Consider the following 57,671-nt stretch of genomic DNA (forward strand, 5'->3'; position numbering starts at 1 on the left):
AATCAGACTAAATCTAAATGGAATGAGCCCGGTAAAATACCGAGCTCAGTTCCAAAATACTTAATTTTTTTATCCAACTTTTGGGGAGCAGTCCACAGATGTCACTTCCTTTTTTTTATCAAAATCGTTTTAAAAATTGCAAAAATCGAGGGCTCTTCTTTCAATATTTTCAATTCATTCTGAAAAAATTTATAATTCTTTCATCAGATATGAATTTTCAATTATTATAAAATATACTATATTGATAGCTAGATGATTGTGAAGGGGAATATTTGATTTTCACATGGCCGGATCGCACATGATTTTGTTGTTAATTTGGCATTAATAATCCTGTAAGGGTGGTAACTTCGTTAACAAATCATTACTTTTGACAATTGATCGATTTTGTTTTCATTATATAAACAATAGCAGTAAAATGGGGTACATAAAAGAAAAATTCAAGGTTAAAGCGGATGAACTGAACGCTGAAGTAAAAGACCTGTTGAAGAATCACGGCACCACCAAAGTTGGAGACGTTACAATTGCACAGGTTTACCAGGGTATGCGCGGCATTACTGGCCTGGTAACCGAAACTTCCCTGCTGGATGCGAATGAGGGTATTCGTTTTCGCGGATATTCCATTCCTGAACTGAGAGAGGCATTACCTAAAGCGCCAGGAGGCCAGGAGCCATTGCCAGAAGGATTGTTTTACCTGATGCTGATTGGAGAGTTACCGACTGAAGAAGATGTACAGAGTTTATCAGCCGTGTGGGGACGTCGTTCACATGTGCCGAATCACGTGTTTGATGCTATTGAAGCTTTACCACTTTCTACTCACCCTATGACCATGTTTACCGTTGGTATCATGGCGCTGCAGACAGAATCTTTATTTGCTAAAGCTTACGCAGAAGGTATCAATAAAAAAGACTACTGGAGTTATGTATATGAGGATACCATGAACCTCATTGCACGTCTGCCACGTATTGCCGCTTATATCTACCGTCGTAAATATAAAGGTGGCGATCATATTCAGCCAAACGGTATGCTGGACTGGGCTGGTAACTTCGCGCATATGCTGGGTTACTCCGACGAAGGTTTCCGTGAACTGATGCGCCTTTACATGGTGATCCATGCTGATCACGAAGGTGGTAACGTAAGTGCGCACACTACTCACCTGGTAGGTTCCGCACTGAGCGATGCTTACCTGTCATTCGCAGCTGGTATGAACGGTCTGGCTGGTCCGCTGCACGGTCTGGCTAACCAGGAAGTGATCAAATGGATTCTGAACATGCGCGAAGAACTGGGTGGCGGTATGCCAACCAAAGATGAAATCGCAGCATATGTACGCAAAACCCTGGCTGATGGTAAAGTAGTACCAGGTTATGGTCACGCGGTATTGCGTAAAACAGATCCTCGTTTCACTGCGCAGATGGAATTTGCTAAAAACCACCTGCCAAACGATGAACTGGTAAGAATCGTATGGATGGTGTATGAAACTGTACCTCCAATTCTGCAGGAACTGGGTAAAGTGAAAAATCCTTGGCCTAACGTAGATGCTCACTCTGGCGCACTGCTGGTACATTACGGCATGGTAGAATATGAATTCTACACCGTATTGTTCGGCGTATCCCGTGCACTGGGCGTTTTAGCTTCTCTCTGCTGGGATCGCGCAATGGGTCTGTCTATCGAAAGACCTAAATCCGTAACTACAGAGTGGATGAAACTCTTCGTAGAAGGTAAGGTAGATGCATCTGCCGAATAACAAAGTGTTATAATTGTTTTTTATAGAAATAGGCAGGTGGTGAATTTTTACCACTTGCCTTTTTTATTTTTGTAAACTGAACTGAAAAAAAATAACCTATTTCCACATTTACTGCCATATTATCCAATCCGATCGAATATCTGAAAGGGGTAGGCCCGCAAAAAGGAGAACTGCTGCGTAAAGAACTCAGCATTCATACCTTCGGCGACCTGATTCAATATTTCCCATTCAGGTATGTTGATAAAACGAAGATCGACAAGATATCCGCTATCAGCGGGTATGAAGATTTCGTGCAGATACGTGGCCGTATAATGCATATGGAAGTAGTTGGAGAGAACAGAGGTAAACGACTCGTAGCCACCTTCCGGGATGAAACCGGTATCATTGAATTGGTATGGTTTCAAGGATGGCAGTGGATGCAGAAATCATTGCAGCAAAATGTGACCTATCTGGTCTACGGACGTGTGTCTACTTTTAATAGCAATATTCAAATTGCACATCCGGAAATGGACCTGGTCACTGAAGAAACGGCTACTGGTAAGCAATTCCTCGAACCTGTCTATTACACCACTGAAAAATTAAAAGCAAGAGGACTAACGGCAAAGGCTATAGGAAAACTGACGCAGAACCTCCTGCAACAATTATCTCCGCTGGAAATCCGGGAAAATATTCCGCTGGAAATCCTGAACCAGTACCGCCTGATGCCCCGTTCCATGGCCTTTTTTAAAATACACCTGCCTGGGAACGAGGAAGAAGCCAAACAAGCCCAACGCCGCTTAAAATTTGAAGAATTGTTCATCGCGCAGATCCGCATCTGCCGGCTAAAAATCAAAAGACAAAAAGCCTCTCAGGGCTACACTTTTGGTGCAGTAGGCGAACATTTCACTAATTTCTATAATCATCATCTGCCCTTCGAACTTACTGGCGCACAAAAACGCGTACTGAAGGAAATCCGTCAGGATACGATGCATGGCCGACAAATGAACCGTCTCCTGCAAGGAGATGTGGGCAGCGGTAAAACCATGGTGGCACTACTCACCGCCCTCCTGGCCATAGACAATGGTTTCCAGGCCTGCCTCATGGCGCCTACGGAAATCCTTTCCCAGCAACATTATAAAGGTCTTTCAGAACTCCTGGCAGATATGCCGGTGAAAGTAGCGCTACTCACAGGTAGCATTAAAGGAAAAGCCCGTAAACAAATCCTTGCAGGCGTGAAAGAAGGCAGTATCCACCTGCTGGTAGGCACCCATGCGCTGTTGGAAAAGGAGGTCGACTTCCAGAACCTCGGTATGGCCATTATCGATGAACAACATCGTTTCGGAGTAGCACAACGGGCACGACTGTGGGAAAAAAATAATATCCCGCCGCATGTACTCGTTATGACGGCTACGCCTATACCAAGAACCCTCGCTATGACCGTCTATGGCGACCTTGATGTGTCGGTCATTGATGAAATGCCCCCTGGCAGAAAACCAATTACCACCGTACATCGTACCGAATTCCAACGCCCATCTGTGATGGATTTCATCCGCGGAGAACTGAAAAAGGGCCGGCAGGCGTATATAGTATATCCGCTGATTGAAGATTCGGAAAAGATGGATTATGAAAACCTCATGAAAGGCTATGAGGAAGTAAAAGCCTTTTTCCCGGAACCTCAATACTATATCAGTATGGTTCACGGTCGTCAGCCGCAGGAAATGAAGGAAACCAACATGCAGCGCTTCGTTTCCGGCGATACCCAGATTATGGTGGCTACCACCGTCATTGAAGTAGGCGTAAATGTGCCGAATGCCTCTGTGATGGTGATTGAGAGTACCGAGAGATTCGGACTTTCACAGCTGCACCAGCTTCGCGGTCGCGTGGGAAGGGGAGCCGAGCAATCTTATTGTATCCTCATGACCGGCAATAAGCTCAGCAAGGATTCCAAAGAGCGCATTAACGTGATGGTACAAACGAATGACGGCTTTATTATTTCAGAAAAAGATATGGAACTCCGTGGCCCCGGAGATATCGAAGGTACCCGCCAGAGTGGTGTATTGGACTTCAAACTGGCCGATATCCTCGCCGATAAGCCGATTCTGGATGCCGCCCGTGTCAGTGCAGAAAAATTATTGGACAAAGACATGGACCTGGTACTCCCTGAAAACCAGGGGCTCCGCGATTTTCTCGCCTCCCAGAGAAGTAAATCTGTCTGGAGCAAAATTTCCTGACAGGTTTTTACGTTTATTATATATCGCCGTCTAAATTTTCAGTATCTATTTCCAGGATAACCCTTAAAAGTGTGTAAGTTATTGTGTTTGATACCGTAACAATTAGGTTAGCTTGTGCGTTTATAATAGTATATTAGATTTTTCAGATAAATTAAAATGCTTATCCCGTTGAAATTTACCCTCCCGATCGGATTTGTTGGAATGATTATCCTAATGTTGTTCACTGCTAATGCAGATGCGCAACAAACTGCTAATTATAAAAACTATTCCCCGCTTACCTTCGCGGAGAACAAAGGGCAATGGAATCCGGATGTACTCTATAAAACAGACCTGGATGCCGGTGCGGTATTCCTGCGTAGAAATGGCTTTACTTTCAGTATCCTCCATCCACAGGATATGGCAAAAGTATATGAGTATATTCACGGACATGCCCAATCCGGAGACACCGTTTGGGTGAATAAGAAGGGCTATATCAATGGTCAGGAGCTGGCAGGTGTTACCAGGAAAGAATCTGCTCCTGATAAGATGCCGGAAGTACGCGGACACGCCTATACGGTGAATTTCCTCAACAGCAATTCCAAGGTGACCATTGAACCAGAAAAGCCACAGGAATATTATAACAACTATTTCATCGGGGACGACCAAAGTAAATGGGCTTCCCATGTCTCCTCCTATCAGGGCGTTAATTACCGTTCCATTTATAACGGTATTGATGCGCATGTTTACTCTGAAGCATCTACCCTGAAGTACGACATGATCGTGCAGCCCGGCGCCAATCCGGACCAGATACAACTGGAATATTCCGGTACTTCTTCCCTGGAAATCAAGAAAGGACAACTGATTGTACATACCACCGTAGGAGATGTGGTAGAACAATTACCATATGCCTACCAGTTTGTGGATGGTGAGCGTGTATCCGTTAAGGTTAGTTACAAACTGAATGGTAATAAACTAGGTTTTAAAATCGGCAATTATAACAACGCATATCCGCTGATTATTGACCCTACCTATGTATTTTCAACCGTATCCGGTTCCCGCGCTGATAACTGGGGCTTCACAGCCACTTACGACAGCGACGGTTACTTCTATGGTGGCGGTATCGTTTTCGGACAGGCATATCCTGTTACTAACGGCGCTTTCCAGACCGGTTATATGGGAAGCATCGACATCGGTATTCAGAAATTCAATCCCAGCGGAACAGGTCTGATATATTGTACTTTCCTGGGCGGTAACGACATGGAACAGCCGCACAGCCTTTTCGTCAATAAGAATAAAGAACTGGTAATTTCCGGTAGAACAAAGTCCGGCAATTACCCCTATACAAAAGTAATCGGAACCCGCGGTGGATGGGATATTGCAGTAAGCATGCTCTCCGCCAACGGCGATAAAATGGTTGGCTCCCTGGTAATCGGCGGTTCCGCAGACGATGGCGTGAATATGCGCGAACAACGCGCAGGCGGCGCTTCTGTGTTGCTCAGAAATTACGGAGATGATGCCCGTAGCGAAGTAGTGGTAGATAACGCCGGCTACATTTATGTTGCCAGCTGTACCCGCTCCAATAACTTCCCGGTAACAGGCGGCGTATTCCAGAGCAGCTTTGGCGGTTCACAGGATGGCGTAGTCATGAAAATCAATCCGCTCTGCCAGGATATCGTATGGGCAAGTTACCTCGGCGGTACCAAAGAAGATGCAGGTTTTGTCATTGCTCTGAATGATCTGCAATCATTGTATGTAGCCGGAGGAACAGCCAGTACCGACTTCCCCATTGCCGGTGGTACTGTTTATAAAAATGCATACACCGGCGGTGTGTGCGATGGCTTCATTGCACATATAAAAAGCGATGGAAGCGCTATCCTGCAAAGTACTTACGTAGGTTCCACGGATGGTCAGGCAGATCAGATCTATGGTATCCAGATGGATGCTAACGGTTACGTATATGTGACCGGTACTACAGAAGGCGTATGGCCTACCAAACAGCCCGCTGGAACTGCTACTTTTTTCAATCAGAATTCCGCACAGTTTATCATGAAACTGCAGCCGGATTTATCCGATATCGTTTACTCCACCACCTTCGGAAAAAACAGAGCTACTTCTAAAATGCCGTCTATCTCTCCTACGGCATTCCTGGTAGACAGATGCGAAAATGTGTATGTATCCGGATGGGGCGGAGGTATCAATCCTGCCGAAGGTTATCCCAATTCTGGTACCGGCGGATTGCCATTGAAAAATCCATTACAGAACATTACGGACGGTATGGATTTCTACTTCATCGTATTACAGAAAGATGCAACAGATATATTGTTTGGCAGTTACTTTGGTGGGGCTGGTTTGTATGAACACGTAGATGGCGGTACCAGTCGCTTCGATAGAAACGGTGTGATTTATCAGGGTATCTGCGCATGGTGTAATACCGGTAGCGCGAAACCCCGATATCCTACTACTCCTGGCGCTTACAGCAGTACGCCTCCTCCTTCCTGTAACTATGGCGCACTGAAAATTGCGTTTAACCTGGATGGCGTAAAAGCAGGAATTAAAACACTGGAGAGAAAGAATAACTATTGTATTCCTGATCCTGTAACTTTCATTGATACCACGCAGGTGTATGTAAGCACTTCCACTTATACCTGGAATTTTGGAGATGGATCTGCAGAGATTTCCGGCATTGGAAAAGATACAGTACAACATGCATTTACCGCTGTTGGCTATTATCGTGTAAGATTGATTAAGACAGACCCGAGTACTTGTAATGGCGCTGATACCGCTTATATCAACATTAAAGCAGGTACCAACAAAGCCATCCTGGATCTGGAAGCAAAGAGACTGCCTCCATGTGAAGCATTGAAATATGAATTCCTGAATAACTCCACACCACTGGGTGGATTTAAGGATAGTTCGTTCATCTTTGATTATGGAGACGGACCGCCGATTTATGTATTGCAAAATCCGCCTACCTTCCCTTATTCGCATATTTATCCTGCGCCAGGACTTTACAACGTAAAACTGACCCTGATAGATACGAACTATTGTAATGCCCCACAAACAGAGAATATTCCACTACGTGTAGCCGTTAACGTGAAGGCGCAGTTTCAAATGCCGGATACAGTTTGCGTAGGTACAACACTCGTCATCAATAACACTTCTATGGGTGGGCAGAGTTTTGTATGGACTTTCTCTGATAGTCCTGGTAATCCGTCTACAGATGCTTATCCACAGCATACTTTCCTCACGCCTGGGTTGATCAATATCAAGCTGGTGGTTACCGATACTACTACTTGTAACCGGATCGACAGTGTCATGAAGACGGTGCTGGTAGCGCCGTTGCCACAACCAAAATTTGATTTCACACCGGTCAAACCGGTTGAAAATACCCCTGTTCAATTCAGGAATTTAAGTTTAAATGCTACTTCTTATCACTGGAATTTTGGAGATGGAGACTCCACTTCTCAGGCACAACCTGTTCACCAGTATAATACTACCGGAACATTCCTGGTGTGTCTGACAGCCTTCAATCCGGAAGGTTGTGATTCTACCGTATGTCAGGAAGTGAGTGCAATTGTGGTACCGTTATTCGACGTGCCCAATGCATTTTCACCTAATGGCGATGGTACTAATGATATCTTCCAGGTGAAAGCATTTGGCGTATCTAAATTTAACCTGAAGATTTTCAGTCGCTGGGGACAACTGGTATTTGAGTCGAATGATTCAAGGATTGGATGGGATGGTAAGTTCAAAGGGGAACCTATGCCGATGGATGCGTATGCTTACATTGTAAGTATTGAATTTACAGACGGAACAAAAGGTAGCCGTCAGGGAAGTGTAACCTTGTTAAGATAGATGACCCATGAAGCAGCTAGTTAAAATTACCGCAGGTGTAGTCCTGCTGTTGATCGCCGGTCTACACGGATACGGACAGGATCTGCATTTTTCGCAGTTCTTCAATTCTCCGTTGACCACCAATCCGGCGAATACAGGATTTATCCCCGACGGTAACTATCGCCTGGGTGTTAATTACCGTGATCAGTGGACGTCCATCCCTGTCCCGTATAAAACGATGTCCGCATTTGGCGACTGGCAGGTATTCAGGGACCGTCTTACGTATGGATGGCTGGGATTGGGCGGTGTGGTACTCCGTGATGTGGCGGGAGCTGGCAATCTCTCCTCTACAAAAGCATATGCGTCTATTGCCTATCATCAGTTAATGGGTAACAGCAGCCTGCTTTCCCTGGGATTCAATGCTGGTACAGCTAATAAAAGAGTGGATATCACCAAGCTGGTGTTTGGCGATCAATGGAATGGTAAATTCTTTGATGCCCGGGTGCCAACAGCGGAACCGATTAATTCTTCCAGTACAAATTATTTCGACCTACAGGTAGGTATGAACTATGCTTATTTCCCAACGGATAATATTTATGTGAATGCCGGTTTCTCCGTACAGCACGTAAATACGCCAAAGGAAACCTTTTATGATACCGATAATAAAGTTCCCCGCAGATATATTGGCTTCCTGAATGGTAGCTTTAAAATGAGCGATAAGGTGATTCTCAATCCCGGCGCTTACTATACCCGGCAGGCTAGTTCGCAGGAGCTCGCTATTGGATTGAATGCCGCTTATAATGTTTCCGGAGACGGGGCACAACAAGCTTATGGCGGAATATACTACCGTGGCAGTGATGCAGCCGTTTTCCTGGTAGGTTACCAGTTAAGTAATATTAAAATGATGTTCAGTTATGACGTGACAACCTCCCAGTTGTCCACCGCCAATAGCAGAAGAGGAGCCTATGAAATAGGCATTATTTATACCGGATTATACAAGAACAGGGCATTCTCCGATGCTGTTCGTTCCACCTTCTGTCCGGCATTTTAATTTTTCTGCTTATTGATTACTTTTGTTACATGACCACATTGAATAAAGTAACCGCCGCACATGTAGCGGCGTTGCGCGAAATAACAGGCGAAAAAAATGTGCTGGTGGATGAAGAGAGTCTGGATCGCTATGCACACGATGAAACGGAAGATCTGCACTATTTACCGGAAGTAGTAGTTAAGCCGGAAACCACAGAACAGGTGAGTAAAATCATGCAGCTTTGCCAGCGTGAATTACTGCCCGTAACTCCCCGTGGCGGCGGTACTGGCCTTAGTGGTGGCGCGCTTGCACAATTCGGTGGCGTGCTTATTTCCATGGAAAAATTCAATCATATTCTGGATATAGACGAACGTAATCTGCAAGTAACTACCGAACCGGGAGTTATCACAGAAGTGCTTCAAAATGCCGTTAAGGAAAAAGGACTGTTTTATCCACCAGATCCAAGTAGTCGCGGTACCTGCTTTATTGGCGGAAATATTGCGGAAAACTCCGGTGGTCCTAAAGCGGTAAAATACGGTGTGGTAAAGGATTACGTACTCAATCTTGAAATGGTGCTTCCTTCCGGAGAAGTGATCTGGACAGGCGCCAATGTGCTGAAAAATGCCACCGGATATAATCTGACGCAGTTGGTAGTAGGTAGTGAAGGTACCTTAGGCATAGTGACCAAGATTGTATTGAAACTGATTCCGCTTCCAAAGCATGATTTACTGATGCTGGTACCTTTCCGTTCTGCGGAGAGTGCATGTGCAGCGGTGAGCGCTATTTTCCGCGCCGGGTATACGCCCAGTGCCATGGAGTTTATGGAAAGAGATGCGCTGGACTGGGTGTCTCAGTTCGTACAAAGCAGTACAGTACAGATTCCTGATGATATCCAGGCCCATTTGCTGATTGAAGTAGACGGCAATTATCCGGAAGTACTGATGCAGGAAATGGAAGGAATTGCCGGTATAGTAGAGGGTTTTGATATCGGTGAAATATTGTTTGCAGAAGATTCTACCCAGAAGGATGAACTTTGGAAGCTGCGCAGACGCGTGGCAGAAGCAGTGAAAGCGAATTCTGTGTACAAAGAAGAGGATACCGTGGTGCCAAGAGCAGAACTGCCAGTACTGCTGAAAGGAGTAAAAGATATAGGTCGCAAATATGGTTTCCATTCTGTATGCTACGGGCATGCCGGGGATGGTAACCTGCATGTGAATATTATACGCGGCGAACTTACCGAAGAACAATGGAACGGTACCCTCACGGAAGGTATACGGGAAATTTTCCAACTGGTGAAACAACTCAATGGTACGATCTCCGGTGAGCATGGTATTGGCCTGGTACAGAAAAACTATCTGGATATAGTTTTTGACAGCACTTCCATGAACATTATGAAGCAAATAAAACAGATATTTGACCCTAATAATATCCTCAACCGAGGTAAAATATTTGATTGCTAAAAAAAGATATATGAAGAAGCTGCTGTTAAGTTTGTTTCTCCTGGCGGGCATGCAAGTGACGTATGCTCAATATTATAAAACAGACACCCTCAGACGGCCTCCTGTTCAAGGTGGCTTTGATCCCAGCAAATTAATTCTGGGAGGCGCTGTGGGCGCTGTTTTCGGAGACTATACCAATGTGAATATTTCTCCACTGGCGGGATATCGGTTCAACAACTATGTGGCGGCCGGTATTAACATCAACGGACAGTATGGCCAGAATCGTTACAGAGATTATTATGGTAATACTACTCAGCGCGACACCTACACCATTTTAGGCGGTGGCGTTTGGGGCCGTGTTTACCCTATTCCACAACTGTTTGCACATGTGCAGCCGGAATACAATTCCATCTCTCAGAAAACGACTTACTACTACGATAATACAGGGGCATACAAGCCTAGCACTTTCAAAAGCAACTACGTAGTTCCCAGTCTCCTCCTGGGCGCCGGTTATACCCAGGGTGTAGGCGGTCGGGTAGGTATCAGCTTCTCCATTCTTTACGATGTGCTGCAAGACAGCCGTTCTCCTTACAATAACAGTCTTATATACAGAGCAGGCGTAGGTCTGGGCTTCTAAGCCCAGACCTCTGTTTGTAAAAACAGATTAACCCTATGTTAAATGTTTATAAAGGCTAAACTTTATTTTAACCGGTGTATTACCTTTGTCCTGTAATTAATACATAGACAGATGGGAATACAGTTAGCTGTTTTTGATATTGCAGGAACGACCCTGCATGATGAGTCGAATGTTGCGCAGGTATTGCAGCATGCGATAAAAACTGCCGGTGTGGATGTTACACTGGATGAAGTAAATGAGGTGATGGGATATGCCAAGCCTTTTGCGATTCGTTACCTGCTCCGTGAAAAACAGGACCCCCGCCATGCGGATGATCAGTTTATCCATTCGTTGCACGAAATCTTCGTGACGAATATGAAATCTCACTACGCTACCAGTCCTGCTGTTCGTGAAAAAGAGGGTGTTTCCGAAGTATTCGCCGCTCTGAAACAGAAAGGTATTAAAATAGCCCTGGATACAGGTTTTGACAGAGATATCACCAATGTAATCCTGCAACGTACAGGCTGGCAGGAAAAAGGCTTGATTGATGCAGTGGCCACCAGCGATGAAGTACCGCACGGACGTCCATATCCATATATGATTTATCGTTTGATGGAGCAGCTGGAAATAGGCGCTGTTGCGGCGGTTGCGAAAATCGGCGACACCACCTCCGATCTGGAAGAAGGCACCAATGCAGGTTGCAGCGTAGTAGCCGGAGTTACCACCGGCGCTTATTCCCGCGAGGAATTAGCGAAAGGTCCGCATACGCACCTAATCTCCAACCTAGACGAATTACTTACCATCATCTAAAAATATTCACCGCAGCTCATGCAACAACAACAGGCAGAAGTAGCCGTAATCGGCGCCGGTATTGTAGGTCTGGCAATGGCATATAAACTGGCTAAACAGGGAAGAAAGGTCGTATTGTTTGAAAGGAACAGCAAAGCTATCAGCGCATCTATCAGGAACTTTGGATTAGTTTGGCCTATCGGCCAGACGGCTGGTAAAATGTATAACAGGGCTATGCACAGCAGGGAAACCTGGCTGGAGTTGGCTGCTGCTACAGGTATCCAATGTCAGCCTACCGGATCATTGCATCTGGTATACGAACAGGATGAACTGGCGGTACTGGAAGAATTCACCGGTAACGCAGCTGCAAATGGTTATGATTGCGAACTGATTACTCCTGCGAACATCGGAAAATATACGCAGGCTGTAAAAACCGAAGGCTTACTCGGCGCCATGTGGAGTAAGACAGAAATGACGGTGAACCCACGCCAGGCAAGCGCTGGAATCGCACAGTATCTGGGTGAGAAAATGAATGTGACCCTTCGTTTTAATACCGCAGTAAATGCGATCAACATGCCTTTCATCGAAACAAAAGAGGAGAAATGGAAAGTGGATCAGGTGTATGTATGTAGTGGGGCCGACTTCGAAACGCTGTATCCTGCTGAGTTTGCGCAAGCATATATCACCAAGTGCAAATTGCAGATGATGCGTACCGTACCTCAACCAGGTAACTGGCAACTGGGGCCTGCGCTTTGTGCTGGTCTTACATTGCTGCATTATGCTTCTTTCAATAGCTGTATTAGCCTCGATGCGGTAAAACAACGTGTGGAAAAGGAAATGCCGGAATATATGAAATGGGGTATTCACCTGTTAATTTCCCAGAATGGAGCAGGAGAACTGACTATCGGGGATTCCCATGAGTATGGTCCTGATTTCGAACCATTTGATAAGACATTTATCAATGACCTGATTCTGAAATATATGCATACTTTCCTCCAGGCTCCGGAATATACTATTCAGGAGCAATGGCATGGCATCTATCCGAAATTGAAAAACGGTAAAACGGATCTGGTTTTCTCTCCGGAAAAAGATGTAACCATCGTGAATGGCCTTGGTGGTGCGGGTATGACATTGTCATTTGGTCTTGCCGAAGAAATCACGAAAGGCACTTATCAATAAGAACGTCTGTATTTACAAAGTGTGAAATGTCCTGTGGTATGCAATATTTGCATGCTGCGGGACATTCATCGTTATTATAATCGTTACTATACTTAGTGTATAAACGAAAAACATAAATTAGGTTATTGCATAAATATGCAATAAATTAATTGCTGGTTAACCGTTGTGAACATTCTGGTCTATTTTTTCCTACAGCCAAGCCAGCTTTAGCTAAACGATTCTGCAGCATTGAAAAAACTTTGCTGCACGTTCATAACGTGTTAAATGGAAAGCAGGTTTCTTTTAAGTTACCTGCTTTTTTTTTCTCGCAAAGGGCGCAAAGAAATGGCGCAAAGACGCGGGGGCGCCTGCGGCGCTGGTGGTTTTGCTCGCAGAGCAGCAAGGCAGCAAAGCAGCATAAGATTGTGTTTTGTTGTTTTTAAGGAATATTTTTTTGATGCTGTTGCTGACAGTAAGCTCCCTCTTTATTTAATTCTATTTTTTTACTCTATTCTATCCTACTCTATTCTATCCTACTCTATTTTATTTTACACTATCACTCAAATTTCATTGCTGCTTTGCTGCTCTGCTGCTCTGCGAGCAAAAAAAACCGCTTCTATCAGGCGCCTTTGCGTCATTTCTTTGCGTCTTTGCGTGAAAAAATTCCCTAAATTGAGCAAAGCATAAATATTAAAGCATGAATGATAGACTAAAGAATCTTAAGGAAAGAGATTGGACGGAAACTCGAGCTCATTCAAGTTGGCAAATATTCAAAATCATGGCGGAATTCGTGGATGGTTTTGAATCTCTCGCGAAAATAGGCCCCTGCATCTCTATATTTGGATCTGCCCGTACCAAACCAGGTAATCGTTATTATGATCTGGCAGAGGAAATCGCTTTCCGCTTGTCGGAAGAGGGATTTGGTATCATTACCGGTGGTGGTCCTGGTGTGATGGAAGCCTCTAACAAAGGTGCGCAACGTGCCGGTGGTAAATCCGTAGGAGCAAATATTACACTGCCACACGAACAGAATCCGAATCCGTTCATCGATAACGACAAACGCCTGAACTTTGATTATTTCTTTGTTCGGAAGGTGATGTTCACCAAATACTCACAGGGCTTCGTGATGATGCCTGGGGGATTTGGTACGATGGATGAATTTTTTGAAGTAGCGACCCTGATCCAAACCAGGAAGATGGAAGAAACGCCGATGGTACTCGTAGGTAGGGAATACTGGAGTGGCCTGCTGGACTGGATTCGCAATACCATGTTGGAAAAAGAACATAATATTGGTCCGGATGACCTTGGATTATTACAGCTGTTTGATACGGCAGATGAGGTAGTGGAATACTTCCGTGTATTCTACACCACCAACAAACTCCGGCCGAATTTCTAATATTCTCCCGCCTGACAAAGGCTTTAAACGCCATAGTTTCGCATAAACAGCGGTACTGTGGCGTTATCTTTTTATCAGGCACATTGTAAAAGGCAGGTGTTCAAAGCTTAAGGGTTTTCTTTAGCTTTGCAGAAATTTTATATATGGAGCTGATACCAGTAGCTGTGGAGCAATTTTCAGAGAAATACACTACCCCCGAAAATGAAGCAATGTATAAGTTGCATCGGGAAACATATCTGAAAGTAGAATTGCCGCATATGCTGAGTGGTCAGGTGCAGGGGCAGTTTCTCAGTATGGTAAGCCATATGATTCGCCCGATGCGCGTACTGGAACTGGGAACCTACACAGGATATTCCGCTATTTGTCTGGCACAGGGCTTGCAGCCTGGCGGCATACTGCATACAGTGGATATCAATGAGGAGTTGGAAGCGCTCTGTCAGAAATACTGGGAGCTGACTGGTACTGCAGATAAAATTAAAATGCACATAGGCAAGGCCGCAAACGTGGTGGCATCGCTGGATGAAGTATTTGATCTCGTATTTATTGATGCCGATAAAGCAGGATACGAGCATTATTACGACCTGGTTTGGGAGAAACTGAGACCAGGCGGATTCATACTGGCAGATAATGTTTTATACCATGGCCAGGTACTGCTTCCTGCAGATCAGCAAGGAAGTCAGGCCAAAGCAATGGTGAAATTCTGTGAGAAAGTGTTGGCTGATGACCGTGCAGAACAGGTGTTGCTGACTATCCGCGATGGCGTATTGCTGATCCGGAAGAAGTAAACGCCACTATGAAAAACGCCCATTAAATTCAACAATACATGCAGGTAAAAAAATTCTTGCTGTTGGTTACCTTTATTCTAGGCGCCGCTACCCTAGCGGAAGCCCAGAAGATGACGACCCAGCAATACATTGCCATCTATAAGCAAGTTGCCATCGAAGAGCAACGCCGTACAGGCGTTCCTGCTGCCATCACACTGGCGCAGGGTGTTGTGGAAACGCAATCCGGCAACGGTACACTGTGTTTGCAATCCAATAACCACTTCGGTATTAAATGTAAAAATAACTGGACAGGGAAAACCATCCGTTATGATGATGATGAGGCGCAGGAGTGTTTTCGTGTATACGAAACCGCAAGAGAATCCTATAAAGACCACTCCGATTTCCTTCGTAACAATCCCCGCTATGCCTTCCTTTTCCAGTTCGATGGAGATGATTATAAATCCTGGGCATATGGCCTGAAACAGGCAGGATATGCTACCAATAAAACTTATCCACAACAACTGATCAAGGTGATTGAGGATAATAACTTACAGAAATATTCCCTCATCGCTCTTGGTAAAGCGGCGCCAGAAGCGGATGCTGAGACTGGGGGAGACGTCATTGCCGGTAACGGCGGCGGTTCCAAACCAAGCGGCTCCGTAGGACAATCAGGCAACAATAACAGTTCCGCTACCAAGCCTCCTCGCAGCAGCAAACCTGTAGCTGGAAATTATCCTAAAGGAGTTTTCGAAATTAACGGCCGTAAAGTTATTTTTGCCAAAGCTGGGACCTCCCTGATTGCACTCGCCAGTCAGCGCGATATCCGCCTCAGCAAACTGGTTCGCTTCAATGACCTGCCGGGAGATGGCCCTCTGAAGAAAGATATGATTATCTTCCTGCAGAAGAAAGGCAAAAAAGGTAGTAAAGATACCCATATCGTTGCCAAAGGAGAATCCTTACACGATGTGTCTCAGACAGAAGGCGTGATGTTGAAATGGCTGCGTCGGAGAAATAAACTGCATGAAGGCGAAGAACCTGCTGCTGGTCAGCAACTGGCATTAACCGGCTTCTCTTCCAATACGCCTGCACTGGCAAAGAATACCCGCTATCAGGAAGAGGAGGAAGAAGAAGAGTATGTGGCGCCTAAAAAAGTGGAAATACCACGCCAGGAACCAAGCAGACAAGGCGGAGTAGCCTCCGTTCCTCCTTCCAGGAAACCGGAACAGGAAACAACAGGCGGTATTCCGGTGGCAATGATAGAAGATCTGAAGAAGAACGGAGAAGTTACAACGAATAATCCGCCGGCTAAAGCTACAATGCCTAAGCCGGTACCAGTAGAGCCTGCTACAACACCTACACCAGCGCCGGTGAAGAAGCCGTCCGCCGGAACGCAACAGCAGTTCCATGAGGTGCAGCCTAAAGAAACGCTCTACGCTATAGCTAAAATGTATAATACGACTGTAACACAGTTACAGGAATGGAATAATTTGCAAGGCAATGACATCAAAATAGGTCAACGCCTGCTTGTGGGAAAATAAGAGCCATCTTTTTGGCGCTTTCAATTGTTTAAACTGGAAATGAGTAGTATTTATGTCGGTAATCACAGTGCATGACAAACAATTTCAACCCTATATCAGCGCATCAGAAATTCAGACGCGCATAAGGGAAATGGCTAACCAGATCAATCAAGATCTGAATGGTGAAAAGCCACTGTTTATTGCTATCCTCAATGGTTCTTTTATGTTCGCTGCTGATATGTTTAAATATATCAACATCGATGCAGAGATCTCTTTCATCAAACTGGCGTCTTACAAAGGCACCAAATCCACCGGTAATGTAGTGCAGGCTATTGGCCTGGATGAAGACCTCTTCAACCGTACCGTGGTAATCCTCGAGGATATTGTGGATACCGGCAAAACATTGAGCCAGTTCCTTCCTCAGTTGGAACATCAGCAACCTAAGCGACTGATGGTTGCCTCCCTGCTGACCAAACCGGAAGCAATGGTTCATCCTATCAAAATCGATTATCTCGGATTCTCCGTACCTAATAAATTCCTGTTGGGATATGGCCTGGACTATGATGGTCTCGGCCGCAACCTGCCGGAAATCTACCAGCTGGTAGAGTAGTGCGACTACTAAAATTGACTGAAAATCCCGGTTTTGTGCACAAAACCGGGATTTTTGTTTACATCTCCGCCGCATCGCATGGATATATCAGTTTAAATGATTAATTTAATCCATGCGAAAGTTGCTTTTGCTGTTGATATTGTACTGTAATTTAGCTAACGCCCAAAACAGCTGGATCTCCGGAGCAATTGAAGATAGTGCCGCCCACAGACCCCTTTCCGGAGTAGCCGTCAGCGTTATGAACGATACTGCCACCACAGTAACGAATAGTTACGGCCTGTTCAAGATTCCGGTATCCCACCCTGTTGTACAGTTGAAAATCGAACTAACCGGCTATCAGACAAAAATCATCTACGCCAAACAAAATGACCGGCTGCTGATTGCTATGGCGCCCCTGCGCAAGCCGATGGATGCGATAACGCTGGCTAAAGCGAGGGCAAAAATCTCCCGAAATAGCAATCCCAATTACACCAATGCAGGAATGGGTATTCATACGTTTTACAACGAAACGTATGGGGCTATGTATGAAAATAAATTCCAGCGTCCCACTGTGGCTGCGGTGTCCAACTTTGCTGTGGATGTAGACAGAGCCTCCTATAGTAATATCAGACGATTCCTCCGGCAAAAAGAGAAAGTACCCCGCGATGCAGTGCGTATTGAGGAAATGGTGAATTATTTCAGCTATAACTACCCACTGCCGCCGAAGGGACAAACTATTGGATTATCTGCTAATTATACTACCTGTCCCTGGGAACCGCAGCATCATCTGTTACAGATCATCATCCGTGCAGAAGCGGTGGATATAGACAGTCTGCCCGCCTGTAACCTGGTTTTCCTGATAGATGCATCCGGCTCTATGGATGCACCCAATAAACTACCACTATTGCAAGCTGCCTTCCGGGTACTGGTCAATAATCTCCGCGCCAAAGACAGAGTAGCGATTGTGGCTTATGCCAGCGAACCCGCTGTGATATTGACTTCTACTCCCGGTGATCAGAAAGAGAAAATCCTCAATGCAGTGGATAATCTCAAAGCCAATGGAGCTACCGCGGGCGAAGCGGCCATTAAAATGGCCTATAAAGTAGCGGAACAACACTTTATTGCGGACGGGAATAATCGGGTAATATTGGCTACAGACGGTGATTTCAACGTGGGCCGCTCCAGTGATGAGGAAATGGACGACCTGATATCCAAACAAAAAGAAGGCGGTGTACTACTCACCTGTCTGGGTGTAGGAATGAAAAATTATAAAGACTCCAAACTAAAGATCATGGCGGCCAAAGGGAACGGTAATTTTGCCTATATCGATAACCTGGAAGAGGCCAATAAAATCTTTGCAAAAGAGTTTGGGAGTACGCTGTTTACCATAGCCAGGGAAGTGAAAGCCCAGGTGAAATTTAATCCTGCCACTGTAAAATCGTATAGGCTTATAGGTTATGAAAATAAAGTGTTGACAGAAGAGAATACAGAAAAGGATTCCATTGCAGGAGGGATTATAGGTAGCGGACATAGCGCTGTCGCCTTGTATGAAATACAGCCAGTGGATAGTATTGGGGGAGACACGTTGCTCGCGAATATCATGGTGACCTATCAGCGACCGCATCATGCAGGTCCTGAAAGTAAAGAGATGCCTATATCGGCCACAAGTATACCCTTTACAGATGCGTCTACAGACTATCGTTTTGCCTCTTCTGTGGCATTATTCGGGATGTTGTTGAGAAATTCGGCTTACAGGGGATGTGGCGATTGGGAGATGGTAGAAATGTTGGCAAAGAAATCGATGGGAGGCGATAGAAATGGTTACCGGCAAGAGTTTCTGAAGCTGGTGCGATTAGCCCGTAAACAGGAATAATTCCTTTTTCCCACCATTGCAGGAAAAAGGAATCTATATTATTTGATGATTTTATAGCAATAACGGATCATCTTCTGCTGAAAGTCAAACGGCAATGTTTGTGCTGTGATATCCTTGATGGAAGAGGCTTCTATCTGATCAGACTCCATTACAAAACGACGATAATTTGTACTGAAATAAATCACGCCGCCTTTTTTAGTTGCCAGCAATACTTTATTTAGCATCGCCACATGATCTCGCTGAATGTCGAGGAATTCCTTCATACGCTTACTGTTACTAAAGGTAGGAGGATCAATGACCACCAGATCAAAGGTGTTTAATTTGAGCGTATCCAGGTATTGGAGTACGTCTGCATGTACAAATTCATGTTTGGAAGTATCGATATCGTTGATACGGAAATTCTCTTCTGCCCATGCCAGGTATGTTTTTGACAGGTCTACGGAAGTTACTTGTGAAGCGCCGCCTGCGGCTGCATACACGGAGAAAGAGCCGGTATAGCAAAAGAGGTTCAGTACTTTTTTGTCTTTAGCTTCTTCTTTTACCATTCCTCTGGTAATGCGATGATCGAGGAAAAGGCCGGTATCCAGGTAGTCGGAGAGGTTTACCTTGAAATTGAGTCCGTTTTCATGGGCGATCATTTCATGGCTTTCCGTACTGAGTTTTTCGTATTGACTTTGTCGGTTTTCTTTGCGTTGACGTTGTTTTACCCAGATTTTGGAAGGGACAACGTTCAGTACTTTGCTGATGAGTTCCAGGCAACTGTCGAGCCATGCTTCGTGTGCCTCGTCCTCCATGCCGTGTTTACGGTTATATTCCGCGATGTAGACGTAGTCTTCATACATTTCAATGCTAAATGGAAATTCGGGAATATCATCATCGTACACGCGGTAGCAGGTGATGTTTTGGCGTCGGGCCAGTTTGGATATATGCCGGAAGACTTTCGTCAGCCGGTTTTCGAACATCTGCAGTTTATTATCCATAGTAGAAAAGATAAAGCTGAAAGCAGTGAGGAGTGTATAAGCATCATCACTGCTTTCAGCTTAGAGGAGCCTGCCGGGGCAGGAGTTATATGTCTGACCAGCATTGGTTTTCACTGTTTGCTGGGTGCAGGGAATTTATCAGCTGAATATGTCTCTAACCTTTTCGAAGAAACCTTTTTCAGATTTTTCCGGATTAGGTTTGAAATTATCGGCAGACATCAGTTTGTCCATCATTTCGCGTTCTTCGCTGGTCAGGTTTTGTGGTGTCCACACGTTTACCTGAATGAGTTGATCGCCGCGATCGTAGGAGTTTACAGAAGGGAAACCTTTGCCTTTGAGGCGGAAGATTTTTCCTGACTGGGTGCCTGCTGGTATTTTGATTTTCGCTTTACCGTCGATGGTTGGTACTTCCACGGAGGTGCCGAATACGGCATCTGGGAAGGAGATATAGAGGTCGTATGCTACGTTAAGGCCATCGCGTTGCAGTTCCGGATGTGGTTCCTCTTCAATAAGAATGAGGAGATCGCCGGGAGCGCCGCCTCTTTCGCCGGCATTACCTTTTCCGCTCATGCTCAGTTGCATCCCTTCTGCCACGCCAGCAGGGATGTCGATGCTCACGGTTTCTTCGCCGTACATGCGACCTTCGCCTTTACAGTGGTTACATTTGCTGGTAATGATCTGGCCTTCACCATGACAGTTAGGACAGGTGGTAACGGTTTGCATCTGGCCGAGGAAAGTGGAAGTCACTTTTCTTACCTGACCGGATCCGCCGCAGGTGTTACAGGTTTGGAAGGAGTTTTTGTCCTTTGCTCCAAGACCGCTACAATGCTGGCAGGAAACGTATTTTTTAACTTTGATTTTCTTGTTGGCGCCTTTAGCGATTTCTTCGTAGGTAAGGCGAATTTTCACGCGCAGGTTAGAACCGCGGGTACCGCGTCCACGGCGGCCGCCGCCACCTCCGCCTTGTCTGCCGCCACCGAAGAAGCTGCCGAAAATATCGTCGCCGAATATGTCACCGAAGTTGGAGAATATGTCATCCATGTTCATATTACCGCCACCTCCAAATCCGCCACGGCCACCGTTCATGCCCGCATGTCCGAAGCGATCGTATTGTGCGCGCTTGTCAGGATCGCTTAACACTTCATATGCTTCGGCGGCTTCCTTGAATTTTTCTTCCGCCTCCTTGTTGTTGGGATTACGGTCAGGGTGATACTGCATGGCTACCTTGCGGTATGCCTTTTTGATCTCATCCTGAGTAGCTGTTTTAACAACAACAAGCACTTCGTAATAATCTCTCTTGGTAGACATTATAATAAAAACTTATTCCTCCGAACGAGTCGGAGTTTATGGTGCTGTGATTAAAATTGTTTTTCTGTCGGTTGTCAGCATAGGCAACGAATGCTTATATGCCACATCGTCATTTATTTACCTACTACTACCTTTGCATGACGGATTAATTTGTCATTCAGGTAGTATCCTTTCTGTAAAACGTCCAGTACTTTGCCCTGCAGATCAGGGGTTGGGGCAGGAATCTCGGTGATGGCGTCGTGCAGGTCTGCATCGAATGGCTGGTGCAGGCTTTCCATTTCTTTCAGGCCTTTAGCTACCAGGGAATTCTTTAACTTATTGAAAACCAGCATAGACCCGTCTTTAATAGCGCTGAGGTCGGTGGCAGTTTCCATATTTTTGGCAGCGCGTTCGCTATCGTCCAGAATATCCAGCATAGAGATAATAACGTCTTTGCCGGCAGTCTGTGTTAATTCCAGTTTTTCTTTAGCAGTACGTCTGCGGAAGTTGTCAAACTCTGCTTGTAAACGCAGGTATTTGTCGCGCAGCTCGTTGATTTCCTGGTCTTTTTTCTCCAGTTCACCAGATTCATCCAGATCATTATTCATATGCGAAGTTCCACTCATATTTTCATCAGCGTTAATATCTGGCATGCTGTTCTCATTTTCGGTATTGTTGATGTCCTCTTGATGCATGTCTTTTTCTTTTTCTGTCATAATTGTAATGATTGTCTGCAAAGATAAGCAGTCAATTACTTTGCCAAGCCCTAATTTGGCGACAAATTGACACTGAATCCAGTGTAATTCGTGTCTAACTACCTGCTATTTCTTACCTTTGCACCTCGAATTGCGATAAATGACAAAAGTTTTTTTAAAGAAAAAGATACAAAACAGGGTATTGCAGGGCCATCCCTGGGTTTTCGGCAATGAAGTTGGAGAGATCAACGGTCCGGTAGATGCCGGCGATATCGTTGATGTATTCACTCATCAGGGCCATTTCGTAGGGCGTGGTTATATCAACCCGCAGTCCCAGATTCTCGTGCGTATTCTGACACGCGATAAGCAGGAAGAAATCAATGAAGAGTTCTTCTATCATCGCCTGTTGAAATGCTGGGAATACCGCAAGAAAATCGGTTATCAGGAGAACTGCCGACTTGTATTTGGCGAAGCAGATGAGATGCCTGCATTGATCATTGACAAGTTCAATGATTACCTGGTCATTCAAACGCTGGCTTTAGGGATGGATAAATGGAAAGGCGCTATCGTGGATGCGTTGAACCGCATATTCTCTCCTAAAGGTATTTATGAGCGCAATGACGTGCCTGTACGTGAGTTAGAAGGTATGCAACAACAGAAAGGCTTCCTGTCTGCTCCGTTTGATACCAATGTAATCATCAATGAAAACGGGCTGAAGTTCCATGTAGACATTGAAAATGGCCAGAAAACGGGTTATTTCCTCGATCAGCAGGATAATCGTCGGGCTATTCAGCATATAGTGAAAGGCGCCGATGTACTGGAAGCTTTCTGCTATACAGGTACTTTCTCTTGTCATGCGGGTTACTATGGCGCTAAAAGCGTAATGGGACTGGATATTTCCGAGCATGCAGTGAATACTGCCCGTCGTAATGCTGAACTGAACAATCTGCAGGATATCTGCAAATTCCAGGCAGTAAACGCATTCGATCAGTTGAAACAATGGACCAAAGAAGAGAAGAAATTCGACGTGGTTATTCTGGACCCACCGGCATTTACCAAAAGCAGGGAGAATATTCAGAAAGCCATCACTGGTTATAAGGAAATTAACCTGCGCGGTATGAAACTGCTGAAGCCAGGAGGGTTCCTCGTAACAGCTTCCTGTACCAACCTGGTACCGCCAAGCCTCTTCCTGGAAATTATCGATATGGCAGCGAAAGACGCCAAAAAGAAACTGCGTCAGGTAACCTTCCAGACACAGGCCCAGGATCACCCTATTTTATGGAACATTGAGAATACCACTTATCTGAAGTTCCTGATTGTGGAAGTACAATAAGACTTGAAGCTCAAATAGCTATAAAGAAAACGGCCGTCTCTGCTGAGACGGCCGTTAATATTTTTGTTCGTCGGTATAAAGGGAGGGGGATATATCTTACTTCACTACATTAAACTTCCCGGATTCCACGAGGTTGCCACGCTGATCACGCAATTGATAAATGTACAATCCACTGTAATAGTTATCCAGATTCACGGATGTTCTTGTGCCAACTGCTTTCAGCTGGTCAATTTTCTTTCCTAAAAAATTATATACAATAAGATCGTAAGATTTTTCGTTATTATGAAGTTGCTGAATTTCAAAGTTTATGATAGAGGTAGCAGGGTTCGGATATAATCTGACAATTTTACTACCCCCGTCCGAATTCGGCTGGGATTTGTCGTTTTGCGCCTTTCCAACAAGGGAAAATAAGCAGAAAACAAGTGTGAAAAAGAGGGTAGAGGATTTTAACATAGTACTATAAAGATAAAATTATTTTCAAATATATTATAGTTTTTTGATTGATAAATCACGCAATTAGCTGCACACACTCTTATGTAAATTTAACAAATACAACGCCATTTAGTTATATTTTTTCTTCTTTTTATGTAAAATTTAACGGTTCCAGTCTGCTTTTCCACCTAATTCTTTGACTTTCATTTTCTTTTAATGTTTAAAATCTCGGGCAGTTTACACTTTCCAGCGTACTGTTGCGGCTGTTTAAGAAGCCTTTGAACACGAGAGATATTTCAAACCCGCCAAAACTCTGGCTGGCCGTTCTCAATTTCGAGATATTCACATCATAACTCATTCCCAGTTCATATTTATCCATATCGAGCTTAACCGTTGGAATAATGGCGTCGTTGAGGCGTAGGAAGAGTCCGCCATAGATGCCGCGTGTGGATTCCAGACCGCGGTCCATGAGGGCATAACGCAACATAGCGCCTCCGATATATTCAGAATAAGTACCCTGATGCAGCTGATTGTATTCCGCTATTACCTTCACCCGTTCATCTACAGGGATGGAGATACCGGCATTGAAAGTCAGTTTAGGATTCAGCAGAATGGATTTATCGTTGTAGAAGGAGACTTTCGGGCTGTTGAAATGATAGTAACCGGCGCCGATGTAGTAGTTGACGTCTTCCCTGATCACACTATTATAGCTTATCCCGAAACCGGCATCCAGGTAGCTGTAACCACGAAGGGCCAGTTTTCCTTCCTCGCCGGTAGGCATGCTGGGATCAAAACGACCACCTGTGTATTGGTTGTCGAATGTCATATTGCCTGGATCAAACTGGCGCTGTACAAAACCACCCATAAAGCCAAGGGCCAGGAAACTGGTTTTGTCTGAATTCAGTGATTTATGGTAGTTGATAGCTGGCAGAATCTGTGTGGACTGTAATCTGGAGGTACCAGCGCGGTCATATGTAAATTGGAGACCAGTAGTTAGGTAATCATTGCCCTGGCCAACAGGGAATTTTATTTCGCCACTCAGACTTCCGGTTTGGTAAGGAATAGTTACTTTATTCCATTGGTTTCTGTAAATAGCCTGTACACGAACATCTCCGTTGAAAATCCCTATCAGCGCCGGATTGCGCAAGATGGGAGTTTCGTAGAACTGCGACAGGTGTATATCCTGTGCGGAGGCTGCACCTCCTGCAAGCAGGGCTGTAACAAAGCATAAAATGCGGTACAGGTGTTTCATGTTGAGCATTGGGTTATTATCTCAGTAATGTTAAGTTTCCTTTCAGCTGAAGGAAGTCGTTTGTGTCACAATAGGCTTCCAGGAAGTAGATGTATACATCGGAAGGTTGTGGTTTTCCGTTGAATGTGCCATCCCATCCTCTGCTTTTATCATCTGTATTGAACTTTTCCCGGCGGTATACTTCCTGGCCCCAGCGGTTGAAGATACGCAGCGATTTTACGAAGCTGATACCTTTTCCGCGTGGGTAGAAAATATCGTTTACACCATCTCCGTTAGGACTGAAAGTATTAGGAATATAAATAGCGTCGCTGTTGCATACCAGGTCTACGGTGACGGTTGCACTTTTCGTACAACCGAAAGCGTTAGTTCCTGTGACGCTGTATGTCATTGGTTTGCGAACTGCTGCGGTTACTATCGGGCAGAAGGAGCAGTCCAGGTAATCTGTAGGCGACCATTGCCATTTCACTACGTCGCCGCTGCCGGTAGCCATGAGTTTGACCACAGATCCAACCGGCACTGTTTGCGATTTGCCCGCATCCACATCTGGTACTGGTTTAACACTCACTTTCACGCTCACTGGCGCGCTGTAAGGGCACATGGGATCGTTGGTGGCAGTCACCTGATAAGTGATATCAGCGGTAGGCGTTGAGATCGGATCTGGGATACGGTCGTTCGTCAGTCCGTCTACTGGCGTCCATTTGAAATTGGTGGCGCCGCTTGCCTGTAGTTTGGTACTGCTGCCATAGCATACTTTGATATCATTGCTGGCTACTGTTAGCGCTACTTTTGGTACCACAGAAATATCTACAGAGTCGCGCATCGTGCAGCCGTAAGGGTTAGTGGCTTCCGCGAGATATCTGGTATTGGTAACAGGAGAAACGGTAGGTGTAGTGCAGTTGAGGCAGCTGATATTATTTGTTGTCAGCCACTGAATGCTGGCATCGGTAGTAGCGGTTAAGGTAGTACCGTTTCCTTCACAGATTTTTGCTTGTGCAGTGGTTACTTTAATGAATGGTGAAGGATTGATACTGATGGTTTTACTGATGGAGTCCATGCAGTTTCTGGCATCTGTGATCACCAGTTTTACCTGATAATTGCCGGAAGCGGCGTATTTCAGTGGCGCCGGCGTTTGTGCAGTAGAGGTTTGGCCATTTCCGAGGTCCCATTTCCAGTTGGTGATAGGCGTATTCGGAGAGGTGACTGAATTATTTTTAAAGGTAGACGGCTGCCCTGCGCATAGGCCGCTGGCCAATGTAAAATCGGCCTGGGGCGCCAGAATACGAATATTTGCCACTCTTGTTACAATGTCATCACAGTAAGCGGGATTATTGTATTTGATGACCAGTTGGTCGTCGTAGGTACCGGCAGTATTCCAGGCTTTGGTGTAACTCTGTTCCGGACCAGTGTAGGTAGTCCCATCACCGAAGATCCAGGTATAGGAGGCCACCAGTTCCTGTGGTATGTTTAGTACTTCATAGGTGACTTTGTTACCGCGACAAATAGAGCTAATGCCGGTGGTGAAGTCGGCCAGGAAATAATATACCGTCTGAAAGCTGCTGTGAGAGCAGGTTCCGTTATTGTCGAATACAGTTAACCGGACCGTATATTTACCGGGAACGCTATATCTGTGCGTAGCATCTTTGGTGGTTTCCAGCGGAGAGTTATCACCGAAGTCCCATTGGTAAGTTGCTGCGGCAGAAGTATTGGTAGCTGTATTGGTAAAATTGAATTCGGTTCTTTCCGAACAGTTACGGGTATACGTAAATGAAGATACAGGTCCGTTGATGGTAACTGGTATTGAAGGAGCGTTGGTGTAACAGCCATTGCTGCCTGCTTTCATATTTACGATCAGGGTACCATTGGCATTGAAGCCATGTTTAATATCGTTGGTGGCGGTTTCCAGGGTGCTGCCATCGCCGAAATCCCAGCTGTAGGTATCTGCATACTGGGCGTTTGCCAGGAGGCGAACAGGTTCGCCGGTGCAGGCATTCGTAGGAGACGCCGTAAAGCTCACGCCAATGGGAGGATTTCCGGTATGAACCTGTTTATCGAACGAGGTACGGATAGTGCAGCCGCTGGCTGTTTTTACAGTGACTGCTACATTGTAGGTGCCTGTTTGCGTATAGGTGTGATTGATAGTAGCGCCGCCATTTTGTGCGGGACTTCCATCTCCGAACTCCCAGGTATAACCGGTAGCAGGATCGTTCACGATATTGGTAGAAGTAGCGGTGAATGTAGCATTATATGGCACGCAACCAGCTACTGGCGCGCTCATTTTTAGGACTGGTAAAGATACATTGATGTAGGCCGGCTTTGTAAGTTGTGAGGAACAGCCATTAATATTGGATACCGTTACTTTTACATCAAATTTTCCTGCTTTCGTGTAGGCGTGTGTGATAGTGGCCGCGGAAGTGGTGACAGTGGCCGTACCGTCGCCGAAGTCCCAGATACGGTTAGTACCTCCAGGCGTTTGATCGGTGAAAGTGGCGGTATAGAAGCTACAACTCTGGGTTACGTCGGCACTAAAATTCACTACTGGTATATCTCCAATAGTAAAGGTTTTGAAAACGGAGTTATCCACATTGTAATTGTGCGCAGTTAATGTAATTTTTTTCACGCCGCCGCTGGTATAGATAACCGTTGGATTGGGATCGGTGGATGTTCTACCATCGCCGAAATCCCAGGTATACGTGAGGGCGCTTCCTGTAGAAGTATTCGTCAGGGAGACAGTTACTGGTGCACATAAGGACGCTGGGGAGACAGTATATTTAAAATCGACCTGGGCAAACAGGAGATTACCTGTCAGCATAGCTGCCAGCAACAATAATGTCCGTAAACATCTTGGCTGAGGATATTTCATAGGAATCGGCGGTTTTTCATCAATTGCGTCCACAAATTAATGAAAAAAACAATTAAAGACCTATTGTATCTGTTTAGTATTGATAATCAATAATTTAATTTATCGTAACAAAGTTAGGTTACCTTTTAGCAAGCCCAATCCTCCTTTATCGCAGACTACTTCTGCAAAGTAGACATATACATCCGGCGGCAGCATCTGGCCTTTGAAGGTACCGTCCCAGCCTTTGGTAATATCGTCTGTTGGGAAGCTGTATCGTTCGAAGATCAGTTGTCCCCAACGGTTAAAGATCTTCATTGATTTCACTTCCTGTACGCCACGGCCACGGATGTAGAAAATATCGTTCACCCCGTCTTTGTTGGGAGAGAAGGTATTTGGTATGAAGATGTTTGAGTTATCGCAGATTATTTTGACGTTGATGTCGTCCATATTCGTGCAACCGTAACCGTTAGTTACTTCTACATAATAGGTAGCGTCGCCTTTAGGAGTCAGGGTTGGATTGGTGCAATTGGAGCAACTGAGATTTTCGGTAGGCGTCCATTTGATCCTGGTAACATCTTCACTGACTTTTACATGGAGCGGAATGATAGAACCGTTCGATTGGGTAATGTCCGGGCCTGCATCTACAGCAGGTTTAGGGTTTACGGTCACATGTGCCGTAGCTTTCATTTCGAAACAATTGTACTTATCAAATCCGGAAACATTATAGTTGGTAGTGATTTGCGGAGTGGCAATTGGGTTAGGAATATCTGTGCGATTTAATCCAATAGCCGGAGACCAGGTATAATGATCTGCTCCAGTGACATTCAGTTGAACGCTACCGCCAAAGCAAGTGATGTGATCGCTGGTAGAAATCGTGAATGGCTGGGTGACTGTTAATGCAACTGATTTTTCATTCTTACAGCCAAACGGACTGGTAGCGATGACGGAATAAGTTATGTCTTTATCCGGTGATACCAGTGGCGTTTTTGATGTTGGGTTATCGATGTTATAGTTGGTCCAAAGTACAGCTGAGTTGAAATCAGTATTGGCAGATAACATCAGGCTGGAACCGCGACATACATTCGCCAGTGCCGGAGTGGGCGATAATAACGGTGTCGGATGTACGATAAACTGTGCATTTGCGATATCAGGACAACTACCATCAGCATTGGTGATGGTCAATATCACCGGAATTGTTCCTGGTGTATTGCCGTTGTAGCTGAATGGGGTAGTGTTGTTATTGGTAATATTATTGGAAACGTTCCAGGTCCATTTTACATTATTTACACCTTTGGTTTCTTTACCACTGATCGTAACAGTTTCCGTCTCACAGATATCGGGAATGCGATCAATGCTGGCTTTCGGTTGTTCCGGAATTATCACCGTTTTGGTAAGTGTAGCAGGGCAGCCGAAAGCGGTGGTGATATTCAGTTTAACGGTACGTGAACCAGGGCCAGGATAATTGAATGTTGGGTTCCTGGCAGTGGTGTTATTACCAGGAGATCCAGGTTGACCAAAATCCCAGCTGCTGGTATATGGCATGCTGAGTACATCCTCCGTCAGGGTTTTGGTTTTGTTCGTGAATTTTACCAGTCCGCCGCCGCAGGCCATGGATTTGTCTATATCAAAATCGATCACAGGTTTGTCTACCGTAACAGTTCCGGAAATGATAGCGGGCACTTCGCAGCCTTTGCTATCCGTCAGGATTACGCGGGGGGTGAATATACCGGCATTAGTATAAGTGTGCAGGGGAGAGGTTGGAATGGTTGTCGTCTCCACAATTCCATCATCAAAATCCCATACATACTTAACTGTTTTGATAGCGGTAGCTGTAAGGTTTATATCCAGCGGAGCGCAACCTTTGTTGAGATTAATGGTAGCGGTACCATCTGGTCCGTCTACGGTAATTGATTTTTTTATCTGATTACTGCAACCTTCGCGGGTGTAAACAGTGAGTGTAATATCATATGTTTTTGGACGGGAGTAAATATGTCCGTCCGGGTTATTGTTACCGGTGGAAGTACCGTCGCCAAAATCCCATTTGGAGCGTTCGAAATCCACTGACGTATTGGTAAACTTCACGTTTACGGGTGGGCATGGCAACATATCCTGCGGCATGGTGAAATCGGCCTTAGGATCTGGTACGCGGAGTTTTTGCGAGGTTTCATCTACGCAACCGCCCGGGGTAGTGATTTGCAGTTTTATTTCATAGTTGCCGGGCGCAGTAAAAGCTTTAACAGGGTTTGCAGTTATACTGGTGGTACCGTCTCCGAAATCCCATTTGAAGTTGAAAGCGCCGTTGGAAGTATTGTAGTAGATGCGCGGATCATTCACACATGGTTCATTGGTACTCATGGTGAAGTTGGCTTTATGATTTTCCAGTTGTACAAAACGAGTAGCAGATGCGGTACAGTTATATTTATCCGTCACCTGGAGTGTAACAGTATATCCGCCATCATTCGCATATTGATGCGTATTTACCACCGGTGTCTTCGTTACTGTTACAGGTGGCGTATTGTCTCCAAAATTCCACTTCCAGCTAACCAGTTGATTACCTGCGTTCATAGAAGAATTATCAGTAAAGGTAATGTCGGAATTACGACAAGGTTTACCGGAGAAGGTAAATGCCGGAATCGGACCGTTTACGGTAACAGAGATAATGTTCGATTCCTTTTTACAGTTATTCAGATCGTAAGTGGTTACTTGAATTTTGTACACGCCTGGCGTTGCATAGGTGTGGAAAAATGCTGCATTCCAGGTGTCATAATGCAATGAATTTAAATCACCCCAGTCAATCACGTATCCCAATTGTAAAGTGGGATCAGGGATAGTAGCAGTCAATGCCAGCGCATTGCCAATGCAGACGGCAGTCTGACTGGCACTTATTGTAGGCGATTGATTTACCACATAGATGCTGTCTGCAAATTCGTTATCGCATACCGTATTGCTTACTTTCAGCGATACCTTGTATCGTCCTTGTTTAGCGTAGGTATGAACGGGATCGGTAGCAGTCAGAGTAGGTGTACCATCGCCGAAATTCCATTCCTGAATATGTGGTAATGTGGCATCTGTGGTGCCCCATTGCGATTGGTCTTTAAACTTCCTGTTCATGGGGTCATCACAATCCGGAGTAGATTTCCATTTTGCAATTGGGGCGGTTACATTAACGATATCGTATTTGATCAATTTATTTTTACAACCATAGTTATCCACTTCCAGTTGAACGGTTTGTTTGCCGACGGTACGGAAGTAATGTGTCGGATTTTCCAAAGAGCTATACATTTCATTTTCAGGCGTACGGGGATCATCTTCATCCGTCATAAATTGCCATGCCCAGCTGGTTCCTCTGGGTTGGGACAAATTGGTGAAGTTCACGGGATCTTTTGCGCAGGTAATGGCAGGATCAGCGGAGAAGTCTACCACTGGTTTAAAGCCCGCCTTCAGCGTTGTAGTAGCCGTATTCGTACAGCCGTTATTGGTAGTAAAAGTAAGTATGACAGTGAAATTACCTTCTTTCAGATAGGTATGCATAGGGGTAGCGCCTGTACCGGTGGTCCCATCGCCAAAATCCCAGGAGTAACTGGTAATTGTTTCGCCAGGTCTGGTAAAGGGAAATGTATTGAATGTTACATCCAGCGGGATACAGCCTTCTGTTTTTGATGGACTAATGGTAACCGTAGGTAGTGAGTAATCCAGTACAACCGGCGTAACAGCTTTACAGCCATTCGCAGTAGTAGCTGTAAGTGTAGCGGTGTAAAGGTTATTGGCCGTATAGCTATGTGTGGTGTTGGGTGTTGGGTCAGTTGGGCTGCCATCACCGAAGTTCCAGGACCAGCTTACCGAATTACTGTTGGTAACACTGAATTTTGTAGAAGCAGGTATCGCGCAGGTATTATTCGGCGTAGCACTGGCTATATCAGTAGGTTGTGGATAAAGGGTGATGGGCATATAGTAAACGTCCGTACAGCCATCCAGGGTTACAGAAAGCACCACGGAACTACCTGAATAAGGAATGGCATGTTGTGCATCCAGGGTAGTGGCGGTAGTCAGGTCTGGGAATGTCCAGATACTGGAAGTTGGCGTTGGAGTGCTGGTATTGGTGAACTGTACCAATTGGCCCTGACAGGCATTTGAATAGGTAAAAGATGCCTTCAGGTTACCTATGCTGATATAGTTTTTCAATGTTTTACTACTGGTGCAATCGCCGTTCGTGGCGGTGAGGGTAACGGTATATGTTCCTGGTTTGGCATAAGTGTGGTTGGGCGAAGTTCCGGTGGCGCCGTCGCCGTAGTCGTACGTAAACGTGAATTCTTTGTTGGGGTCAGGTGTTTTGTTGATAAAGGTAACATCGAATGGAGCGCTGCAGCTGCCTGGTTTTACCGCTTCGAAAGTAGGTTCTTCCGGGGCGGTACGGATTGTAATGGGGAGGGGCGTACTGCTGGTGCGGCAGCCCCAGTTGTTAGTAACGATACTGGAAATATTGTATTGGCCGGAAGCGTCGAACTTATGAGATACTGTTTTCCCTTGGGCATCTTTGATCAAGGTACCATCTCCCATATCCCATTCCACGGATGTAACTGTGCCTTCCGGTGTAGAGGATTGATCCGTGAAAGAAAGCGTGGTATGTTGACAAGCGATGGTAGTGGCGCCGGAGAAAAGTGCTTTAGGCACATCATGTACAGCAATATCCAGACTTTTGGTAATCGCGCCGGAAGGATAGTTAGCTGTAAAAGTAACATGATAGGTCTTAGGCACGTCGAAGGTCTTCTTTGGAGTCAGTAGGTTATTGATGGTAGAGCCCTGATCAAAAGACCATTCATAGCTGGTGTATCCAGGGTCCAGGGTAGCAGTGAAACTGACCAGCATGGGTACGCAGCCGCTTGTATTATCTGCTTTGATGACTACATTTTGTGCCTGTACACGGGATATTCCGGCAAGCAATAGCAGGCAAAATATAAAGAAGGATAAACGGAATTGGTTACAGTATTTCATGGCATAGGTACCCATCAGGGCGGATCATAGGTATGTTAAGATCAATAAAAGTAATACATAAATGCTTATAGGAATATTATATCTTCTGCATTGGATAGTTTTTCATGGAATTTTAAGGTAGTATCCTAAATTAGTATTCTTTACAAGCGTATGGATATGGATAGTAAATATTGGAATGATCGTTATCTGCAGGAGCAGACAGGCTGGGATATGGGGATGGTATCTCCGCCATTGAAGGCCTATGTGGACCAGTTGTCGGATAAAGGATTGCGTATACTCATTCCGGGTGGTGGCAATAGTTATGAAGCGGAATATCTCTGGAATCAGGGGTTTAAGCATGTCACTGTACTGGACATTGCGCCCATAGTTATCGAGCGGCTGCGGGAGCGACTGGCGGGAACGGAGGTTCGATTGCTGGAAGGCGATTTTTTTCAGCATGAGGGGCAGTATGACATTATCCTGGAACAAACTTTCTTTTGTGCATTAGATCCTGTTCTTCGGCCTGCGTATGTGCGTCATATGCTCGCATTGCTGGCGCCTAAAGGGCATTTGGCAGGAGTGATGTTCAACAAAATGTTTGAGCGTCCGGGGCCGCCGTTTGGAGGAACAGCCGAAGCGTATCGCAATTTGTTCTCTCTTGATTATCAGATCAAAACGTTGGAACCTTGTTATAATTCTCATCCGGCCCGACAAGGAACGGAGGTATTTATTAACTTTATCCCGAAATAAAATTCCATGAAGAAGATAGTTGTTATGGCATCTTTGCTGCTGGCAGGGTTTAACTTGTTTGCCCAGCAACAGCAAAAAGAAGATGCTGCCACCTTTGCCAAAGAGATTCAGCAACCAGGCGTACAGGTATTTGATGTACGTACTGCCGGAGAGTATAACAGTGGGCATCTTGCCAATGCCTTACAGGCGGATTATAATCGTCAGGATGAGTTCCTGGAACGAGTAAAATACCTGAACAAAGAGAAGCCAGTATATGTGTATTGCCTTGGTGGCGGCCGCAGTGCAAAAGCGGTGGATTGGATGCGTAAGAACGGCTTCACTAATGTAGTGGAACTGGAGGGAGGTATCAATGCCTGGAAACAGGCCGGTTTGCCGGTAGAAGGAGTGGGTATTTCAAAAGCCCAGTTGTCTATGGACGCGTACAAGAGCAGCATTATGAAAGGCTGGGTATTAACGGATGTAGGCGCCGCATGGTGTCCGCCATGCCGTCAGATGGAGCCGGTATTGGCATCTTTGCTGGCCAAACATAAAAACCTGAAGTTGGTTAAAGTGGACGGCGGTAATGATACAGAGGTGATGAAACAGATCAATGCATTAAAGCTGCCTACTTTCATCATGTATAAGGATGGTGTGGAGAAAGGCCGTATCACTGGTGTGGTGAGTCAGGAAACCCTGGAAGCGATGATGAAATAACGCAAGTTGTTAACAAAATAATTTAGAGAGAAAGCCGGTTCAGCTGAACCGGCTTTCTCTCTTTAATGGCTATACGAATTTTTTGGTGGCATAGTCCAGGAAGTAGCTGAACTGTAATGGTTTGCCAGTGATTTTTTCGCAGAGTTCATTGGAGGTATAATATCTTCCGAATGGGTGAATATTATTGCGGAGCCAGTCGAGCAGCGGTTGATAGTTGCCACTGGCGATCGCCTCTTCCAGTTCCGGGACCTGTTGCTGGGCAGTGGTGAAGAACTGTGCAGCGTAGAAGGAGCCGAGAGAGTAGGTAGGGAAGTAACCGAAGCTACCGTGCGACCAGTGGATATCCTGCAATACGCCTTGTGTATCGCTTGGCACATCTACGTGTAGGTATTGACGGTAGTAATCGTTCCATGTATGGTTCAGATCTTTTGTGCTGATGCTGCCATCGATCAGTCCTTTTTCTATTTCGTAGCGGATCATGATGTGGAAGTGGTAGGTGATTTCATCTGCTTCCGTACGAATCAGGGAAGGTTGCACGTGATTGATGGCTTTATAGAAATCTTGCAGAGACACGTTACCGAGATTTTCCGGGAAGGTGCGCTGGAGGCGTGGATATTGGAACTTCCAGAAAGCGAGGCTACGTCCGGCATTATTTTCCCAGAGGCGGGATTGTGATTCGTGGATACCCAGACTGGCAGCTTCGCCACAAGGGAGTCCGTATTGTTCCTGGGGAAGGCCTTGTTCGTATAGTGCGTGTCCGCCCTCATGGATGCAGCTCCAGGTCATGTTACTGAAATCGTTTTCATCGATGCGGGTAGTTACGCGAACATCCAGGGGGTTGAAGCTGGTAGTGAAAGGGTGTTCAGAAATATCCTGGCGACCTGCTTTCATATCGTAGCCCATTTCTTTCAGGATATCGATCCCGAGTTGCCATTGTTTGTTTCGGTCATAGTGGAGGTGCAGGAAATCGCGTTTGGCGGGTGATTGCTGGGAGATCTTATCCAGCAGTGGAGAAAGGGCTGTTTTCACTTCTGCGAAGATGGTATCCAGCATGGTGGTATTAGCGCCTTTTTCGTATTCATTCACCAGTGCGTTATAGGGATGGTCTGTGTATCCGAGGATGGCTGTTTCTTTACGTTTCAGCTCAACCATGCGGGTGAGGGCTGGTTCAAATACTTTATAGTCGTTAGCTTTACGGGCTTTTATCCAGGCGTGATAAGCCTGGTTGGTAGCTTCAGAGATTTCTGCTACGAGAGAAGCCGGGTATTTTTTATTTTTTTCGTAGTCTTCCAGAGAGAGCGCGATATTTTTCTGTTGTACGGAGTCTAGCGCCGGATTGCCATGGAGGTCTTGCAGGAGGGCGCCCAGGTCTTCCTCTGTAAACAGTTCATGCGCGATGGTACTGAGAGTAGTAATTTGCTGACCGCGGAAGCCGGCTCCTTTTTCCGGGAGGTAGGTTTCCTGGTCCCAGCCTAAAACGGCGATTGCATTTCTAACATCTGCAATTTTTTGCATCTTTAGTTTGTAATCCGCATATTGTTCTGCTGTAGATTTGCTTCCTGGCATAACTGATGTTTTTTTGCAAATGTAGGTGATGGCCGGTATGAACCATTAAATTTTACCCATATGAAGATAAAAGAGATTATCCAGGCGATAGAAAGTTTTGCGCCGTTGCAATATCAGGAGAGTTATGATAATGCCGGGTTGATATTCGGGGATTCGTCCAGGGAGGTTAGCAATGTGTTGCTGACGCTGGATGCTACAGAGGAAGTGATAGATGAGGCGATTGCCAGGGGCTGTAATCTGGTGGTGGCGCATCATCCTATTGTTTTTGGCGGCCTGAAGAAGATTACGGGGGCTAATTATGTGGAGCGGGTAGCGATTAAGGCGATTAAGCATGATATAGCGGTGTATGCAGCGCATACTAACCTGGATAATGTGCGGAATGGCGTGTGTGCGGAGATGGCTGGTCGGCTGGGATTGGTGAAGACCAAGATTTTGCAGCCTAAGAAGGGGTTATTGAAAAAGTTATACACATTTGTGCCGGTGGGGGATGCAGAAAAGGTGCGTACTGCCTTGTTTGAGGCGGGGGCCGGGCATATAGGGAATTACAGTGAATGTAGCTTCAATGGCCAGGGAGAGGGTACTTTCAAGGCCGGCGAGGGAACGGACCCTTATGTTGGTACGCAGGGGAGCAGACATTTTGAAGCGGAGACGAAGTTGGAAGTGATTTTTCCGTTATATTTGGAAGGTCGCGTGATTTCGGCGTTATTGTCGAGTCATCCTTATGAGGAAGTGGCTTATGACGTGGTAGCATTGGATAATGCTTACCAGGAGGTAGGTTCAGGGTTGATAGGAGAGTTGCCGGAGGAGATGGAAGAGATGCAATTTTTACGTTATGTGAAGGAGCAGTTTGGGACGGGTTGTGTAAAATACACGCCGTTGAGGGGTAAGTCGGTGAAAAAGATTGCGTTATGTGGAGGTGCGGGGAGTTTTCTGCTAAAGCGTGCCATTGGTGCGGGGGCGGATGTCTACATATCCTCAGATTTTAAATATCATGAATTTTTTGATGCTGATAATCAATTAATTATAGCAGATATCGGACATTTTGAGAGCGAGCAGTTTACAGTGGAATTATTTTATCATATATTGACTGAAAAATTCCGTAATTTTGCGCCTCTTAAATCTACGATTAAAACAAACCCGGTAAATTATTTATAATACATGGCTACCGTAAAAGAATACTCCGTTGAAGAAAAATTAGCGTCTGTACTCAGATTGCAGAAGATTGATTCCAAGCTGGATGAGATCCAGGTGCTGAAAGGGGAGTTGCCGATTGAGGTAAAGGACCTGGAGGATGAGATCGAAGGATTGAATACCCGTCAGTCACACATCGAGAATGAGATCAAGGGTATCCAGGATTTCGTTTCCAACAAGAAAGCGGCTATTAAGGAAGCAGAGGCGCTGATCAAGAAATATGAGAAGCAGCAGGATAATGTGAAGAATAACCGCGAGTTTGAGGCGATTACCAAAGAAGTGGAAATGCAGAACCTTGAGATCAAGTTGGCTGAAAAGCACATCAAGGATGCAAACGAAGAGATTAAGGATAAAAGTCGGGTGCTGGAAGGCGCTAAAAGAGCTGTAGGCGATAAAGAAGCGAACCTGAAACACAAGAAAGGCGAGCTGGAGAAGATCATTGCAGAAACTGAGAAAGAAGAGAAAGATTTTGAAAAGCAGAGTGATGATGCTCGTTCTAAGGTAGATCCTCGTCTGCTGGCTGCATATGAGAAAATCCGTAAAAACTATCGTAATGGTCTGGCAGTGGTTACCATTGTTCGTGATTCTTGCGGCGGTTGCTTTAACGCGATTCCTCCTCAACGTCAGGCAGAAATCCGTCAGCACAAGAAAATCATCGTGTGCGAGCACTGTGGTCGTATCCTGGTAGACAATGACCTGGAAGCGTCTGTGACTATCTAATCGGGTATTGCCTCGGGCATAAACTAACTAAAGGCCTTTGTCGTAATCGGCAGAGGCCTTTTTTATTAAAATCAAGCTAATAAAATTAGTTTCATATTACTAAAAATATTAGTTTTGCTTTCGCAGGCCTCCACGCATATACCATGCGTAATAGTTCTTTTTTTTTGTGGCAGGAAATTCGCTGGAATAAGGCAACTTTGAATATTGTAGATTGTTAATTTGAGATTGGCCTTAATTTCAGGAATTTTGTCAGTATGCGAATCGTAGTTTCATTCATTTTGGTACTCAGTTTAGCCTTAAACGTTAGTGCAAGGCAGAAGGTGTATGATTTCAATACCCGGTGTGAACAGGCTTATGATGCGATCATGCAGCTTCGGTTGGACGTCGGTAAATCCTTGTTGGAAGAAGAGAAGAGAGAACATCCGGATAATCTGATGCCTTATTTTCTGGAAGACTATGCGGATTTTTTTCCTTTGTTTTTCAATGAAGATGCCGCTGAATATTCCCGCAAGAGAGGTTTACGTTCTTTCCGGTTGGATAAAATGTCGGAAGGCTCAGCAGATTCGCCATACTACCTGTATACGCAGGCGGCTATTAAGTTTCACTGGGCACTCGTAAAAGTGAAGTTCAACGAAAAATGGGATGCCACCTGGGAAATCAGGAAAGCTTATGTGATGCTGAAAGAGAATCAACGCCGCTTTCCGAATTTCATTCCCAACAAATTATTGCTGGGCACTATGCAAACCGTTTTCGGCACTATCCCCGAAGGATATAAGTGGATTACGAATATCCTCGGTCTGAAAGGAAGTATTAAGGATGGTATGGAGAATGTAAATGCTTTCGTAGAGAGCAATGCACCGGAGGCAAAACAGTTCAGAGAGGAATCCTATTACTTCTACTGCTATCTCATGTTGTTTATTGTGAATAAACCGGAAGATACCTGGCAGTTTCTCAATCGCAAACAACTGGATACCAAAAATAATTATCTCTTCGCCCTGATGGTGGCCAATCTGGCCCTGAATAACCAAAAGGCGGCAGTAGGACTGAAAGTTTTACAGGAAAGAAATACGGGAGAGGATTATGCAGACATCCAGTATTACAACTACGTATATGGGTTACTGAAACTCACCAGACTCGATTCAGATGCACATGTTTATCTGGAGCGTTTTGTGAATTCTTTCAAAGGAAAGTTTTATGTAAAAGAGTGTTTGCAAAGGCTTAGCTGGTATTACTATATGGAAGGAAACCAGACGGCGGCCAACAAATACCGCGAAATGATCTTCAAACGCGGCGGTACAGAAACAGACGCCGATAAACAGGCACTGAAAGAGGCGGAAAGCGGCAAATGGCCGAATCCTTTCCTCTTAAAAGTACGGCTGCTGAGCGATGGAGGATATTTCACAGAGGCATTGAAGTTATTGCTGACAAAAAAAGCAGCCGATTTCGCAGGGATTGATGAGAAGCTGGAATATGCATACCGACTGGGACGCATATACGATGAAACCGGTCAGGACGACAAAGCCGTTCAGATGTATGATGTAACCGTCAAAGTGGGCACCAACAGGCCGGAATATTATGCCGCCAGAGCCTCCCTTCAGATGGGATACATCTTTGAAAAAAGAAATGAAAAAGCCAAAGCTATCCAGTGTTATCAGAAATGCCTGGATATGAGAGGCCACGATTATAAAAACTCCCTCGACGCACGTGCCAAAGCCGGGATTCAACGTGTAAACGGGATCTGATGAGGGAGTACAGCAGTTAGCTTATTTTATTATTATCCTGACTTATGTTACAGCGTTTAATCATTAAGAATTACGCCATTATCGATCACCTGGAAGTGGATTTTTCCGGGAACCTGAACGTTATCACCGGTGAAACCGGTGCAGGTAAATCCATTCTGCTCGGCGCCCTCTCGCTTATCCTGGGCGAAAGAGCAGATCCAGGCGTGCTGTTTAATAAAGAAGACAAGTGCGTAGTAGAAGGCATCTTCCAGGTGAAAAACAACCAGGTAGCCAGCTTTCTGCACGAACATGAACTGGATGTGGAAGATCAGCTGATCATCCGCAGAGAGATCAGCGCTGCCGGCAAATCCAGGGCTTTCGTCAACGATACGCCAGTCAACATCTCCCAGTTATCTTCCCTCAGCCAGTTCCTGGTAGACCTGCACCAGCAGTTCGATACCCTGGAACTGGGAAATGCAGACTTCCAGCGGGAAGTCATCGACGCTCTTGCCAAACCTTCTGCATTACCACAATACCAACAACTGTTTCTGCAATACCAGCAGGTACAGCGGAAATATAAAGAACTGTCAGACAACAGAGACGTTGCCAACAAGGAACTGGACTACAACAAATTCCTATTGGATGAACTACTAGAAGCTGATTTCAAAGAAAATGAAATAGAAGACCTGGATGGCGAACTACAGGTACTGAGTCATGCGGAAGAGATTAAGAATACGCTTTCCCGCGTTTATTTTCAGCTGAAAGAAGACGAACAACCCATCCTTCAGCAACTGAAACAGATTCAATCCTCTCTCCTCGCCATTTCCAGCTTTCATAAAGATGTGCCCGCAGTGGCAGAACGTATGCAATCTGCCTACGTGGAACTGCAGGATATCGCTGGAGATATTGACCGCCTGAGCGATCAGGTACAATATGATGGCGCACGCATTGAACAAGTAAATGAAAGACTGGCACAAGGCTATCGTTTCTTCAAGAAACATGGGGTACAAACTACCGCAGAACTCCTGGAAATCCGCGATACCCTGGAGCAAAAGGTAGCAGGCGTACTTAATCTGGATGATCAACTGGCCTCTCTGGAAGCAGAACAGGCACGTTTGCAGGAGCAACTGCTGCAAATGGCTGAAACTATTACTATTGCCCGTACTGAAGCTGCAGTGCCTTTTGAAAGAAATGTAAACGAATTATTGGCGCAAGTGGGTATGCCTAATGCCCGCATGAAAGTGGATATCGTTACCGGCGAACTGAATGCCTACGGACAGGATACAATGGATCTTCTCTTTGATGCCAACAAAAGCAATCAGTTTGCACCTGTTGGTAAAGTGGCATCTGGCGGTGAGTTGAGCCGTATCATGCTTTGTGTAAAATCATTGGTGGCGCAATCTGTTCATCTCCCTACATTAATATTTGACGAGATAGACACCGGTATTTCCGGCGAAGCCGCCAAACAGGTAGGTATTATCCTGAAAGACCTGGCGAAAGAACATCAAATCATATGTATTACGCATCAACCTCAGATCGCAGGAAAGGCCGATGCACATTACTTTGTATACAAAGATGCCGCTGCAGAAAAGGTGCGTACCAGCGTACGTTTGCTGACACTGGAAGAGCGTATAAACAAGATTGCTCAAATGCTGAGTGGAGAGAAGCCTACGGCTGCGGCCCTGGAAAATGCCAGGGAAATGGTCCGTTAAGAAATCAAATAGCTTTTTTCAACTATAACAGCTATTTTTGCCGAAATTAATTTTTGACCAAATGGCTCATAACTTATTAAAAGGGAAAAAAGGTATCATCTTTGGCGCATTAGATGAAAAGTCTATCGCTTGGAGAACTGCACTTCGTTGTGTGGAAGAAGGCGCTGAAATCGTGCTTACCAATGCCCCTATTGCCCTCCGTATGGGTGAAATTAAAAAGCTGGCGGATACCTGCAATGCACCGGTTATTCCTGCTGATGTGACCAACATGGATGATCTGAACAATCTGTTCACTAAATCTATGGAGCATTTTGGCGGTAAGATCGATTTCGTACTGCACTCCGTAGCAATGGGTATGAACATTCGTAAGGGCAGAAGCTATACCGACCTGGATTACGACTTTAATCACAAAACATTCGATATTTCTGCTATTTCTTTACACCGCGTACTGCAAACAGCTTATAAACTGGATGCACTGAACGAATGGGCTTCTGTAATTGCGCTGTCTTACATCGCTGCAGAACGCGTATTCCCTGATTACGGTGAAATGGCGGATGCTAAAGCCCTGTTGCAGTCTATTGCACGTAGCTTTGGTTACCACTATGGCGTACACAAAAAAGTACGTGTAAACACTATCTCTCAGTCTCCAGTGAAAACAACAGCTGGTAGCGGCGTACAAGGCTTCGATGGCTTCATGCGTTATGCAGAAGAAATGAGCCCTCTGGGTAATGCTTCTGCTGATGAATGTGCAGATTACGCAGTTTCTCTGTTCTCTGACCTGACCAGAATGGTGACTATGCAGAACCTCTATCATGATGGTGGGTTCTCTTACACTGGTATTTCTGCTGGTGTGGTGGCTCAAATGGAGAAATAATTCGGCTTTACAACCTCTTTTATATAGAAAAGGCGATACCTACCGGTATCGCCTTTTTTTATTGTTTTGCGGGATTCACCGCCGTTTGCCGGTTGTGGAATCGACATCTTCGATGTCGATTCGGTCTTGTTCCGCGCTGCGCGCGGTGCCGCTGCGCTGGCGATCGAAGGACAGCGTATATTTCAGGCTTCATGTGCTGGCAAGCGAAGATCGGGTTGTACGATTGTGTGGATTGCGCCAGATAGGTGCTCTTTTGGAAGAGGCGGTGACGCTGCGCTGGCGGGTGAAGGACTGCGTATATTTCAGGCTTCGCATGTTAGCAAGTGAAGATCGGATTGTACGATTGTGTGGATTGCGCATTGGGCCAGATAGGTGCTCTTTTGGAAGAGGCGGTGCCGCTGCGCTGGCGATCGAAGGACAGCGTATATTTCAGGCTTCATGTGCTGGCAAGCGAAGATCGGGTTGTACGATTGTGTGGATTGCGCCAGATAGGTGCTCTTTTGGAAGAGGCGGTGACGCTGCGCTGGCGGGTGAAGGACTGCGTATATTTCAGGCTTCGCATGTTAGCAAGTGAAGATCGGATTGTACGATTGTGTGGATTGCGCATTGGGCCAGATAGGTGCTCTTTTGGAAGAGGCGGTGCCGCTGCGCTGGCGATCGAAGGACAGCGTATATTTCAGGCTTCATGTGCTGGCAAGCGAAGATCGGGTTGTACTATTGTGTGGATTGCGTATTGGGCCAGGTGGTGCGCTATGCTGGCGGGCGAAGGACTGCGTATATTTCAGGCTTCACGTGTTAGCAAGCGAAGATCGGATGGTACTATTGTGTGTATTGCGTATTGGCCCAGGTAGGTACTCTTTTTGAAGAGGCGGTGATGCTGCGCTGGCGAGCGAAGAGTTGCGTATATTTCAGGCTTCGCATGGATGGTGCGCTGGCGAGCGAAGGATCACAGAAAGAAGATTACGATAATGCGGACTGCCGATTGGAGGGATTTAGGGAGATAACCGCTAAAAAAATAGCCGTACCACCTCGGTGGAACGGCTATAATACTTTCGGCATAGGATGCTCAGGAGCCTAAGTAACAACGGATTATCTGATTAATATTCATCTTCGTTAAAGAAGAAGTCGTCTTGAGACGGGTAATCGGACCAGATATCCTCAATCCCTTCGTAAATCTCTCCCTCATCTTCCAGCTCCTGCAAGTTCTCAATCACTTCAATCGGTGCACCGGAGCGGATTGCGTAGTCAATGAGTTCGTCTTTCGTAGCTGGCCATGGAGCATCCTCCAGGTATGAAGCTAATTCTAATGTCCAGTACATCTTATTAAAATTTTTACTTTTTTAAATTTTCGCAAAAGTATTCATTAATTTGAAATAAACAACTTTTACTATTTTATTGGTTATTTACTTTTCTTTGGGTTATGCTAACCGCTCGCAATGTCACCAAAAATTATTCCAACTTACCGATTCTGAAGGGAGTGGATATTACTGTCAGTAAAGGGGAAATCGTTACTATTGTTGGCTCGTCCGGAGCCGGCAAAAGTACGTTGTTACATATCCTCGGAACGTTGGATACGCCCACTACTGGCGAAATTCTCCTGAATGATGTCAATCTGACCAAGCTGAAAGGGAATGCCCTCGCTGATTTCAGAAACCGCCATATTGGCTTTATTTTCCAGTTTCACCATCTGCTGCCGGAATTCTCTGCCCTCGAAAACGTGTGCATACCAGGCTTTATTGCCGGTACGGCTAAAAATGCTGTCAGAGAAAAAGCCATGTTCCTGCTGGAAACACTCGGTATGCAGGATCGTATGGACCACAAACCGAATGCGCTCTCCGGTGGTGAACAACAAAGAGTAGCCGTTGCCAGAGCCCTCATCAACAATCCTGATGTGGTAATGGCCGATGAACCTACCGGTAATCTCGACTCCCGTAATGCCAGAGAACTACATAACCTGTTTTTTGAACTAAGGGAAAAATTCAACCAGACTTTCATCATCGTCACACATAATGAAGAACTGGCCCCTTTAAGCGACAGGCAGCTTGTCATGAAGGACGGCCGGATTATCTCCCATTAGCAGCTTTATCGCCCCCATAGCGGGGCGATAGCCCGCTTAATAGCCGTATTGGTCTATACCTTCCCGGAAGGTTTGACAATGGGCATCCACCACATGCTTTACCCGCGGCGAATATCCGCCTCCCATTACCACTGCCACCGGTATACTATGCCGCCTTAGCGCACTGAATACCATGGCGTCCCTATCCCGGCAGCCTGCTGCTGTTATCTTCAGCTTACCCAGCTTATCCGTTTCCAGGATGTCCACTCCAGATAAATAGTATACAATATCAGGACGCACCTTGTTTATCAAATCTTCCAATGACTCTTCCAGTAACCTAAGATAAGGGCCATCGGTGATGCCATCCGGCAGGGGAATATCCAAATCTGATCTTTCCTTGTGGAAAGGATAATTATGCGCGCCATGCATACTGAACGTGTATACATGCGGGTTATTTTCAAAGATAGCCGCGGTGCCATTCCCCTGGTGTACATCCAGGTCTATCACCAGCGCCTGGCGGATTTTCCGCTGATCCAGCAGGTAATTAGCCGCTACCGCTATATCATTCAGTAAGCAGAATCCCTCCCCTTTTCCAGCAAAAGCATGATGCGTACCACCAGCTACATTGAATCCCAATCCATGCTCCAATGCATGTAAGGATATATCAATCGTACCCTGGGCTATCACAATTTCCCGCAAGGTGAGTCGGGGCGACTGCTCAAACCCTATCTGGCGCTGTTCCCGATAGGTGAGCCCCTGATCCCGTAGCTTTTCCCAGTATTCCCGGGTATGGGTGAGCAGAATAATTGCTTCTTCTGCCGGTGCAGGCATAAAAAGGTGTTCCTCCCGGATAATGCCCTCCCGGAGCAACTGCTCGGGTATCAGCTCATATTTGATCATCGGGAAACGATGATTGGGTGGAAGCGGATGTATATAAACTTCGTGAAATGCAATCTTCATTTTTCAGGGATTTATTGTGCCCTTACTACGGAATCGCCGGCTATTACAAATACCGGTTCATCCACTTCGGCGTTCATAGAAGCTAGTCCGGTGAACTCGCCAAATGCCGGTAATATGCAGCAGTGCCTGCTGAAATAAAAGCAAGGCAGTCTCAATCGCTGCCTGGCCATGCCTGCCATTACATATCCCGGATGCAGATGGCCTGAAAACGTATAGGTATAACCGTTATCATGACCGCAAGGCTCATGAATAAAATGGATATTACGGAGGGTGAGTGTTGGGGAGATGTGGATATTCAGCCGGCTATATATTTCTTCCGGCATAATATCGTGGTTGCCCACTACCAGGTGAAAACGAATATTGGGAAACTGCCTTCTCCATACCTCGAAATAATCCACTTCCTTATTTTCATGGCTGTGGAACATATCGCCGGTAATGATAATCTGAGTTGGCTGATAGCGCGTGATGAGGCGTTGCAGGCGAAACAGATCTTCTGCCACTATCCCTGCCGGTACCGCAATACCGGATTTCCTGAAATGAGTAGCCTTGCCCAGATGTAAATCTGATACGATCAATGCCTGTTCTTCCTGCCAGTAGATGGCGCGCTCCGGCAATAGCTGCCAGTGTTGCGACCGATAAAAAAATATTTCCCCTGTCACGTTCTCTGCTGATTTTTAACAGGGTGCAAATTATCAAATTCCTACCCGTTTGCAGCGATCAATTTTTTTATGCGGTCTGCCAGTTTTTCGCTGGTCATGGTATCGCGGAGACTATCCACTTTAATCGGGAAGCAGAATGGGGTGAGTTTTTCCGGATGAGTGACCACGATCTTGCTGACTGCAATACGGTCCAGCGTTTCCCGTAGCCGGGCTTCCTCCATCTGGTAAAAGAAGGCTTCATTAAAAGCCTGTTGCAGTAGCAGGTTATGCGGGTCATAATCCCTGAAAACATTGAACAACAAGGAAGACGATGCCTGTAAATGCCTGTTGGCTTTATTTTTACCGGGATAGCCCTGGAAGATGAGACCTGCTATTACCGCAATGTCCCTGAACTTACGACGGGCCATTTCGGTAGAATTTACACTGGCTTGTAATTCCGTGGTCAGGTTGTCGGTGGTGAATAATGCTTTGGAATTTTCGGCGGTGAGCGGAATGGGTTGGTCAGACAAGAGCTCAAAGCCATAGTCGTTCATCGCTATGGAAAAAGTGATGGGCGTTATCCGACTGATACGCCAGGCCAGTAAGGCTGCCATTACTTCATGTACGAGCCGGCCTTCAAAGGGATATACGAACAGATGATAGCCATCTTCTGTTTGAATATGCTCTATCAGTAATTCATCATCTTTGGGAATATGGGATAAATCTTCCTGGAGATTGAAGAGGGGCTGTAGTGCCAATAGTTCCGGGTCTTTGGTTCGGCGACTAAGCGCTTCGTTGAATTTACGACGCAGCATCCATCCCAGGTTGGACGACAGCGGGATGCGACCTCCTTGCCAGCTGGGCACAATGGTGCGCTTGGAGGTGGATTTGCGGACAAAGGCAGTCATGTCTTTCGTCATTACAAATTCCAGATTTCTGCCGGCCAGTGTAAAGCTGTCTCCCGGTTGTAATCTCGATATAAAGCCTTCTTCTATCACGCCTACATAACCTCCGCTCATAAATTTCACTTTCATCATCACATCGCTGACAATAGTGCCTATATGCAAGCGGTGACGCATGGCCAGCATCCTGCTGGTACAGCGGAAGAAGTTTCCGGAGCGGTCCATTTTTTTGAACTCATCATAACTGAAGAGGGCATCGCCGCCGGTGGTGAGAAAAGCAAGTATCCACTGCCAGTCTTCCGGCGTCATGTGCTGATAACAGTAAGTATTCCTGACTTCCTCCCATATGTCATTGGCATGGAATCCATCGGATACGGCCAGGGTCATCAGGTATTGGAGCAATACGTCCCAGGCCAGCAGCACTGGCATTCTGCTTTCAATCAGTTCTTCTTCCATCGCGGCTTTCAGCGCTGCTGCCTCTACCAGCTCCAGAGCATGGGTAGGCAGGAAGTAGATATTACTGATGGCGTTGGGCTGATGGCCGCTACGGCCTGCTCTTTGCAGGAAGCGGGCTACTCCTTTAGGGCTGCCCACCTGTATTACGGTATCTACCGGGCGGAAATCCACGCCCAGATCCAGACTGGCAGTACATACCACTACTTTCAAAATGCCATTATGAAGGGCTTCTTCCACCCATATACGCAGTTCGGCGTCTATGGAACCATGGTGCAGCGCGATGGCGCCAGCCAGCTCCGGACAGGCAGTTAAAAGTGACTGGTACCAAATCTCTGACTGAGAACGGGTATTGGTAAACAGGAGGGTGGTCTGGCTTGCCATGATCACAGGAATGGCCTGCGGGAGCATTTTAAGGCCTAAATGTCCTGCCCAGGGGTATTTGTCCATCTCGGCAGGAATAACGCTTTTTAGGGCTATATTTTTCTTTAATTGGGCCCTTATGATAACGGCATCCTGGTAATGGGTTCCCATGAGTACCTGCATGGCCTCCTCAAGATTGCCAATAGTGGCAGAGATACCCCATATTTTCAGGGGTGGGCGATTTTCCTCAGCAGTGATGCCTTTTAGTCGGCTGAGGGCGAGTTCCACCATGACCCCGCGTTTGGTACCGATGAGTTCATGCCATTCGTCTGCTACGATGGTGGTGAGATGTTTGAAATGGGCTGGATAATCGCGCTGTGCGAGCAAGATATGCAGGCTCTCCGGCGTGATAATCATAATTTCCGGCATCTGTTTTTTCTGGGAAGCGCGGGTGCTAATACTGGTGTCGCCGCTGCGAATACCTACCTGCCAGGGGATTTGCAGTTCTTCCAATACTTCCGTCATAGCACGGGCAATATCTTTTGCGAGGGCGCGCAAAGGAGATATCCACAATAATTGCAGCCCGTTTTTGTATTTTTTCCGATACTGTTCTGGATGTTTATCTATCCAGGCAATGACTACTGCAAGGAAGAGCGAGAACGTTTTACCGAAGCCTGTAGGGGCATTTACAAGTCCTGATTTGCCCTGCTGATAAGCCTCCCAGGCCTCTTCCTGGAACTGGAAGGGCTTCAGTTCCTTTGCTGCCAGCCATGAGGTAATGATTTGTTTGCCTTTCATGCACAATCTCCTATCCGGTTATTGGATAAAATTAAGACACTATTTTTGCAACATGCTATCTAAATTTTTCAGGCTGGAGGAAAACCAGACCACTTTCAAAAAAGAGGTCCTGGCAGGCCTCACTACATTTTCTACCATGGCCTACATACTGGCGGTAAATCCCAGTATTCTTTCACAAACGGGAATGGATTTCCATGCCCTGATTACGGCCACCGCACTCGCTGCCGCCATTGGTACGCTGGTGATGGCATTTTATGCCAAACTACCAATTGGCGTAGCGCCAGGTATGGGACTGAACGCATTTTTTGCCTATACTATCGTAGCCTCGATGGGCTATAGCTGGCAGTTTGCACTCACCGCCGTTTTCCTGGAAGGGATCATCTTCATTTTTCTTTCCATGTTTAAGATACGGGAGGCAATTATCAACAGTATTCCCGGTAATCTGAAACATGCGATATCCGTGGGTATAGGGCTGCTCATCGCCCTGATAGGCATGGCTAATGCAGGTATCATTGAAACAGGTATGCATCATATCGGGAATGATAAATTGGCCGGCGTGGTATTGAAAATGGGAGACCTCACTTCCGCGGGGCCGCTGCTGGCACTCATTGGCGTGATTGTTAGCGCTGTGCTGATGTATAAAGGCGTCAATGCGGCATTGCTTATAGGAATACTGGCGGCAACTTTAGTAGGCATTCCTTTAGGTGTCACACATCTTCCGGAAAATGGACATTTGGTAGGACTTCCGCCATCGATAGCGCCTATCGCTTTCAAAATGCAGTTCGACAAAATCTTTTCCATGGATATGGTGATGATCCTCTTCACCTTGCTGATGGTCAATCTTTTTGATACGGTGGGCACCCTCATTGGTCTTTGTAATAAGGCCGGACTGCTGGACGAGAACGGTCGTCTCCCCAGAGCTAAACAAGCGCTGATGGCAGACGCAGTAGGTACTACTGCAGCAGGACTCCTGGGTACCAGCGTGGTAACGGCTTATGTGGAAAGTGCCAGTGGTATTGCGGCTGGCGGGAAAACAGGACTGACATCTTTCACCGTGGCTATCATGTTCCTGCTGTCTCTCTTTTTCGCACCGGTATTTGCCATGATTCCTCAAGCGGCTACCGCGCCAGCATTGATTATTGTAGGCATGCTGATGATGGGTTCCGTAACGAAAATCGATTTTAATGATGTAACAGAAGCTTTGCCGGCATTCCTGGCCATCGCGATGATGCCTTATTCCTACAGTATTGCAGAAGGAATCGTTTTCGGCATGCTGTCTTATGTACTGCTGAAAGTCTTTACAGGTCAGTATAAGCAGATCAGTCCAGTAATGTATGTACTGGCAATTCTCTTTATCGTAACGTTCTTTGTGAAATAAATTATTCCTTCAGCGTAGCACCTGTGCTGGTCACTTCCAAAGTATGCACTGCATTGGATTTTAAGGCATAGTTGTTACGCTGATGACCTACCGGAAAATTGAAACATACCGGATAGTTGTACATCTTTATGCGATCAAAAATGATATCATAGAGATTTCTGCCGAATTCTTCTCCCGGATCATCTGGCTTGATGCGATTGAAACCTCCTAGAATCAGGCCTTTCAAATGGCTTAGCTTACCCGATCTTTCCAGTGTTCCCAACATACGATCGAGGTTATACAGATATTCTCCTACTTCTTCCAGGAACAGTATTTTTCCATTAGTATCTATTTCAGAGGCTGTACCAGAAACGGATTGTAATACAGAGAGATTACCGCCCACTACTGGCGCGGTGGCCTTTCCGATACGATTGTGGGGATCATTGTCGGCCTTGTATTGCATCTTCGTACCGGTGAGCGACTGGTAAATGGAGTTAATGGTATCCTGCATGATGGCATCTGATCCCCGCAGATCTGAGGGGAAGCTGTTGCACATTTTACTATGGAGACTCACGATGTCGAACTGGCTGTTGACATGGCTGTGGATGGCCGTGATATCGCTGAACCCAATGATCCATTTCGGACGCTTACGGAAATTTTCGAAGTTGAGTTGATCTATCATTCTGGCAGAACCGTAACCACCGCGGGCGCAAAGGATGGCTTTTATCTCCGGATTGTCCATCATCGCCTGAAAATCCGCTGCCCGTTGCTGATCTGTACCGCCGAAGGAACCATCTTTTAAGCCAACAGTATTGCCCATCCGCACGATAAATCCCCAGCTTTCAATAATGCGGATGGCATCACTGATTTCCTCTTTTTTGATATATCCGGCAGGACAGGTAATCCCGATGATATCGCCTTTCTTCAGGTAAGGAGGAATAATGGGTGGTTGGATAGCTTCCTGCGGAATGAAAGAGGCTGCAGACTGTATAGCCGGGAGGGTAGCTCCGGCGGCCAGCAGGGAGGATAAAAAATGCTTACGGTTCATTGAGTCAAAGTAAGCATTTTTCACCTAACTTCTTTACTGCACTTCACGGATGGAGTGATGATGCATGTATCTGCCGTTTTCCAGCTCAATGATGTCGATGATGCGCATTTTGAAAGGCGCACCGATAGTAGTTTTTCCCATGAATGGGCCACGTAGGATGCCGGTAAATGTTTTATGCGTTACTACTTTATTGCCTTCTCCAATCATTTCATGTATTTCCAGGGAAAGCTGGTCTATATTACTCAGTCCTTCCAGGATAAAGGTTTTGAGGGAGTTTTTGTCGTTGGCAAAACCTGCTGGCGCAGTGTGGTTGATAAACCGTGGGTCCACGATTTCATCCAGCGCTTCCATATTGGCTTTTACCAGGCATTCTTCATTAAATCTTCTGACGATGGCTTTGTTTTGTTCGATAGTGTTTTGCATAGCAGGATTATTTGTATGCAAAGGTAGTTGGGGAGACACGGAGCCTGATAACGGAAAAGGCTCAAATAGTAGCAGATTTGGCACGGAATGCCTGTGGCGTCAGGCCGTACTGCTGACGAAAGAGGGAAATGAAATGTGGGATGTGTTCAAACCCGCATTCAAGGCCAATTTCAGCGACCTGTTTATCGGAATTGAGTAATAGTTTGTGTGCGTAAGCGAGGCGTTGTGTGGTAATCCATTTACGTGGACTCGTCTGAAAGTGGCGTTGGAAGTCACGTTTGAAGGCTGCCAGACTTCTGTTGGATAGTTTGGCCAGTTCGTCTAGCCCCAGCGGTTCGAATAGATGTCGTCTCACCACCCATTCAATATCCAAAGACGGAGCCGCTGCAATATCCTGTAATAGCCCCGCAAAGGCGGTCTGCTGCGGAGTGGCCAACAGCAGTAACAGTAGCTCGAATAACTTCAGGGGTAGCAATGGACCAAGCGTACTGGGGGCGGCAGAAAAATACTGCATGAACTGTTGAGAGAACGTTTCCAGTGAGGGCGTCAGCGGAAATACCATCTGGGCGGTATTTTGTGGCGGAGCAGGAAACTGATCGCCATATTTATGCAGGAATTTACTGATATGGTCGTCGGAGAGATAGATGAGCAGACTTTTAAAATCCGTCCCATCTTCCACGATATCGGAGAGGATATGAAATCCTTTGCGGACAAAGAAAACAGAGCCTGCTTCCACTTTAATCGTTCCCTCGTCTGTGTGCAGTAATTTATATCCGTTTAAGACGAAAATCAGGGTATGTTCCCTCAGGAAGATTCTGCGCTTTTCGGCCATGCGTCTTTGTTTCAGCATGGCGAAGTGCCTGTTGCCGACTTTCAGCATTTGCTGACCGGGGAAGTCCTGGGGGAATTTCAGCAGCATATTAGTACACTACCTGGTGGGTGGCTTTAATGACAGAAATGACAAAAATACTTTGGGTATGACTGAGATTATCCAGTTCTCCGAGTTTGTTGACATAGAATTCGCGGTACTCATCCATATCTTTCACCTGTACTTTTATCATGAAGTCGAATTCCCCGGAAATGTTGAGGCATTCTGTGATTTCAGGGAAGTTGAGTATTTCCTGGATGAATTTTTTTCCGTATTTTTTATTGTGTTCTTTCAAGGTAATGTAGCAGAGCACTGTCAATCCTTTTCCGATTTTGCTCGGATCTACGATGGCTGCATATTGTTTGATAATGCCCGCTTGTTCCATTTTGCGAATGCGCTCATATACAGGCGTGGTGCTCATATTCAACTGTGCAGCAATATCTCTCATGGTCATTTTGGCATCCTGCTGTAACAGTTTCAGGATATTCATGTCTTTTTCATCCAGTACAAGTGGTGTTTCCAATATTTTTCTGTTTAGTTGAAAGAATAAATGTGGATTTGGAATAAAACTCCATATAAAGATATAAATAAAGTGTTTTATTCCAAAATTTTAATTCAATATAGATTTGTGTTCTATGTTTTTTAGGTTTGCAACATCTTAAAGCAGCAATATGAACCAAAGAATAATACTTACCATTTCTTGTCTGGCAGTGTTTTTTGAAGCATTGGATGCATCCGTGTTGAATATGGCTATACCGAGTATGGAGCAGTATTTCAATTTTGGGCCGGATGCAATACAATGGGTACAAACAGTATATCTGTTGTTTTATGGAGGATTTGTATTGTTGGGTGGACGGTTGTCTGATATCAAAGGTCGAAGAACAATATATATCACAGGAGCGGCTTTATTTGGCATTGCTTCTTTTGCGGCTGGCTGTGCGGGTAATTTAGGATGGCTGCTGGCATTTCGGGCGATGCAGGGAATAGGAGTGGCATTTGCTATTCCGGCAGCGATATCTATCATCATTAATACTTTTCCGGAGGCGGCAGACAGAAATCGGGCGATGGGAATATTTGGGGCGATGGCCGGTACCGGGTTTGCCACAGGTTTGGCTATTGGCGGTCTTATCAGCGCTTACTGGGGCTGGCAATGGGTATTCTTTATCAACGTGCCTGTAATCGCATTAGCAATAGTTTTTGCCGTATTGTATGTACCGGCAGATAAGCCACAGGAGCATCCGGTAAGTAGTGATTACAAAAGTGGTATCATGATTACGCTGCTGATGTTGGCAGCAGCATGGATGTTGCATTCTTTGGGGAATGTAGGTGCTAATCCCTGGATGTTTCTTGCAACAGTAGTGGGATTCCTGATTCTAGGAACCATATTTATTCGTCGGGAGCGCGTACAGCCGTTTCCGTTAATGGATTTCAGCATATTCAAATTACACGGAACGATTGCAGGCAATTTGGGCGCTTTATTGACCGGAGCTGCATTTGTCAGCTACCTCTTCCTGCTGACGCTTTATCTGCAACAACACCTTCTTTTCAAGCCGGACATGGCTGGATTATTATTGTTGCCTTTCAGTATTATGTCTGGTTTGTTTGGGAAGTTTTTGTTGCCTTACTTTTTCAAAAGGGTAGGCGTAGTATGGGTGGGGATTATCGGGAATATTTTTATGCTCCTGGGTTTCATTTGCTTTTTCTTCAGTTATTTCGGATTCTTTCCTTTGCCTGTGATAGTGTTAGGAATCTTTTGTACTAATACAGTCGGTATTTCTATGATATTCCCCAGCGTTACTATTTTGAGTGTGCAGTCGGCAGGACCACATCAGCAAGGCCTGGCATCGGGGGTAAATGGTACTTCCAATTCTTTGGGTGGCGGATTAGGACTTTCCGTCATTGGCCTGGTGATACAACTGGCGCCGGCGTTACACTGGGATATGCATGGGGTATCTTTGGTTGTATTGATGTTAATAGAATTAGCGGCTATTATTACGCTACTGATTTTTCAGCGAAAGGATGCTGCAATGCCTCATCAACAGCTTGCTTAATTAATTAGCTTAGGGGATTGTTTTGCGGTTTCTGTACCTTTGCGGCAACGTAATAAAAATTATGAGTCAGTTTCCTAATATACACCTGCCATTAAAAGCAAAACTCACATTTACAGCAAATCCTGTAAGTATTGTACCCATCCCTAATGGGGAAATACTGGTCAATTTTGCCAGTCAGCCACTCATTACAAAACTGGATAATCAGTTGCAGATTGTCTGGGAGAAAATTCTCCAGGGACAAACTGTAAATTATGTGAGCAGTAAGTTGTCGGCCTCCCCGGATGGCCACCAGATGGCAATTGCAGGGATCAGCGATATGCGTATCCTGGATGGAGAAGGTACCAAGGTATTGCATACAGTAACACATCAGCCGTGGGGTTATTTCCTTGGATCTGCCTGTTATTTTTCTACTGATGGAAAAACTATCTGGTTTGTAATCCCTGGAAGTGAAGAAGGAAGCAATGATGAGTTGCAGGTTTTGGATGCTACTACTTACGCAGTACTGGCCACTTACACATTAGAAGGACAGCAGGAGTTTGCCTATAATTTCCATCGCACGCCACATGCTGATAAAATAATACTGGAAACATCCGCAGGACAGGACACTAATCAGTTGAAGCTGATTACCTGGAATAATGGCGAGATCACGCTTACAGACCTGCCACAATGTGATGATTGTATCATGGGGAATTTTTCTCCTTCCGGAAATGAGTTTGTAACTGCGCCGCATTACGACGGGCCAGCAGTGATTTTCTCTTTCCCTGCATTTGAACAAGTGGCGTCGGTATCGCAGGATGATATATTCCAGGGCAGTCTGGATTATCCGGCGCATGAACCAGATAGTCTGAACTACACTATTTTCTTCCTGGATGATAAGCGTATACTGGTATTTTCGGAGTTTGGAAGATTACTGGTACTTGATAGGGAAAGTCTTGTTGTTAATGCGGAACTGAAGCCGGAAGGGGTTTCCTTTACTGCATATGACTATGATGGACGTCCTACTACTACCCGCGACAGAATATTTGATTACAGCAGTAATATCATCACCATTACGGTTGTACATCACCAATTACTGGCTACTACCAGTGAAGGGGTGTTGTGCTGTTTTCAGCTGTCATAATACAATTTACAAATCGTGAGAAAGGGGATCAATTAAGCTTGATCCCCTTTTTTTATTGCGGCTAACATCGGGCTTTGAACTTTTTAAGGTGGGGAGATGTATAGGTTTATCTATTATTATTTCTCTCTTACTAACCTTTATTAATACCCCATTTATGAAAACCAAATCATTGTTGAGCGCATGTTTTATCCTGTTTCTGACCTTTAACGCTACAGCCCAGCGAAGTAAAAATCTTGACATGGCTACCATCACAAAAGATATTGCTACTGATCAGCAATATTTTGATGGCATTTTTAAGCGTATTCATCAGCATCCGGAACTTGGGTTTCATGAGTATAATACGGCTGCATTGGTGGCTCAGGAACTAAAGAATTATGGATGTGATACTATCACTCATATTGGAGGAACCGGTGTTGCCGGTATAATGAAGAATGGAGAGGGACCGATAGTGATGTATAGAGCCGATATGGATTGTAACTCAGTCTATGAAACGGCTGATGTCCCTTATGCCAGCAGGGATTCTGTTAAATTGGAAGATGGTACAATTACTCCCGTTATGCATGCATGTGGTCATGATGCGCATACAACATGGATGTTGGCCGTGGCCAAATTCATGAACGATCATAGAAAGCTTTGGAAAGGCACGGTTGTATTCATTGGGCAACCGGCGGAGGAGCTTATTCTTGGGGCCGAAGCGATGGCTGTAAAAGATAACATGTATGAAAAATACCACATCCCTGAACCTAAGTATTTGTTTGGAATTCATACGGCGCCGGTGGCCGTAGGCATGGTGGCTGCAGCTACTGGGGCACGGATGGCAGGAACAGATCAGATTGACGTTACATTTTATGGTATTGGGGGGCATGGAAGTACGCCTAATTTCTGCATAGACCCGGTAGTAATGGCGGCCAATGCTATATTGCAATATCAGACGATTGTAAGCAGAGGAATTAACCCTAAAAACGCGGCTGTGTTGACCGTGGGTTCTGTGAAAGCAGGATTGGATAATAATGTCATTCCACCTAGCGCCTTGTTGAAGGTAAATCTCCGTTGGTATAGCCATGCAGACAGGGATACCATGATCAATTCTATCATTCGGATGGACAAGAGTATTGCCAGGGCTTATGGCATGCCGGAAAAGGATAGTCCGACCCATGTTTTCAAAGGATGGGCAGAACCTTTAGTGAATGCACAAGCGCTGACTCAAACATTACAGGCATCATTTAAGCAGAACTTGAAGGAGTCGGATTCCACTATTACCTTACTTGATGAAACAATTCTACCGTCTGTGATGGGATCTGAAGATTTTCATCATCTGGTATTGCATTTAAAACCTACTGTAGAGTATTGTTATGTTCAGGTGGGTGTTGCCAATCCGGAGGATTTTGCCAATGCCTGGAAAAAGGGGGAACTTCCTTTTAATGCGCATAATGGCGACTTCAAACTGGATCTGACTGCGCTTCCCTATGGAACGAAAGTGGGCGTAGTATCTATGCTTACTTTGTTGGGGAATGAAGCTGCTTTGGCGAAAAAGTAGTGTCGGATAAACTGGCATTCACATAAAAGCAACAGGCTGTATCGATGAGCGATACAGCCTGTTGCTTTTATGAAGGTTGTTATTAATTCCTGGTGTTCATCTTAATATCTTCATTCTCTCCTTTTTGGATGATGTAGATATTTTTATTCTCGAAGTAAGAAGGCGTTTGTTCTCCTTCTTTGATGTAAACAGGTTGGAAGTTGTATTGGGAGATGATTTTGGGAGACTCGTTCACCTCTGCATTGAAATACACTCCATTTTGTCTGAGTTGGCGTACAAAGTAATAGGTCATATCAAAACCTTTGAAGGCCATGTCAGAAGGGCGTGCGCGGTATGTTTTGCGGAAGTAGTCCGTTACATAGCGGCTGTATGGATCATTTTTATCGTTGAAGTAAGGAGAAGAGTAGTAGATCTGCATGCCTTTGAATTCCGGTTCTTTGAAGCGGAAAACATCCCATGTTGGCATTCCGTAGATCTGCATTGGATAAGTAGCAGCGTTGGTATTTAGTTTACGGAGCAATGTTTTTGCGCCATTTTCATCCAGTGCAGTAACAATCACGATATTGGTACGATCTGTCAGCAGGTATTTGGACAGTTCTTCCGGCGTAGTGCCTTCCTGCCAGATCACTTCGCGGATGCGTGACTTTTTCGGATTGTCCATTTTTTCGTAGGCTGTTTTAAAATCAGCAGCCATGCGATTTTCAAAAGCAGTGTTTCTGCGTAGCAGTACGATGTTTTTGCTGGAGAAGCTTTCCTGTACATATTTCTGAATGGCTTCGCAGTGTGTTTTCAGCGTGCTGTTGGAAATAAAGAGGAAAGGGTTGTCTGTTACGCCGCCATCGTTGGGGTATGTAGCAGAGATGAAGTTGATATTTTTATCGCGGGAGAAATCGCTGAGTTCTTTCAGGTCTGGGTTGGTAACGGAACCGATGATCAGGTCAGTAGCGTCCAGCACTTTAGAGTGGATGAGATTGGAAACAGACTGTTTGCCTTTACTGTCGTATACGGTTACACGGAGGTTGTAGCCTTGGCTTTGGAGGGAGTCCAGTGCCAGTTGGGCGCCTTCGTAGAACTCGAGGCCGGGTAGTACATAGCGTGGCATGGTACGACCAGCAATATCGTTGGAGCCAGCAAAGGCGGAGTCGA

The 57,671-nt window shown here is 45.6% G+C and carries 44 protein-coding genes (1 of these 44 running past the window's edge); 27 read left to right on the forward strand and 17 right to left on the reverse strand.

The genetic code is table 11. The annotated features are described in order from the left end of the window. Positions 1-415 precede the first annotated feature (415 nt). From CLV59_RS09025 to CLV59_RS09090, 14 genes are all read left to right on the forward strand, one after another. Positions 416-1,741 (forward strand): citrate (Si)-synthase, eukaryotic, encoded by a 1,326-nt coding sequence (locus CLV59_RS09025; protein ID WP_111591713.1) that lies wholly within the window; start codon positions 416-418, stop codon positions 1,739-1,741. Between the two features lie 116 nt (positions 1,742-1,857). After that, positions 1,858-3,951 (forward strand): ATP-dependent DNA helicase RecG, encoded by a 2,094-nt coding sequence (gene recG / locus CLV59_RS09030; protein WP_170137722.1) that lies wholly within the window; start codon positions 1,858-1,860, stop codon positions 3,949-3,951. Positions 3,952-4,119: 168 nt separating this feature from the next. Beyond that, a complete protein-coding gene (locus tag CLV59_RS09035) occupies positions 4,120-7,785 on the forward strand; it encodes a DUF7948 domain-containing protein (protein WP_170137685.1) in 3,666 nt (1,221 codons plus the stop codon). A gap of 7 nt (positions 7,786-7,792) precedes the next feature. Further along, positions 7,793-8,815, forward strand: coding sequence for a PorP/SprF family type IX secretion system membrane protein (locus tag CLV59_RS09040; RefSeq protein ID WP_111591716.1), 1,023 nt, complete (start codon positions 7,793-7,795; stop codon positions 8,813-8,815). A 29-nt stretch (positions 8,816-8,844) separates the two neighbouring features. Beyond that, complete coding sequence (locus tag CLV59_RS09045; protein ID WP_111591717.1) at positions 8,845-10,254, forward strand: FAD-binding oxidoreductase; 1,410 nt, start codon at positions 8,845-8,847, stop codon at positions 10,252-10,254. A 10-nt stretch (positions 10,255-10,264) separates the two neighbouring features. After that, the gene (locus CLV59_RS09050; protein ID WP_146616151.1) at positions 10,265-10,870 is read left to right on the forward strand and encodes a hypothetical protein; all 606 of its coding nucleotides are present in this window, start codon (positions 10,265-10,267) and stop codon (positions 10,868-10,870) included. Between the two features lie 111 nt (positions 10,871-10,981). Continuing rightward, a complete protein-coding gene (locus tag CLV59_RS09055) occupies positions 10,982-11,659 on the forward strand; it encodes an HAD hydrolase-like protein (protein ID WP_111591719.1) in 678 nt (225 codons plus the stop codon). A gap of 18 nt (positions 11,660-11,677) precedes the next feature. Further along, entirely contained in the window at positions 11,678-12,817 is a 1,140-nt protein-coding gene (locus tag CLV59_RS09060; protein WP_111591720.1) for a TIGR03364 family FAD-dependent oxidoreductase, read from the forward strand. Between the two features lie 264 nt (positions 12,818-13,081). Then, entirely contained in the window at positions 13,082-13,483 is a 402-nt protein-coding gene (locus CLV59_RS09065) for a hypothetical protein (protein WP_111591721.1), read from the forward strand. Positions 13,484-13,574: 91 nt separating this feature from the next. Continuing rightward, positions 13,575-14,192, forward strand: coding sequence for an LOG family protein (locus CLV59_RS09070; protein WP_233180584.1), 618 nt, complete (start codon positions 13,575-13,577; stop codon positions 14,190-14,192). Between the two features lie 143 nt (positions 14,193-14,335). Then, positions 14,336-14,977, forward strand: coding sequence for an O-methyltransferase (locus tag CLV59_RS09075; RefSeq protein WP_111591723.1), 642 nt, complete (start codon positions 14,336-14,338; stop codon positions 14,975-14,977). A 38-nt stretch (positions 14,978-15,015) separates the two neighbouring features. Beyond that, positions 15,016-16,494, forward strand: a complete 1,479-nt coding sequence (locus CLV59_RS09080) for a glucosaminidase domain-containing protein (protein WP_111591724.1) — start codon at positions 15,016-15,018, stop codon at positions 16,492-16,494. Positions 16,495-16,546: 52 nt separating this feature from the next. Beyond that, positions 16,547-17,083 (forward strand): hypoxanthine phosphoribosyltransferase, encoded by a 537-nt coding sequence (gene hpt, locus CLV59_RS09085; RefSeq protein ID WP_111591725.1) that lies wholly within the window; start codon positions 16,547-16,549, stop codon positions 17,081-17,083. 112 nt (positions 17,084-17,195) lie between these two features. Next, positions 17,196-18,935, forward strand: a complete 1,740-nt coding sequence (locus CLV59_RS09090; RefSeq protein ID WP_111591726.1) for a YfbK domain-containing protein — start codon at positions 17,196-17,198, stop codon at positions 18,933-18,935. A gap of 38 nt (positions 18,936-18,973) precedes the next feature. Here CLV59_RS09090 and CLV59_RS09095 read toward each other — a convergent pair whose 3' ends face one another. The 3 genes from CLV59_RS09095 to CLV59_RS09105 all read right to left on the reverse strand — a co-directional run bounded on the left by CLV59_RS09095 (position 18,974) and on the right by CLV59_RS09105 (position 21,918). Then, positions 18,974-19,915 carry a class I SAM-dependent methyltransferase gene (locus tag CLV59_RS09095; protein ID WP_245950840.1) on the reverse strand — a complete coding sequence of 314 codons (942 nt, stop codon included), beginning with the start codon at positions 19,913-19,915 and terminating at the stop codon, positions 18,974-18,976. Positions 19,916-20,053: 138 nt separating this feature from the next. Then, positions 20,054-21,223, reverse strand: a complete 1,170-nt coding sequence (gene dnaJ, locus CLV59_RS09100; protein WP_111591727.1) for a molecular chaperone DnaJ — start codon at positions 21,221-21,223, stop codon at positions 20,054-20,056. Positions 21,224-21,336: 113 nt separating this feature from the next. After that, positions 21,337-21,918, reverse strand: a complete 582-nt coding sequence (locus CLV59_RS09105) for a nucleotide exchange factor GrpE (protein ID WP_111591728.1) — start codon at positions 21,916-21,918, stop codon at positions 21,337-21,339. A gap of 139 nt (positions 21,919-22,057) precedes the next feature. On the opposite strand from CLV59_RS09105, the gene CLV59_RS09110 reads away from it, so the two are divergent. Beyond that, the gene (locus CLV59_RS09110; RefSeq protein WP_111591729.1) at positions 22,058-23,230 is read left to right on the forward strand and encodes a class I SAM-dependent rRNA methyltransferase; all 1,173 of its coding nucleotides are present in this window, start codon (positions 22,058-22,060) and stop codon (positions 23,228-23,230) included. A gap of 96 nt (positions 23,231-23,326) precedes the next feature. Here the strand turns inward: CLV59_RS09110 and CLV59_RS09115 are convergent, their stop codons facing one another. From CLV59_RS09115 to CLV59_RS09130, 4 genes are all read right to left on the reverse strand, one after another. Then, on the reverse strand, positions 23,327-23,683 hold the full coding sequence (locus tag CLV59_RS09115; RefSeq protein ID WP_111591730.1) for a T9SS type A sorting domain-containing protein: 357 nt from the start codon (positions 23,681-23,683) through the stop codon (positions 23,327-23,329). A 199-nt stretch (positions 23,684-23,882) separates the two neighbouring features. Continuing rightward, a complete protein-coding gene (locus CLV59_RS09120) occupies positions 23,883-24,914 on the reverse strand; it encodes a PorP/SprF family type IX secretion system membrane protein (RefSeq protein ID WP_170137686.1) in 1,032 nt (343 codons plus the stop codon). A 16-nt stretch (positions 24,915-24,930) separates the two neighbouring features. Further along, entirely contained in the window at positions 24,931-27,774 is a 2,844-nt protein-coding gene (locus tag CLV59_RS09125; protein ID WP_111591732.1) for a gliding motility-associated C-terminal domain-containing protein, read from the reverse strand. Between the two features lie 99 nt (positions 27,775-27,873). Beyond that, a complete protein-coding gene (locus CLV59_RS09130; protein ID WP_170137687.1) occupies positions 27,874-32,745 on the reverse strand; it encodes a PKD domain-containing protein in 4,872 nt (1,623 codons plus the stop codon). Between the two features lie 156 nt (positions 32,746-32,901). On the opposite strand from CLV59_RS09130, the gene CLV59_RS09135 reads away from it, so the two are divergent. Both CLV59_RS09135 and CLV59_RS09140 read left to right on the forward strand, forming a co-directional pair. After that, complete coding sequence (locus CLV59_RS09135) at positions 32,902-33,474, forward strand: methyltransferase domain-containing protein (protein WP_111592323.1); 573 nt, start codon at positions 32,902-32,904, stop codon at positions 33,472-33,474. A 6-nt stretch (positions 33,475-33,480) separates the two neighbouring features. Further along, positions 33,481-34,167: a rhodanese-like domain-containing protein gene (locus CLV59_RS09140; protein WP_111591734.1), complete on the forward strand. Its 687-nt coding sequence runs from the start codon at positions 33,481-33,483 to the stop codon at positions 34,165-34,167. A 69-nt stretch (positions 34,168-34,236) separates the two neighbouring features. On the opposite strand, the gene CLV59_RS09145 is transcribed toward CLV59_RS09140, so the two are convergent. Next, on the reverse strand, positions 34,237-35,733 hold the full coding sequence (locus CLV59_RS09145; protein ID WP_111591735.1) for a carboxypeptidase M32: 1,497 nt from the start codon (positions 35,731-35,733) through the stop codon (positions 34,237-34,239). 60 nt (positions 35,734-35,793) lie between these two features. Here CLV59_RS09145 and CLV59_RS09150 point away from each other — a divergent pair, with 60 nt between their 5' ends. From CLV59_RS09150 to CLV59_RS09170, 5 genes are all read left to right on the forward strand, one after another. Next, positions 35,794-36,888: a Nif3-like dinuclear metal center hexameric protein gene (locus tag CLV59_RS09150; protein WP_111591736.1), complete on the forward strand. Its 1,095-nt coding sequence runs from the start codon at positions 35,794-35,796 to the stop codon at positions 36,886-36,888. Between the two features lie 3 nt (positions 36,889-36,891). Then, positions 36,892-37,644 carry a zinc ribbon domain-containing protein gene (locus CLV59_RS09155; RefSeq protein WP_111591737.1) on the forward strand — a complete coding sequence of 251 codons (753 nt, stop codon included), beginning with the start codon at positions 36,892-36,894 and terminating at the stop codon, positions 37,642-37,644. A 254-nt stretch (positions 37,645-37,898) separates the two neighbouring features. Continuing rightward, the gene (locus tag CLV59_RS09160; protein WP_111591738.1) at positions 37,899-39,386 is read left to right on the forward strand and encodes a tetratricopeptide repeat protein; all 1,488 of its coding nucleotides are present in this window, start codon (positions 37,899-37,901) and stop codon (positions 39,384-39,386) included. A 44-nt stretch (positions 39,387-39,430) separates the two neighbouring features. Beyond that, a complete protein-coding gene (gene recN, locus CLV59_RS09165; protein ID WP_111591739.1) occupies positions 39,431-41,077 on the forward strand; it encodes a DNA repair protein RecN in 1,647 nt (548 codons plus the stop codon). Between the two features lie 61 nt (positions 41,078-41,138). Beyond that, on the forward strand, positions 41,139-41,951 hold the full coding sequence (locus CLV59_RS09170; RefSeq protein WP_111591740.1) for an enoyl-ACP reductase FabI: 813 nt from the start codon (positions 41,139-41,141) through the stop codon (positions 41,949-41,951). A 1,097-nt stretch (positions 41,952-43,048) separates the two neighbouring features. Here the strand turns inward: CLV59_RS09170 and CLV59_RS09175 are convergent. Next, positions 43,049-43,270 (reverse strand): DUF2795 domain-containing protein, encoded by a 222-nt coding sequence (locus tag CLV59_RS09175; protein WP_012794455.1) that lies wholly within the window; start codon positions 43,268-43,270, stop codon positions 43,049-43,051. 101 nt (positions 43,271-43,371) lie between these two features. Between CLV59_RS09175 and CLV59_RS09180 the strand changes: the two genes are divergently transcribed. Beyond that, the gene (locus tag CLV59_RS09180; RefSeq protein ID WP_111591741.1) at positions 43,372-44,028 is read left to right on the forward strand and encodes an ABC transporter ATP-binding protein; all 657 of its coding nucleotides are present in this window, start codon (positions 43,372-43,374) and stop codon (positions 44,026-44,028) included. Between the two features lie 36 nt (positions 44,029-44,064). Here the strand turns inward: CLV59_RS09180 and CLV59_RS09185 are convergent, their stop codons facing one another. The 3 genes from CLV59_RS09185 to CLV59_RS09195 are packed head-to-tail and all read right to left on the reverse strand — an operon-like array spanning position 44,065 to position 48,121. Continuing rightward, a complete protein-coding gene (locus CLV59_RS09185; RefSeq protein ID WP_111591742.1) occupies positions 44,065-44,967 on the reverse strand; it encodes a histone deacetylase family protein in 903 nt (300 codons plus the stop codon). Between the two features lie 11 nt (positions 44,968-44,978). Further along, the gene (pdeM, locus tag CLV59_RS09190) at positions 44,979-45,626 is read right to left on the reverse strand and encodes a ligase-associated DNA damage response endonuclease PdeM (RefSeq protein ID WP_111591743.1); all 648 of its coding nucleotides are present in this window, start codon (positions 45,624-45,626) and stop codon (positions 44,979-44,981) included. A 41-nt stretch (positions 45,627-45,667) separates the two neighbouring features. Beyond that, positions 45,668-48,121 carry a ligase-associated DNA damage response DEXH box helicase gene (locus CLV59_RS09195; protein ID WP_111591744.1) on the reverse strand — a complete coding sequence of 818 codons (2,454 nt, stop codon included), beginning with the start codon at positions 48,119-48,121 and terminating at the stop codon, positions 45,668-45,670. A gap of 52 nt (positions 48,122-48,173) precedes the next feature. Here CLV59_RS09195 and CLV59_RS09200 point away from each other — a divergent pair, with 52 nt between their 5' ends. Then, positions 48,174-49,499, forward strand: coding sequence for an NCS2 family permease (locus CLV59_RS09200; protein WP_111591745.1), 1,326 nt, complete (start codon positions 48,174-48,176; stop codon positions 49,497-49,499). Position 49,500: 1 nt separating this feature from the next. Here CLV59_RS09200 and CLV59_RS09205 read toward each other — a convergent pair whose 3' ends face one another. From CLV59_RS09205 to CLV59_RS09220, 4 genes are all read right to left on the reverse strand, one after another. Next, a complete protein-coding gene (locus CLV59_RS09205; protein WP_111591746.1) occupies positions 49,501-50,526 on the reverse strand; it encodes a S66 peptidase family protein in 1,026 nt (341 codons plus the stop codon). 33 nt (positions 50,527-50,559) lie between these two features. Then, on the reverse strand, positions 50,560-50,949 hold the full coding sequence (locus tag CLV59_RS09210; RefSeq protein WP_111591747.1) for an ester cyclase: 390 nt from the start codon (positions 50,947-50,949) through the stop codon (positions 50,560-50,562). 61 nt (positions 50,950-51,010) lie between these two features. After that, positions 51,011-51,868, reverse strand: a complete 858-nt coding sequence (locus tag CLV59_RS09215; RefSeq protein ID WP_111591748.1) for a helix-turn-helix transcriptional regulator — start codon at positions 51,866-51,868, stop codon at positions 51,011-51,013. Between the two features lies 1 nt (position 51,869). After that, entirely contained in the window at positions 51,870-52,340 is a 471-nt protein-coding gene (locus CLV59_RS09220) for an Lrp/AsnC family transcriptional regulator (RefSeq protein WP_245950841.1), read from the reverse strand. A 148-nt stretch (positions 52,341-52,488) separates the two neighbouring features. On the opposite strand from CLV59_RS09220, the gene CLV59_RS09225 reads away from it, so the two are divergent. The 3 genes from CLV59_RS09225 (at position 52,489) to CLV59_RS09240 (ending at position 56,525) form a co-directional block, all read left to right on the forward strand. After that, a complete protein-coding gene (locus CLV59_RS09225; protein ID WP_111591749.1) occupies positions 52,489-53,868 on the forward strand; it encodes an MFS transporter in 1,380 nt (459 codons plus the stop codon). Between the two features lie 61 nt (positions 53,869-53,929). Then, on the forward strand, positions 53,930-54,988 hold the full coding sequence (locus CLV59_RS09230; RefSeq protein ID WP_111591750.1) for a hypothetical protein: 1,059 nt from the start codon (positions 53,930-53,932) through the stop codon (positions 54,986-54,988). A gap of 154 nt (positions 54,989-55,142) precedes the next feature. Beyond that, positions 55,143-56,525, forward strand: a complete 1,383-nt coding sequence (locus CLV59_RS09240; protein ID WP_211323783.1) for an amidohydrolase — start codon at positions 55,143-55,145, stop codon at positions 56,523-56,525. An 82-nt stretch (positions 56,526-56,607) separates the two neighbouring features. On the opposite strand, the gene CLV59_RS09245 is transcribed toward CLV59_RS09240, so the two are convergent. After that, positions 56,608-57,671 carry the 3' portion of an ABC transporter substrate-binding protein gene (locus tag CLV59_RS09245; protein ID WP_111591753.1) on the reverse strand. 250 nt of this gene lie beyond the right edge of the window, so the window shows 1,064 of its 1,314 coding nt (coding positions 251-1,314); its start codon lies off the right edge, out of view; the stop codon is at positions 56,608-56,610.

Origin of the sequence: Chitinophaga dinghuensis, from assembly GCF_003259435.1 — a bacterium.
In the GTDB taxonomy this organism is placed as follows: domain Bacteria; phylum Bacteroidota; class Bacteroidia; order Chitinophagales; family Chitinophagaceae; genus Chitinophaga; species Chitinophaga dinghuensis.

Bases quoted from the DNA above. Each gene is read 5' to 3' on its own strand.
- CLV59_RS09140 (WP_111591734.1), top strand. From the start codon at position 33,481: ATGAAGAAGATAGTTGTTATGGCATCTTTGCTGCTGGCAGGGTTTAAC.
- CLV59_RS09090 (WP_111591726.1), top strand. From the start codon at position 17,196: ATGCGAAAGTTGCTTTTGCTGTTGATATTGTACTGTAATTTAGCTAAC.
- CLV59_RS09045 (WP_111591717.1), top strand. From the start codon at position 8,845: ATGACCACATTGAATAAAGTAACCGCCGCACATGTAGCGGCGTTGCGC.
- CLV59_RS09185 (WP_111591742.1), bottom strand. From the start codon at position 44,967: ATGAAGATTGCATTTCACGAAGTTTATATACATCCGCTTCCACCCAAT.
- CLV59_RS09050 (WP_146616151.1), top strand. From the start codon at position 10,265: ATGAAGAAGCTGCTGTTAAGTTTGTTTCTCCTGGCGGGCATGCAAGTG.
- CLV59_RS09170 (WP_111591740.1), top strand. From the start codon at position 41,139: ATGGCTCATAACTTATTAAAAGGGAAAAAAGGTATCATCTTTGGCGCA.
- CLV59_RS09205 (WP_111591746.1), bottom strand. From the start codon at position 50,526: ATGAACCGTAAGCATTTTTTATCCTCCCTGCTGGCCGCCGGAGCTACC.
- CLV59_RS09080 (WP_111591724.1), top strand. From the start codon at position 15,016: ATGCAGGTAAAAAAATTCTTGCTGTTGGTTACCTTTATTCTAGGCGCC.
- CLV59_RS09135 (WP_111592323.1), top strand. From the start codon at position 32,902: ATGGATAGTAAATATTGGAATGATCGTTATCTGCAGGAGCAGACAGGC.
- CLV59_RS09225 (WP_111591749.1), top strand. From the start codon at position 52,489: ATGAACCAAAGAATAATACTTACCATTTCTTGTCTGGCAGTGTTTTTT.
- CLV59_RS09065 (WP_111591721.1), top strand. From the start codon at position 13,082: ATGGAAAGCAGGTTTCTTTTAAGTTACCTGCTTTTTTTTTCTCGCAAA.
- CLV59_RS09025 (WP_111591713.1), top strand. From the start codon at position 416: ATGGGGTACATAAAAGAAAAATTCAAGGTTAAAGCGGATGAACTGAAC.
- recN (WP_111591739.1), top strand. From the start codon at position 39,431: ATGTTACAGCGTTTAATCATTAAGAATTACGCCATTATCGATCACCTG.
- CLV59_RS09210 (WP_111591747.1), bottom strand. From the start codon at position 50,949: ATGCAAAACACTATCGAACAAAACAAAGCCATCGTCAGAAGATTTAAT.
- hpt (WP_111591725.1), top strand. From the start codon at position 16,547: ATGTCGGTAATCACAGTGCATGACAAACAATTTCAACCCTATATCAGC.
- CLV59_RS09060 (WP_111591720.1), top strand. From the start codon at position 11,678: ATGCAACAACAACAGGCAGAAGTAGCCGTAATCGGCGCCGGTATTGTA.
- CLV59_RS09150 (WP_111591736.1), top strand. From the start codon at position 35,794: ATGAAGATAAAAGAGATTATCCAGGCGATAGAAAGTTTTGCGCCGTTG.
- CLV59_RS09095 (WP_245950840.1), bottom strand. From the start codon at position 19,915: ATGGATAATAAACTGCAGATGTTCGAAAACCGGCTGACGAAAGTCTTC.
- CLV59_RS09105 (WP_111591728.1), bottom strand. From the start codon at position 21,918: ATGACAGAAAAAGAAAAAGACATGCATCAAGAGGACATCAACAATACC.
- CLV59_RS09055 (WP_111591719.1), top strand. From the start codon at position 10,982: ATGGGAATACAGTTAGCTGTTTTTGATATTGCAGGAACGACCCTGCAT.
- CLV59_RS09175 (WP_012794455.1), bottom strand. From the start codon at position 43,270: ATGTACTGGACATTAGAATTAGCTTCATACCTGGAGGATGCTCCATGG.
- CLV59_RS09145 (WP_111591735.1), bottom strand. From the start codon at position 35,733: ATGCCAGGAAGCAAATCTACAGCAGAACAATATGCGGATTACAAACTA.
- CLV59_RS09180 (WP_111591741.1), top strand. From the start codon at position 43,372: ATGCTAACCGCTCGCAATGTCACCAAAAATTATTCCAACTTACCGATT.
- CLV59_RS09115 (WP_111591730.1), bottom strand. From the start codon at position 23,683: ATGTTAAAATCCTCTACCCTCTTTTTCACACTTGTTTTCTGCTTATTT.
- CLV59_RS09110 (WP_111591729.1), top strand. From the start codon at position 22,058: ATGACAAAAGTTTTTTTAAAGAAAAAGATACAAAACAGGGTATTGCAG.
- CLV59_RS09215 (WP_111591748.1), bottom strand. From the start codon at position 51,868: ATGCTGCTGAAATTCCCCCAGGACTTCCCCGGTCAGCAAATGCTGAAA.
- CLV59_RS09155 (WP_111591737.1), top strand. From the start codon at position 36,892: ATGGCTACCGTAAAAGAATACTCCGTTGAAGAAAAATTAGCGTCTGTA.
- CLV59_RS09200 (WP_111591745.1), top strand. From the start codon at position 48,174: ATGCTATCTAAATTTTTCAGGCTGGAGGAAAACCAGACCACTTTCAAA.
- CLV59_RS09130 (WP_170137687.1), bottom strand. From the start codon at position 32,745: ATGAAATACTGTAACCAATTCCGTTTATCCTTCTTTATATTTTGCCTG.
- CLV59_RS09040 (WP_111591716.1), top strand. From the start codon at position 7,793: ATGAAGCAGCTAGTTAAAATTACCGCAGGTGTAGTCCTGCTGTTGATC.
- CLV59_RS09070 (WP_233180584.1), top strand. From the start codon at position 13,575: ATGGCGGAATTCGTGGATGGTTTTGAATCTCTCGCGAAAATAGGCCCC.
- CLV59_RS09160 (WP_111591738.1), top strand. From the start codon at position 37,899: ATGCGAATCGTAGTTTCATTCATTTTGGTACTCAGTTTAGCCTTAAAC.
- CLV59_RS09120 (WP_170137686.1), bottom strand. From the start codon at position 24,914: ATGAAACACCTGTACCGCATTTTATGCTTTGTTACAGCCCTGCTTGCA.
- CLV59_RS09125 (WP_111591732.1), bottom strand. From the start codon at position 27,774: ATGAAATATCCTCAGCCAAGATGTTTACGGACATTATTGTTGCTGGCA.
- dnaJ (WP_111591727.1), bottom strand. From the start codon at position 21,223: ATGTCTACCAAGAGAGATTATTACGAAGTGCTTGTTGTTGTTAAAACA.
- CLV59_RS09240 (WP_211323783.1), top strand. From the start codon at position 55,143: ATGAAAACCAAATCATTGTTGAGCGCATGTTTTATCCTGTTTCTGACC.
- CLV59_RS09195 (WP_111591744.1), bottom strand. From the start codon at position 48,121: ATGAAAGGCAAACAAATCATTACCTCATGGCTGGCAGCAAAGGAACTG.
- CLV59_RS09230 (WP_111591750.1), top strand. From the start codon at position 53,930: ATGAGTCAGTTTCCTAATATACACCTGCCATTAAAAGCAAAACTCACA.
- CLV59_RS09075 (WP_111591723.1), top strand. From the start codon at position 14,336: ATGGAGCTGATACCAGTAGCTGTGGAGCAATTTTCAGAGAAATACACT.